Genomic DNA, 57,671 nt, shown 5'->3' on the forward strand with positions numbered 1-57,671 from the left:
CCGAATGCGGCAAATATTTCAGATTGTGACAACGAGCGCTGTGTCGGCTGAGCCAATCGAGCTATCCCCCTAGTCCGATTGGCGGGTCAAAAAGACCTGCAGGTGCCGTATCTGGAGTCATCTGACATACCTAAAGTGGCTCTCGTCAGCAAGGTGCTGCCCCGGGTGAAGAAGTAATTCCCAAGGTTTGTGTAAGTGGGCATCCGGTTGGTAGTGGCCTGGCTGGTCGTTCTTTGCCATCTTCCGCTTCGCTCTGGAGCACAGTCAATTTTTAAAGGGGTTTTCAATGAAGTTTTCTCTCAAGACTCTCGCTGCTGCCGTGACGCTCGCCGTCGCTGCTGCCGGTGCCAACGCTGCCATTGATGCTGGTGCCAGCGGCAATGGCGAACTGTTCTTCAATGTTTGGGATGCCAATGGCTCCTACACGCTCGATCTGAACGTCTCTATCGACAGCTTCGAGAGCGCCCTGGCTGCTTCGGGTGCCTTTAGCCAGTTGTGGTCCGATACCAAGCTCGTTTCCTTCCTCGGTACTGCCGACCAGACCAGCCTGCAGTGGAACGTCGTTGCCGCCGATGGTGATGGCGTGGCCCGTCTTCTGACCACCTTCTCCACTCTTGGCTCTTCGAACATTCGCAACAACGCTGGTACCAATGCGGTTGGCACCATTGGACAATTTGCCACTGCAGTTAACACCGAGCTTGCCGCCGGTGCCGACTCGGTTATCGTCACCAACGTGAACCCGGCCTACGCCGGTGCGGACAGCTTTGGCAACAAGATCAACAATGGCCTGAATTTCTCCAACAGCGGTACGTTGGCAACCGACAGCTATGCCGACGGCCTGTCTTTCCTGCGCGCCACCATGGCCAATTCAACGTCGGCGCGTTCGGTCTACAACGTCTATGCCGATGGCGCCGACAGCGTCAAGGTCTGGCTCGATGGCAGCGGTCTGCACATGTCTTCTGTTGCCGCCGTGCCGGAACCTTCCGAATACGCCCTGCTGCTGGCCGGCCTGGGCATGATCGGTTTCATGGCCCGCCGCAACAAGCGCGCCTGATTTTTGTCGCAACCGGCACCCCCTGCGGGTGCCGGCCTTGAATCCCTCAGGAGAAATCCATGCAACTCAAGAAATCCGCTCTGTTCTGCGCCGCCGCTTTCGCCGCCATGGCTGCCGGTTCCGCCCACGCCGCTCTGTCTGGTGCCCACAAGACCATGGTCGACAATGCCAATACCAACGGCCGCGTCCTCTTCATCTCCGGGGCTTCTGCCGTGCAGAAGGGCTTTGGCACCATCGCCGCCAGCATGCTCAATAGCCCGGTCCGCTTTACTGACATCTCCACCAAGTCCACCAAGGACTATGAAGCTTATGCGGGCACCTTGAAGGCTGCTGCCGGCACCTGGGCCGCCGGCTCCAATGTGATCATCATCTATCGTGTCGAAGGCGGTTCGGTTTATGGCGTCGACTCCGTCGCCCGTGCCGACGTTATCAAATCCCTGAACGTGACCAGCGATGCTTGCGGCATCAGCGGTCAGGACGGTACCAGCGTGCCTTATACCTGCACCAACGATACGCGTACCCCGGATGCCGGCGTCTCCGACGTTGCGCCGAAGTACTTCAAGTATCCGTACAACACCGAAGGCGAAACGGCTGCAGCGCAGTTGTCCGCTACCGAGTTGGCCCGCTTTACCGGCGCCGGCAAGATCGCTCCGTTGTATGGCCTGGCTTTCGGTATCGCGGCGACCAACGCGCTGGGCGATGTCAATCTGTCCCGCGCCAAGATTGCTGCCATCTTCGGTGGCAACGTAACCAACTGGTCGGATGTGGACGAAACCGGCGCCGAGTCCGGTCCGATCGTCGTTTGCCGTCGCGTGCCGGGTTCGGGCACGCAAGCTGTCTTCAACATGTGGGCCGGCAACTTCCCCTGCGGTACCTTTAACGTGCCGGCTGACCGCTCCAAGTCGGGTTCCATCTGGAACAGCGCCACCAAGACCTACACCATCCCGGCGGCGCTGAATCAACTGGTCGTTGTCGAGAACTCGACTTCTTCCGACGTCCGTACCTGCCTGGACAAGGCTCAGGTCGGCGGCACCTATACCACCAAGGATCGCAGCGGCAACACAGTGAATGTCAACTTCCAGGGCTCTGGTGGTCACAAGGCCGTTGGTACCCTGTCCCTGGATAGCCTGAGCTCCGCCAAGAGCCCCGGCAATTGGCAGTTCCGTTCGCTGGATGGTGCTGGCAAGTATTACTGGAACAGCACCTCTGGCGCCGTTTCCACCACCGGTACCGGCAAGTTCCCGACCAAGGAAACCTACGAGAACGGCGATTGGGATCTGCAGGGCTGGGTTACCCTCAACATCCCGGCTCGCACCGCCGGTAATGCCAAGCGCGCTCTGCTTGACCAGTTCGTTGCCAAGGCCCAGGATCCGGCTGTCCTTCAAGGGATCACCGACCTCAAGAACGTTGCCATGGCCATCCCGGGTGGCGATTACGAAGGCGATCAAGTACTCACGGCCGAGTATGTTAACGGCGACCAGTGCGCCCCGTTTGTCCGTAGCTATCCGAAACTGCCTTTGTAAGCGCTTTAGCCTGCCATCCGTGGCAGCTTGAGTTCTTCTTGCCAACGACCCGGCTTGTCCGGGTCGTTTTTTTTGTCCAGCCATTTCGTGAGCTTTTGCTACGCAGTACATGCCAGCCTGAATTCACTTGGATAGTCCGATCGGACTAGGTTTTGCGCTCTTCGCTTCATGGGGGGGTAATGTCGCCTGGCGATAATCTTCAGGCTATGCATGTCTACAAAATTCTCCTTTCTGCCGGCCTGCTTGGCGCGGCGGCTTTTGCTTCGGCTACGCCGGTTCCGGGTGCCTTCGATCTGCTCGAGTTTTCCGTCGAGGGCAATACGGTGCTCGACGAAGTCGAGATTGAACGGGCAGTTTATCCATCGCTTGGCCCTGGCAAGCTGGTTGGCGATGTCGAGAAGGCTCGCGCAGCCCTTGAAGCTGCCTATCAACAACACGGCTATCTGTCGGTCTCGGTGGTCGTCCCCGAGCAGTCGGTATCGACTGGCATCATCCGCCTGCAGGTCATCGAGGGGCAGGTCGAGCGGCTGAAGGTCAGCGGCAACCAATACACTTCGCGTAGCGACCTGCGCGCCGAAGTGCCGGAAGTGGCGCCGGGCAAGGTGCCGCATTTTCCGACCATGCAGGCTGAGCTGGCGCAGGCCGGCCGTTCGGCCGACCGCCGGGTGACGCCGCTGCTGCGCCCCGGTGCGCGCCCCGGCACCATGGAGGTCGAACTGGCAGTCGAAGACGAGTTGCCGCTGCACGGCAACGTCGAACTGAACAACCGGCAGAGTCCGGATACCTCGCTGCTCCGTCTGGAGGCGGGGGTGCGCTACGCCAACCTGTTCCAGAAGCAGCATAGCGCCGGGCTGAATTACGTGGTTTCGCCGGAAAAGACCGACGAAGTCAGTGTGCTGGCCGGTTTTTATAGTGCGCCCCTGAGTGCGACGCGCTCGCTGTCGGCCTTCATCCAGCATTCCAACAGCAATATTGCCTCGGCGGTGGGCAGCAATGTGGTGGGCAAGGGCACGACCCTGGGCGGCCGGATGTCGTTCACGCTGCCGCAGCCGGCCGGGATTGCTGGATTTTTCCATTCCATCTCGCTGGGGGCCGATTTCAAGAATCTGGCGGAAACCCAGAACGCGCTGGGCGCCGACCGCAAGGAAACGCCGCTGCGCTACATGCCGTTGGTGGCGCAGTACACCTTCAGCCGTTTCGGCGAAACCGGCGAATTCGTCGGCAATCTCGGGTTGGTGATCAATACCGGGTACAACTCGCGGGAAGTGGATTGCCAGGGTGTGCAGATGGACCAGTTCGCCTGCCGCCGGGCCTATGCCCGCCCCGGATTTTCGGTGGTGCGCGGCGACCTGAGCTATTCGAAACGCCTGCTCGGCTGGGAAGGGGTGGCCAAGCTCGATTTCCAGATAGCCGGGCAGCCGCTGGTGTCGCCGGAGCAGATTCTGGCCGGCGGCATGGATACCGTGCGCGCTTACTACGAGGGTGAGGCTGCCGGCGATGTCGGCTGGCGTTTGCGCACCGAGGTCAAGACACCGACCTTGCTCGAGATCGGCGGGGCCGGCCTGCGCTTGCTCGGCTTCTTCGAGGGGGCGCATGTCTGGCTGAGGAGCCCGCTGCCCGGGCAGAACGATGAATTTACCCTGGCCAGTGCCGGGGTCGGCCTCCGGTTGAAGGGCGACAAGGGCGGACCGCTGCTCGTTGTCGATATTGGCCAGGCACTCAAGGACGGTCCGCGAACGTCATCCGGCACACAGCGCGTGCATGCGCGCCTGGGTTACGAGTTCTAGGCGCATCAGGGCACCGCCCAGAAAGAACAGGAGTCAAACATGAACCACGGTATCTATCGGCTGGTCTTCAATGTCGAGCGCAACGCCTGGGTGGCGGTGGCGGAGTTTGTGCGCGGGCGCGGCAAGAAGAGTGCGCGCAAGCAGGTAGCGGCGGTCATCCTTGGCGTAGCGGCGGCGGGTGCTGGTGTCGCCCTGGCTGCTCCGCCCATTCCGCCCTCGCTGTCTGCGTTGCCGGTTCCTTCCAGCGGTTCTCGCCCCTTCGTCTTTCATGGCACCGTGACCGGCGGGGCACCGACGACGGCCATGGTCAACGGCATCAACACGATGACGGTGCCGACTGCCAGCCGAACCGTCGGCCTCAACTGGGACAGTTTCAACGTTGGTGGCCAGGCTGCGGTGGAATACACCGGTGAGGCGTTGCGCATCCTCAACCGTATCTGGAGCAACGATCCGAGCCAGATCATGGGACGCCTGTCGGCGCCCGGCAAGGAGCTCTATTTCATCAACCAGAACGGCATCCTGTTCGGCAACGGGGCGCAGGTGAATGTCGGCGGCCTGGTCGCATCCTCGCTCAACATGACTGATGCCATGGCCAGCAAGCTGCTCAATAACGGCTTGCCGAGCAGCCGGGGCGATAGCCTGGAGTTTGTCTGGGATGGCAGTGCCTCCGGATTTGAAGCCGGTTACGTCATGCTCGATGCTGGTGCTCGAATTACCACGTCTACCGGGGGCAAGGTCGTGTTGATTGCGCCGAAGACGGTCGAGAACCTTGGGCTTATCGAAAGCGGCGGTGGTGGCGAGGCGATCCTCGCAGCTGGCGGCAAGGTCATCCTGACGGTGCCGGACGATCCGAATCTGCGCGGCCTGTTGGTGGAAACACAGTCTGTAGCGGGCCGGGATACGCTGGGCAACACCGTTGCCCTGGATGGTTCGGTAACCAACAATCAGGTGACCGATGCTGATGGTGTCGTTCAGCGTGGTCGCATTGACATGGGTAAGGACGGGGTAGTTACTCTGGCAGCCCTGGTGGTGAACCAGAAAGGCATCGTCAACGCCACCCGGGCGGTCAATCTGAACGGGACCACGATGCTGATCTCCGGCAGCGGGACGACCGAGACCGAGCGACTGACGATCAACCAGCGCGGTACCGTGGCCGAGATCGACTGGGCCAGCGGTTTCAATGTCGCTGCCGGGACCAAGGTCGAGTTCGTGCAGTCGGCAGCCGGGTCGACTGCCTACAACATTATTTACGATCCAAACTGGAAGCTGCCTGACGATAGCCTTTTTGTCAGCACCGCCGGTCGCTCGAACATCGATGGTGCGATCGTGGCTAATGGGCAACTGGTCTTCGTCAACGAAAAAGGCTTCAACTTTGGCGCCAGCGCGCGTGTTTCTGCCAATAGTTTCGTGGCGTCCGGCCTGGGGATGAACCGTAGCCTGCTGACTACCGGACTGCTGGGGCAGACTGATGTCACCAAGCGGGCTTTCTACCTGTATGAATCGCCGACCGTGACTTTCAAGGAAGGGGAGGATACCGCGCAGAAATTCGAAGATGCGTTGAGTGCCTTCCGTCAGGCTTCGGTCACGGTGGCGGCTGGCGCTCAAATTGAAAGCCTGGAGAACGGATATGTCATCCTGGCCGGCAGCCAGGTGAATCAGGGCGGTACGATTCTCGCCGGACGGACGACGCAGACCGACAGCAGCGGAAACCCGGTTTACAAGGGCGGGCAGGTTGTTCTGGCGGCAGGCGCCGATCTTTATCTGAAACCGGGTTTTTCATCGGCTTATCGCGGGTTCAGCGCCGAGGTTAACCCGCTGGTCGCGCTGCGTACCCATAAGTACCAGCGCAATGCGGATGGTTCGTTGAAACTGAACTCGAGCGGCAAACCGACGCTGGTCAGTGACGGGACACCGATCTGGTTTGCCCTCTCGCGCGGCGAATTGAACGCCAATCGGGTTAGCAACACGGGTACGGTACGCGCCGCATTGGGTGACATCACACTGGTCGGCAATGAAATCATTCAGGCCGGTACGCTTTGGGCAAGCACCTCGGCAGTAGCCAACGGGTCGATTCACCTGAATGCGCGCGATATGCTGAATACTTCAGGTAGCGGCGTGCCAACGGTGCTCAATACCTTTTATCGCCAGTACGATGAGCAGGGCATCGTTGCATCGACCGGGACTTCGCTGACTAGTTCGATTTCCGATGTAACGACATTCATTGCGGGTAGCGAGGGTGGAACACTGAGCTTCGCGGATGGCAGTTCGACCGTGGTTGCCATTGACGGGAGCGATGGCCGGACCCTGACCAGCGACCAGACTTTCGTTCTGTCGTCTATTGAGGCGCTGGCCAAGAAAATTGTCATTGGCGATGCGGATATCGAAGCCAAGGCGGGCCGTATCCAGTTCCGGGCCAGCGATGCCTTTTCGGAATTCAATGCCTTTGGTGTAGACGGGGTTAGTGTGCCCCAGGATGCTGCAGCTTCCGGTGTCGGCATTTATGTGGCCGATGGTGCCCGGATCGACGCCTCCGGAACCAGCGCCAGCAAGGCGGTGAGCGACCTGTTCGTCCGGGTGGAACTCCGTGGCGACGAGTTGGCCGACAATACGGTGCAACGGAACGGCGCACTGCGCGGAGAAACAGCCTGGGTGGATGTGCGTGACTCGGTGAGCATTGCCAATATAGACGGCTGGATAAATGCGATAGGTCAAACGGTTAACGAACTGGCATCGACCGGTGGCACGATTTCCATTGGTTCCCTCGGTAGCGTGGTCGTCAAGTCAGGTGCCGAACTGAATGTATCGGGCGGTCGCATCGACTATTCAGCTGGCACGGTCAAGGAATCCATGGCGATCACGTTCAGCGGCCAGCGCTATCGCCTGAACGATGCGCCGACTTCGGCCGCGTATGCCGGGCTGGTTACGCAGACCCACCAGGAGGCGGCCTACGTGGAAGGCAAGAGTGCAGGCACCGTGGAAGTCGTTGGGCACAATCTTGCGGTCGACGGCAATCTGGTGGCAAAAACCACCGTCGGGACACGCCAGCGTACGGTCGGTGGCGATCCGGCGACGGATCGCTATGCCCTTCCTTTGGGTGGGCAATTGATTATCAAGGATGCCGGGCAGCATTACACCGTCGCCAATCGCGATACGGCCAGCGAGGCCGAGAAGGATGACGCGTATCTCAGGGCGCAGATTGCCTTCGTCAAGGGGGCGGCGAATGCGGCGGCAGGGCTGAGCGCCGACGATGCTGCCGGGCCGCGCCTGGAGTTGTCTGAAAACCTGGTCGCCAACGGGTTTTCGCGCTTTAGTATTACCAGTGATGGGCGTATCGATATTCCGGCAGAGATTGGCCTCAACCTCAGTGAGGGTGGGAGTTTCAGTGCTTCAGGTCGGCAGATTTATGTCGCTGGTGATATTTCCACTCCAGGGGGCAGTATCACTCTGACGACCCGGGATATGAGCCAGGCAGTCGGTGATTTCCCAACTGCGGTCGATGGGAGGTATTCGACATTGGTCCTGGCTTCGGGGGCAAAGCTGTCTACGGCTGGGCGCTGGGTCAATGATTTTCTTGACGGCAAGGCGAGCACGACTGCCAAGGCAATCAGTGGTGGCAGCGTTAGCTTGAAGTCTGCCTATGACCTGGATCTCGAAGCGGGAAGTCATATCGATGTGTCTGGCGGAGGCTGGGTCAGCACTGCCGGGACGGTGACGTCGGGCGATGCGGGTTCAATTGCCCTTGAGAGTGGCTCGGGTTTCCAGCTCGATGGTGACAGCAGCCGCATCTTTCTCGACGGGACGCTATCCGGCTATGCGCTGGGCAAGGGCGGTAGTCTGAAAATGACGACAGCCAGCGTGGACTTCGTGGCGACAAATGATTTCGATCCGCTGAGCAAGGATTGGTCGCACGCCAGCCGCATGGCTGAAGGGCAGGTCGGTATTTCCCTAGACGAAGGAATCGTCGACAAAGGCGGCTTCTACAGTTTCGCCTTTGTCGGTCGTGATGCATTGACGGTCGGCAAAAAAATCACACTCTCCCCCGATCCGTTGAACTGGTCGCTGGCCGAGGTGACGAGTGCACGTTATCAAGCGACGGGCAGCGCGATTTCAGGTTTTGCCAATACACGTGTGTTGCATTCTGATCGTCGCAGTGGGCCGACAAGCCTTTCTCTGGCAACCACCAACCTGTTGTTCGGTGACCTGCTGGTCAGTGAGAGTGCTTACCTTGGCGTTTCGCCCAAGGGCAGCATCAATCTGGAGTCGGCCGGTCAGTTGACCGTGCTGGGAACGCTGGAGGCCCCGGCGGGGAGTATCACGCTGAGCAGGGCCGCGATTAGTGAGGCGCTCAAAAACAATTACACCAGTGACAAGCAGTCCGAATCGATTTATCTCGGTCCCAACGCCAAGCTTTTGGCAGAGGGAACAACAGTTCTTTCCACTGCCACCCGACAGGCGCTTGATGCCGGTGTGTCAGTCGAAAAATTGCTCCGGCAGGGACGTTACGTCGGTGAATTGGCTAGCGGTGGAACGATTACCCTGGATGCAGGCCTCGGCTATGTCATAACTCGCGAGGGATCACTCATCGATGTTTCAGGGGCGACCGCTACATTGAATATTGCAGCGAATGCGGGCTCGGGTGTGAGCACTGCCGCCCGGACGGTTGGCAGTTCCGGTGGCGTGGTCAAGCTGGCCGCCCATGCAGGCATGTTCCTCGATGGCGGATATGATGCGGCTGGCGGCAAGGATGCGCTCGGCGGTGTTTTTTCGCTGAGTCTTGCTGCGGTCAAGAATGACATCAATCCCTGGGGGCTCCCCGAGGCGGCGACCGATGACGAGTCTTTGGCGATTCGTGCGGCCCGAGTGCTGACGCTATATCAGTCGGCTGAGAAACATGCGGCACAGTGGCCGTCTGGCGTCAACGCAGCGGATTATCTGGCCGGTAAAATTTCGCTTGATGCGGAACAGTTCAATGGCAAGGCGGCGCTTGATCTGGCGCCCCTGTTGGCTGGCGGTTTTGGTTCCTGGTACTTGACCAGCCAGAATGAAATCCAGTTGTCTGGAGATGTCAATGCAAGCATCCAGAATCAATTGGTATTGAATGCGCCCCGTTTCTCCGCTGCAACGGATGCGACCAATGCGACCTTGCGGGCTGCAGCGATCCAGATCGGTAATTCCAACTCCGTCGAAGCCGTGTCCGATAGCGACAAGTTGCTGGATATCGAGGCGGTGTCTACCGGGAGCGGCCAAGTATCATTCCATGCCCGGGATATTGGGCTGCTCGGGGCTTTCGGCTGGAGCGGCTTTGCCGAGAGCAAGTTCGTCAGTAGCGGTGCAATCCATTTCGATAGCACCAACAACGAGGGAACAAACCGATCCGGGGGGCGCAACTACAACGGCTTGATGAGCGCGAGCGGTTATCTCGAATTTTCGGCGGCCCGGCTCAGTCCATCGACTTACAGCGATTTCAAGGTCGATGTCCTGTCCGATCCCAAGGGCAGCATAGCCATTACCCGCCCGGTCGGTGCTTATGCCGATGTTTCCCTGTCGCCGGCCGGACGCCTGGAATTCGCTGCCGCCACCATTACCCATGATGGAACCGTGACGGCGCCGCTTGGCGAGATCGTCTTCAGCGCTCCGGGAGGCTCGGTTACGCTGGGTTCGACCAGCAAGACATCGGTTGCCGCTGATCGCGACTTGCTTTTCGGCTACACGCTGGAATCGGGCGGCACCTGGAACTACAACGGCGTGGAGGTTACATCCTTGCCGGCCAAGAGCGTCGTCGTCGATGGCGCGGACACGAAGATTGTCTCGGGCGCGGAGATCGACTTGTCGGGTGGTGGCGAGGCCCTGGCCTGGGAATTTACCGCTGGTCCCGGCGGCAAGAAGGATGTGCTGGCGGGCAGTGCCGACACTTATGCCATTGTGCCTAACTGGAGCGGTTTCTCGGCCACGGACAGCCAGTTGCAGAATGGCTACCTGATCGACAGTGCTGGTGGACTTTCGTCAGTCAAGGCTGGTGATCGGATCGAGTTGGGCAAGAATCCTTACGGTCTGAGCGGAAGTTACGTGTTGCTACCAGCACGTTATGCAGTGCTTCCGGGTGCTTATCTGGTGACCGTGAAAGCGAGCAACAACGCAACGCTCGGCGGTGCATTGCAGCAAGCCGATGGAACATGGCTGGTGTCCGGCCAGCGTCTGGCCGTCAATCAGGATGGATCGACTACCGCCTATGGCAATCAGTCGTTGACGCTGGAACTGGCCAGCAGTGCCAAAGTTGCCGATCGGGCCAAGTACGTCCTGACGACAGCAACGCAATTCTTCTATGACAAGTCGGATAGTCTTGCGGGCGATGCTGGCCGCCTGGCTGCAATTGGACGGGAGAGCCTGGTCTTCGATCCGGCGGTCGTCGCCATGCGGCAGGCCGAAATTGTCGCGGAGGACGGTCGGAAACGGGCGGGCCTGGGCATGCAACTGGATCTCGCCGCACCCAAGCTGATGGTCAGCGATTCGGCTTCGGCACCGGACAAAACCTGGTCGCGAATCGATCAGGAAAAACTGAATGCGCTGGGGGTGTCCAGCCTCCTGCTGGGCGGGGTTCGCACGGTCACTGACGGCAAGACGCACATCGAAACCTTGGCTGATAGTCTGCAGGTGGCCAACACCGCGTCGGCTCTGGTGGCCAATGAAATCATGCTGACGGCGAATCAGGACGTGACCGTCACAGCGAAGAGCAAAGTCGAGTCGATTGGCGAAGGTGTGGCGCGGAACATTGTGCTTTCCGGCGATGGCGCTTTCATGCGTGTCGCGGAAAGCGGACAGGCTGTAGTGACCCGTGACGGTACCGTAGCCAAAACTGCGGGTGATCTGTTCGTCGAAGCGACTGCGTCGGTGGCCGGGCGCGCGCTGTACTTCGATGCAACGAACAAGAACGTGTTGAGTGGCGAGATCATGCTCGGGAAACGGATGGCTGATGGCGGGCGCGATGGTCACGGTGCGGTGGCCATTGGCGCCGGGCGCATTAACGTCGTTGGTGACGACAGCATACCGACGGAAGGTCTGACGCTGAGCAACAGCGATCTGGCCAGGTTTGCCTTGGCCGACGAGATCCGCTTGTCCAGCTACACGACGCTCGATTTCTACGGCAATGCGGAACTGGGCACTGAAAGCCTCAATCGACTGGTCCTCGCCTCAGCTGGCCTGGCTGGCCGTGGCGCAGAAGACTCTACGGCTTCGATCAAGGCTGATACAGTGGTTTTCGAGAATATTGATCCGGCCAACGTCAAATTCTCTGTTCCTGACGGACAGTCATTAGGTAAAGGCAAACTGGATATCGCTGCCAGGACGGTTGAGTTCGGCGGGAATGCGACGTCGACGGATGCAGATGATGGAACTGCCTCGATGCGCAAGAGCGAGACTGCCGGCTTTACGCTGGGCGGTTTTGATAGCGTTTCCGTGACGGCCAGCAAGGAACTTCGTTTTTCCGGAACGGGCGTAACCAAGGCCGAAAACTCAGCCGGTAGCGGCAGCGGCGTTGCTCTGAATATTGACGCCGGGCGCGTGGTTACCGTTGGTACGGCCGATCATCTGCTGCTGTCTACCGGCAAGACGACCGTTAAGGGCGGAAGTGAGGCAACCGGTGATGCAGGTTTGGGTGGCAGCCTTGAATTGCGTGGCAAGGCGATTGACGTATCGGGGCGCATTGAGACGCCGGCGGGCAAACTGACGCTGCGTGCAACGGGTAGCCAGGCCGACGGCGGTGTGCTAGTGAGCGATGGAGCAGTGCTGGCAGCCGAAGGACGCAAGGTGGCTTTCGACGATACGTTTGCTTATGCGCCGGGCGGCAGCATCGTTCTGAAGGCGGATGCCGGTGATGTCAGCGTGAAAGAAGGCGCGCGCGTTTCAGTTGCGGCAAATCCGGATGGCGGCGATGCCGGCAGCCTGACACTGGAGGCTGTGGCCGGGACGGTATTCGTCGGCAAGGAGACGCTTCTGGCGTCGGCCAAGGCAGGGGCCGCGCAAGGAAAACTGAAGGTTGATGCGACTTCTCTGAAGGGCGATACGGCCGAAACTGCTTCTGACAATCTCGATGCCCTGGTTAACGCGACGCTTCAGGGAGCGTCACGCCAGTTTGGGGGCAGTTGGGATATTCGCCAGCGTGTTGGTGACCTCGCCTTGAGCAAATCGCTGGTGGCGGCCGATGTACTTCTGGCGACGGACCAGGGGGGGATTTCCATCGCCAAGGGTTCGAGCATTGATGCCTCGGGCCCCAAGGGCGGACGGATTGCACTTTACAGTCGCAACGGCGATGTGAGTCTGGGCGGGAATTTGCTGGCCGTGGGCCAGGAGTTCATCGCCGATGCCAACAATGCCGGGACGCGCGGCGAAGGCGGAACGGTGATCCTGAGTGCCAGCGGTTCCGGCAAGGTGATTACTGACAAGGACAGCGTGATCAATGTCGCTACCGCGACGCGCAAGGTGGTGAAGGCTGACGGTAGCGAGGTGACGGAATACAGCAAGGCCAAGGGCGGCAAAGTGACGTTGCGTGGCGAGGTGAATCTGACACAGGCTGATTGGCTGGACAAACTGCCGATTTCCCATGCGGGCAAGATTTCCGGTGCCTCTGATGTGGCGGCGGAGTTCTATTACACCGAAACCGGAACGTCTCTGGACACGGGGGATTCGAGCGGTTCAAGCATTGGGCTGAACAGTATCAATAGCACGCTGGCCAGCAGCTTTACGGAGAAGAACCTGGAAACCCTGAGGAAGAGCCTGGGCTTCACCAACGCAGCAGTAGAGCATATCCGGCCTGGCGTTGAAATCGTCACACCGGACGATTCCACTGGTGATTTCACGATCAGCGCCAATCTGGCATTCAATACGCTGCGCTTTGGTGCTGAGCAGGAGGCCGGCGCATTGACCATTCGTGCTGCCGGTGACCTGAAAGTGAACGGTACATTGAGCGACGGGTTTGTTCCCCAGGACTCGAACGTGTCGGACATGACTGTACGTGACGCAATACCGGGTCAGTCCGGTCAGTCGTGGTCGTTCAACCTGGTGGCTGGAGCGGACCGTCAGGCTGCCAATCCGTTGGCCACTCAGGCGCTGCCTGTCGATGCATCTGACGTATCAGGTAGCCTGATCATGAAAAGCAATGCGATCATCCGGACCGGAACGGGTGACATCGCCCTGGCCGCACGTCGTGACATCGTCCTGAATAAGGGGGCGGCGGTCTATACGGCTGGCGTCTCGGCTGCCGCCGATTCCTTGAGCAATTTCACGCCTTATGACGGCGATGGCACGTTCGCACCGGTCTTTCTATCAGGGGGGGGCGATATCCGATTGGTCGCCGGTGAGCGCATCTCCATGGAAAGTACTACCAACCGGCATATCAACCAGTGGTTGTACCGGCTGGGTAACGATACAGTCGACACCCAGTGGTGGGCACGAATCGGGGCATTCCAGGAGGGTGTTGCGGCATTCGGCGGCGGGGATATTTCGGTTAGTGCGGGCACCGAAATCAATAATCTGACCGTGGTCATTCCAACCAATGGACGGGTGCCCAGTCTCAATGGGGAGAGCCTGCCAGAGAGCGCCGTCGTGCAGGGCGGCGGCGACCTGAGCGTCTATACGCCCGGAACGATCACCGGCGGCCTCTATTACGTTGAAACCGGTACGCTGAATATTGAGGCTGGATCGCTCTCTTCAAATGTTGGCCTGGCGATGGGCGATACAGAGGCTCACATCGTTGCCACCGGAAATATTGAGTTGGGCAACGTCTTCAATCCGCTGTGGGTGCAGGCTCAGCCCAAGAAGCCAAATGGTACAACGAACGAGAATTCGTTCTACAAGTCCAATAGCGTGCGTATCGGAACCTATGGGGACGATACTGCGCTGGACGTCGTTTCGATTGCCGGCGATGTTGCATTGAATGCGGAATCATCGTTTTATGGGATTGATGATGCCGAAGCCGGAATGCTGATGCCGTCTCAAGTTGAGGTGGTATCGCTCAATGGCAGTATCGATGTCAAAAATCTCTCTCAGGCCCCCGGGACACACGGGCAACTCGATTTGCTCGCTAGTCAATCAATCACACTGGAGAATCCGATTGTCCAGCTTGACCTGCCGTCCTATTTGCTTCCCAGCCTCAGCAACCCGATCAGGAATGCGGGTGCGAATGGCCGCAGCAGCTTCTGGTTGAGCAGTTATGCGACTGACGGGGCTGCACGGGAGATGCATTCGGAGAGCCTCTGGCATGCAGAGGACTATGAAGCATCCCGCTTGATCGCATTGAATGGCGATATCGTCGGTAATAAAAATCTGGGTTCGGAATCGCGCTTCAATGAGGCCGTGCATATCAAGGCTGGCGGCGATCTCGAGAATGTCCAGGTTGATGTTCAGCATGCTCATGCCTCCGATGTGAGTACGCTTGAAGCGGGTGGCAGCATTCTGTTCGAGGCTACCAGGATGGTAGCTGGCCTGGTAACCGATCCCGCAGTTGGCATCCGGGTGGGTGGGCCGGGGGCAATCGAACTGATCGCCGGGGAAAGTGTCGATCTGGCTGATACCCAAGGGGTAGTTACTCGCGGCAATCTGGATAACCCCTATCTCGCTGAGGAGGGAAGTTCGATTCTTGTGGCCGCTGGCGGAAAACCGGACTATGAAGCCCTGAGGGCCTATCTCGGCGCCGGGCCCGAGGTAGGGAATGCGGCGCTGCGTGATCAGTTTTTCGTGGCTTTGAGAGCTATCGGTCGCGAAGCCGAGAGCAGCGGGAACAAGGCCCTGTACAACAAGGCGCGGGCACTGGCCGATGCGTTCTTGCCTGATAGCAAGACGGGAAATAGCGACATCCGTCTTTCGGTGAGCCAGATCAAGACCGAGCAGGGTGGAGATATTCATCTGCTGGCGCCGGACGGCAGCATCATTGTTGGTGTGGCAGCCCCGACAAAGACGAAAAAGCCGTCTGCTCAAGGCATATTTACCGTTAATGGAGGCAATATTTTTGCCTTTGTCGAGCGGGATTTTTTGGTCAATCAGTCACGGGGCTTCTCGCTGGATGGCGGCGACATCATGGTATTCGCCAATCGCGGCATCATTGACGCCGGCAGTGGTTCGAAGACGGCTGCTTCGACGCCGCCGCCTGTTCTGGTCATTCGTGATGGCCAGATCGTTCTCGATACCTCCAATTCGATTTCCGGTTCGGGTATCGGCGTACTTGCTTCACGCGACGATACCACAGCCAGCGACATGGACCTGTTTGCGCCCGAGGGGTCGATTGATGCCGGTGATGCGGGTCTGCGCAGTACGGGCAACATCACGCTCGGTGCGCGCGTCATTCTCAATGCCAGCAACATTCAAGCGGCTGGTGCAGTGACCGGGGCGCCTGCACCGGTGACTGCTGCCGCACCGGTTGCCGCTGTTACCAATCCCACCAACAACGAAAACAAGGCCCTCGAAGACGCAGCGCCGGCAGCCGGCAAGCGTGATGGTGCGGGCGGCATGTTGACGGTCGAGGTGCTGGATAGCGAGCCGGCAGCCGACCCCGCCACCCTTGATGACGAAGAGCGCAAGCGCAAGGCGCGTGCACGTGCGGCCGGGTAGCACGGCTGTAAAAATCAAAATTCATAATTGATCGATCAACCCAACAACCTTGAAGACGATGAGAAACTTTGCACACTGGATGATGGCGGCGGCGAGCCTGTTTGCCCTGAATGCACACGCGGCGGACGGCTTCAATCCGGACGACTGGAAACACAAGCAGAAGACCGTGATCGACACGACGGCCGAGGGCGTCGAACTGAAGCAGGGCGCTGCCCAGTTGCCGCTGGCCTTGCGCCTGCATACCGGGAATTTTGCCTTTGCCGAAGCCAAACCGGACGGTAGCGATCTGCGCGTGACGGCCGCCGACGGCAAGACGCCGTTGCGCTTCCATATTGAAAAGTACGATGCGACCAACGAACTGGCGGTGATCTGGGTACAACAGCCCAAGCTGGCACCGTCGGCCAAGACGGACGCGGTCAACCTGCTGTGGGGTAACGACAAGGCCTCTGCCGCCAGCGATGCCAAGGGCAGCTACGATGCGGCCCAGAACCTGGTGCTGCATTTCTCCGACAACGGCCCGGTGCGCGATGCGACGGGGAATGGCAATCACCCGCGCGACTTCACCACCAAGCCTGTAGCAGGCCCGCTCGGCGATGCGGCCAGCCTGGACGGCAGCAGCACGCTGGTCGTTCCGGCCTCGCCTTCGTTGAAGCTGGTGACGGCCAATGGCCTGACCTTCACGGCGTGGATCAAGCCGGTGGCCAATGCTGCCGGCACGCTGTTCCAGCAGGGCGAAGGCGGCAAGGGTCTGGCCCTGGCCGTCAAGGGCGGCAAGCTGGTGGCCGTGGTCAATGGCAAGGAATTCCCGTCGAAAGCGACGGTACTGGCCGATACCTGGCAGCACGTGGCGATGACGCTGATCGGCGGCAAGCTGACCTTCTACATGGAAGGCGCCGAAGCCGGCACGGCTGATATCGCGCTCGACGACACTGCTGGCGACATCCAGATCGCTGCCGGTTTCCGTGGCGAACTGGACGAAGTGACGCTGGCCGCGACCTCGCGTTCGGCCGACTACATCAAGGCTCTGCACGGCAGCCAGCAGCCGGACAGCCCGATGCTCGGCGCCGAGGATGAGGGCGGTGGCGAAGCTGCCTCCTACGTCGGCATCCTGCTCGGCGCGCTGACGGTGGACGGCTGGATCGTCATCGGCATTCTGGCCGTGATGGGCGTCATCAGCCTGGCCGTGATGGTGGGCAAGACCCTGTTCCTGGGCAAGGCGGAGAAGGCCAACGACGCCTTCCTCAACCGCTTCCGCGACAACCCGCGCAAGCTGCTGCGCCCGGATTCGCTGGATACCAAGGCGATTTCGGAAGACGAGGCGATGCGCCATTCAACGATCTTCCGTCTGTACAAGATCGGCATCCAGGAAATGCACCACCGCTTTGATACCCAGACCAAGAGCGGTGATGAAAACAAGCTTTCCGATGCCGCGCTCAACTCGATCCGCGCCGCCATGGATGCTGCCATGGTCCGCGAGAACCAGCGCCTGAACAGCCAAATCGTGCTGCTCACCATCGCCATTTCCGGCGGCCCCTTCCTTGGCCTGCTCGGCACCGTGGTCGGCGTCATGATCACCTTCGCGGCGATTGCCGCGGCCGGCGACGTCAATGTGAACTCCATCGCGCCGGGTATTGCCGCGGCGCTGGTCGCCACCGTGGCCGGTCTGGCCGTGGCAATTCCCGCCCTGTTCGGCTACAACTGGCTGGCGATCAAGATCAAGAACGTCTCGGCCGACACCCAGGTGTTCGCCGACGAGTTCCTGACCAAGTCGGCCGAGCTGTACGCGGTCTAAGCGGGATCGAGCACGATGCACGTTCAGGAAGACAACCAGCCCTACGACGAGATCAACGTCACGCCGATGCTCGACCTCGCCTATGTGCTGCTGGTCATCTTCATCATCATGACGACGGCCTCGGTGCAGGGCGTCAAGGTTGAGTTGCCGAAGACGGCTGTCAGCTCCAGCCTGGCCAAGCCGGGCACCAAGGCAGTCACCGTGGCCCGTAATGGCGACGTCTTTCTCGATGCCTACCCGGTCACCATGGAGCAGCTCGACTTGCGTCTGGCCCAGTACCTCGCCGCCAATCCGGCGCTGTCGATTGTCATCAAGGGCGATGGCCAGGCCCAGTACGCCAAGGTGATGGAGGTGATGGAGTTGCTCAAGCGCAACGGCATTACCGACCTCGGTCTGGCCACCACCCGGGCGCAGAGGTAGGCCATGCACGTCCAAGCGGAAACCAAACCCTACGACAGCATCAACGTCACGCCGATGCTCGACCTCGCCTATGTGCTGCTGGTCATTTTTATTCTGATGACCACCGCCTCGGTTTCGGGGATGTCGATCAATTTGCCCAAGCCTTCGAACAAGCCGAGTACCGAAAAACACGAGATCAAGATCATCCAGATTCGTCCGGACGGCTCGCTGCATCTGAATGGTGTCGGTGTCACGGTTCGCGAACTTGAGGTGCAACTGAAGGCGACGATGGCGCGTGATCCGAAAGCCTCGGTCGTGCTCAAGGGTGATCCGGCGGTCAATTACGCCCGGGTGGTCGAAGTGCTTGATCTCACCGGTGCCATGGGCATCGGTTCGGTTGGCCTGGTGACGGCGAGAATTGGTAACTGACAGCCATGGAAACAGAAATCAAGCCGTCGCGGCGCTGGCTGAATATTGTCGTGATTATCGTGGCCGGTGCTGCGATTATCGCCATTGTCGCTTGGGGCATCATGACCCTGATGGGCGGCAAGTCCAGCAAGCCGCGCAAACCGCCAGTCGTCACCCTGCTGCCTGACAAGCCGCCACCCCCCCCGCCGCCGCCCAAGGAAGAAAAGAAGCCCGAGCCGCCCAAGGAAAACCCCAAGGACGTCAAGATGGAGCCGCCCAAGGAGGCGCTTCAGCCGGCCCAGAACGAGCCGCTGAAGATGGAAGGCGCCGCCGGCGACGGCGATAGTGCCTTCGGCTCGGGCACGGTCGGTCGCGAATACACCGGCGGCAACATCGGTGCCACCGGCGCCGTGCAGGGCATGTACGCCGGCCGGCTGCAGCGCCATCTGCAGGACCAGTTGAGCCGCAACCGCAAATTGAAGGAGTCCGACTATCGCGTCACCGTGCGCGTCTGGCTGCGCCGTGACGGTTCGGTCGAGAAGGCCGACCTGGCGCAGAGCACGGGCAATGCGACGCTGGACGAGCTACTCCGCGAGGCGCTGCTGCAGGTCACCGCCATGCGCGAGGCGCCGCCGGAAAACATGCCGCAACCGATCCGGATACGTATCACTGCCCGCGGTGCACCTTAGTCACGAATTGAATTGAAGAAACCCAGAGAGAAATCCATGAAATTCACTCAGAAACCTCTGCACAAAGCCGTGGTCGGCGTCTTCGCCGGCCTACTGGCAGTCGGACAGCCAGCCCTGGCCGACGACCGGGAATCGCTTGAAACCCTGCGCGAAACGACGCTCAACCTGATCGACGCGCTGGTCGACCAGGGCATCTTCAGTCGGGAAAAGGCCGATGCAATGGTCAAGGCGGCACAAGCCAAGGCGGCCAAATCGGCCGCACGGGAGAAGCCAAAGGGCGCTGCGCCGGTTCGCGTCCAGTATGTGCCGGAAACGGTGAAAAACGAGATTCGCGACCAGTTGCGTCAGGAAGTGCTGGCCCAGGCCAAGACCGAGCGCTGGGCAGAGCCGAATGCCGTTCCGGCCTGGCTGGATCGCATCAAGTGGGAAGGTGACATGAGGGTGCGCTATCAGACGGAGGAGTTTGCCAAGAGCAATACCGAGGCATTGGATTATATATTTGCTGCAGCAGGGGCCAATCCGACGGGCGGCGAAGTTACCCGTGCAGCAGGCTTCCTCACCAATAACGGTTCGGCGGCGACTGCCAATACCCTTGAAAACCGGGACCGGTATCGCTTGCGCGCACGTCTTGGGGTTTTGGCCAAGGTCTCCGATGACTGGAGTGCTGGGATTCGTCTGGCAACCGGCAACACGACCGATCGGGTGTCTACGAATCAAACGATGGGGCAGGATTTCAACAAGTACCAGTTGATGGTGGACCGCGCTTACGTGAAATACGATCCGGTCGAGTGGTTGACTGCCACTGGGGGGCGTATTCCGAATCCATGGTTTTCGACGGACCTTGTGTGGGACGAAGATTTGAATTTCGAAGGTTTTGCGGCGACGATCAAGCCAAGCTTTGCCAACGGCGATTTCAGGCCTTTCCTGACCTTGGGCGCGTTCCCACTGCGCGAGGAAAACCCGCCAACTCGTCCAAACAGATGGATGATGGGGGTGCAGGCCGGAACGAAATGGAATTTCGCGCAGAATTCCCGCTTGACCGTGGGTTTGGCCTGGTACGAATTCGACAAACTTGAAGGTCTTCTTGAAACTGATGCCGACTACACGGCAAACAGTCCCAGATATGGCCAGTATGAGTATGGTTCAGGTCTTCGCCAGAAGGGAAATACCCTGTTCCGGACTAATGCAGCTTCTGATGTCTCTGCAACCGTTTGGGGGCTCGCCTCCAAATTCCGCCCGATCAACCTGACTGCCTCGCTTGATTTGGCACACTTCGATCCAGTGCATGTCGTGCTGACTGCCGACTACGTCAAGAATATCGCCTTTGACCGTGCCGAAATCCGGCGTCGTACCGGTGTAAATATTAGTGATGGCAAGGATTTCGGCTACCTGTACAAGATCGTGGTCGGCATGCCCAAGCTTGAGAAGCGGCATGACTGGCAGGCATCGTTTGCTTACCGTTATCTTGGTTCCGATGCCACGGTCGACGCCTTTACCGATTCCGATTTCGGTCTTGGCGGCACCAACCTCAAGGGTTACCAGCTGGGCCTGAATTATGGGGTCGACCAGAACGCCTGGCTCTCCTTGCGCTGGATGTCGGCTGAATCAATTGAGTCTTTCTCGCTCGATCCAAATCATCGCTTTGCGGTGGATTTGTTGCAGGCTGACGTCAATGTGCGCTTCTAAAACCAAACTTTCTGTGCTGCTGCTGGCGGCGGCTTTTGCTGCAATGCCGGCTCTTGCTGCCGAGAAAAAAGCCGACCCGAACAAGGGGGAGGTGCGTCGTCTGCAACAAGTCCAGCGTCAACTCGAGCAGGAGAAAACCCGCCTGACCGAGGAAAAGGCTGCGGTTGAGGGCGAGTTGGGCGAGGTCCGCAAGAAGGTGGATGGCGAGGCGCGCCGCGCCGCTGCGCTGAGTCGCGATGTCAGTGCCTTGCGCTCGGAGCGTGAGGCGACCGCCGCCAAGCTGGCCGAAACCGAAGCCGAATTGCGCAAGACTCAGGAGGCACAGCGGGCGGCCGAAGCCGAGGGCAAGCGCCTGCAGGCTGCCCTGGCAGCCGAAAAGCAGCAGCTGGCGACGTGCACCGAGCGCGGTCAGGAGTTGCGCAAGGTGAGCAACGAGATACTGGGCCTTTACGAGAAGAAGTCCTGCCTCGACAGCAGCTTGCAGCGCGAGCCTTTCACCGGCCTGAAGCGGGTGGAAATCGAAAACGCCATCGAGGACATGCGCGAAAAGCTGGAAAACCCGCGTTCGGGCTCGTGAACGCGGGCGTCCTGGCGCGGGGTTTTTCGTCTTCGCTGCCTGCCGCTGCACGCGCCATTCCATTTGCTGTTTTCATCGGCCTGATGGCGGCTGAGCCTTGGCTCGGCCGCGCTTTGGCCGGCTATATCGATCCACGGTGGTTGTATGGCGTGCGGGCAATGCTGGTCGCCGGTCTGCTGTTTGTCTTCTGGCGCAGCTTTATCGAGTTGACGCTCGTCCGTCGCCCGGCCTGGCGTGAGATGGGGTTCGCTTTCGTCGTTGGCTTGCTTGTTTTGGCAATCTGGCTGGCGCTTGATAGCGGAATTTTCGTGCTTGGCCATTCGGGGTCCGGGTTCGAGGCGCGCACGGCGGATGGCGGACTGGATTGGCCACTGGCGCTGATGCGCCTGGCCGGTTCAGCGCTGCTGGTGCCCTTGATGGAAGAGTTGTTCTGGCGCTCGCTGATCATGCGCTGGCTGGAAGATGCCGATTTCGCTTCGGTCGAACCATCCAGGGTCGGCATGCGCGCCTTGCTGCTCTCCAGTCTGGTTTTTGGCCTGGAACACAGCCAATGGCTCGCCGGGATTCTGGCTGGTCTGGCCTATGGCTGGCTTTACCTGCGCAGTGGCAATCTCTGGGTGGCTGTGCTTGCCCATGCCGTGACCAATGCCGGCCTCGGCATCTGGGTGCCGGCGACGGGGGCGTGGCATTTCTGGTGAATATGTCATCGGCAATCTAAGCATCATCATCCCGTAATCTGTACGGAATATCCTGTGTCGCTGCAAAACCATGTAAATGGGTAAGAGATGTCAGCAAGAATTCTTGTTGTTGAAGATGAGCCGGATATTAATGAGTTGATTGTCGTCAACTTGAAATATGCCGGTTTCGAAGTGATTTCGGCCGACACCGCCGAGGCGGCGTGGCAGTTGCTTTCGACGAATTTGCCGGAAGTGGTGTTGCTTGACTGGATGCTGCCGGGAATGTCCGGGTTCCAGTTGATCCGCCATATGCGGGTCGATATTCGCTGGCGCCATATTCCGGTGATCATGCTGACGGCGCGGAGCGACGAGGTCGACAAGATTTCCGCACTTGAAGTCGGGGCCGACGACTATGTCACCAAGCCGTTTTCGCCACGTGAACTGGTGGCGCGTGTCAAGGCGGTGATCCGGCGCGGCGATCCGAACATGCTTGAAGGAACGGTCGAAATCGGTGGCCTGCGCCTGGTTCCCAATTCCCGCAAGGTGCTGGCTGGTGAAGAGCCGATCGGCCTGGGGCCGACCGAGTTCCGCCTGCTGCATTTTCTGATGACGAATGCCGAACGCGTGCATAGTCGCGGCCAGTTGCTCGACTATGTCTGGGGTGGGCGCTCGCATATCGAGGAGCGGACGGTCGATGTGCACATCCGTCGCCTGCGCAGCGTTCTCGAAAATCATTCGCTCGATGGCATGGTGCAAACGGTGCGGGGCATGGGGTATCGCTTCTCGATCAGTCCTGACGGCGCCTGAGCCGCCAAACGACTGCTTCCTCGCTGCAGACTGCCTGACCCAACACGTCGAATATCGGATTTCCTTTGGTAAAAATTTCTCTGCGTCATTTTTGTGGCTGCCTGCTGGCTGTCGGCGTGCTTCCCGATGTCCTGGCCGATGCCGGCGATACCTTCAATATCTATCTGGCGGCCGGTGCCCAGCAGGACAGCAATCTGTTTCGCCAGTCACGCAATGAGCAGAGCGATACCCTGCAGACGACATCATTGACGCTGGGCCTGAACAAGCCCCTGGCCCAGCAGCTTTTCTCGCTGGATGCGACGCTGGTCGACTATCGATTCACCAAGAACGACTATCTCGACTACCGCGCGACCAATTACAACGCAGCCTGGAACTGGGCGCTGACTCACCGGCTGACCGGGGTACTTTCGCTCAGCCAGACCGAAGTCCAGAACAGCTTCGTCGATTACCAGGCCACGACCGCGCAGACGCGGCGCAATATTGCCCGGACCAATGTCAATCGCCTGACGGCGGAATGGCGCGTCATGGGCGGCTGGCAGCTTGTTGGCGGCCTGACCAACAACCAGTTGGTCAATACGGATACCTTCCGCCAGCAGGGCGGCTACGAATTGAATACCTGGGAATTGGGCGGCAAATACGTCTGGCCGGCCGGCAACTACCTGCAGTTGCTGCAGCGCGAAGGCAATGGCGAATACAAGGACAGGCAGCTGGTCGGCTTCGACAGTGTTCCGGCGCCGTTCAACCCGCAGTACGACAACGCGTTCCGCCAGATCGAAACCGAGGCTCGCCTGTTCGTGCCGCTGACCGGAAAAACCTCGGTGACCGGCCGGCTTGCCCGCCAGTCGCGCGAACATGAGCATTTCAGCCAGCGTGACTACGCCGCCAATGTTGGCCGTCTCGACTTCAACTGGCAGCCGGCCGGCCGCTTGTCGCTCGTCGCCGGCCTGCGCCGCGAGGTGGCGGCCTATCAGGATTTTTCCAGCAGCTACTATCTGAGCAACGGGGTCAGCCTGAAACCATCCTGGCAGATGACGCCCAAGACCACCATGCGCCTCAACTACGACTGGCAGGCGCGGAATTACGAAGGGGCGCTGGCCAGCGGCAGCACTGAGCGCAAGGACACGCTGCAAACCGTTTCCCTGGGCATCGACTGGAATCCGCAACGCTGGCTGACGCTGAGCACGACCTATCAGCGCGATGCCCGGAATTCCAGCCGCGAGAACCTGGATTTCAAAGCCAATATTCTGAGCCTGAACGCCCGCCTGAATTTCTGATGCTCGCCAGCCCGCCGGCGTCTGCCCTGTTGCCGACAACGCCGGCATGGCGATTACATTTTGCGGCTGCGATGGCGCGGTGGTGCTTTTTCCGGCGCCGCCTTGACCAGACGTGTGCCCGATAAATACTCGGCTTGCTCGGTCGGGTCGCTGCGCCACGCCTTGAATTTTTCCAGAACCGCCGGGACGTAGCGTTGTGTTTCCGGGTAGGGCGGAATATTGCCGGCGTGGCGCAGGACGGCGCCCTCGCCAGCGTTGTAGGCGGCGAGCGCGAGGTCGGTGCGCTGGTCGAACCTGTCGAGCAGGGCACGCAGATAGCGGGTGCCGGCGCGCAGGTTGGCCTTGGGCTCGCTGGCATCGGGGCTACCGAAGCGTAGCGCCGTTTCTGGCATCAGTTGCATCAGCCCGAGGGCGCCTTTGGTCGAGACGGCATCGGCCCGATAAGCGGATTCGACTTGAATGACCGCATGCACCAGGGCCGGATCGAGCCCGGCCTCGGCGGCGGCCCAGGCGATTTCCTCGGCGTAGGGCCTGGCCGACAGCACCGGGGAGGGCTGATCGACGGCTTTGGTCGTTCTGGCCAAGGTGGCCGACTGCAGGCGGTAGGTACTGCCATCGTCGAGCTGGAGTCGGTAGGCTTGCGCTTCAAGCGCCTGGGCCGAGCAGGCCTGAGCCAACAGGCTGGCCAGTACGATGAGGCGTGCGTTCAGGGGCGGCATGCGCTGCCGTTCAGTCGCCGGCGCCCCAGCCAGTGCCAGAGCAATAGTCCGCAAAATGTGCCGGCGGCATCGGCCAGCCAGTCATCGATGCTGGGTTGCCTGGTCGGCACCAAATACTGGTGCAGTTCGTCGGCCAGCCCGATGCCCAACGCCAGCGCGGCGACTGCGGAAATCGGTGCCTTTGGCCTGGCCGCGCTCAAACCGAAGGCGAGTGCAGAAAAGACCAGCAGGTGAATGACTTTGTCCCACGGCGTTGCCACCAGATTGCCGGAGGCCGGCGTGCTGCCGAAGCCGAAGAGCAGGAAAAAGATGCCGAGCACCATGAAAAGACCCAGCCGCGACAGCGGCAAGGCCTTGTCAGTAGGCATATTGGTCCTTGAAGACGACGGTGACTGTCTTGACGATGATGTAGAGATCCAGCCCGAGCGACCAGTGGCGCAGGTAGTCGAGGTCGCAGTCGATGCGGGCTTTCATCTTGTCCAGGGTGTCGGTCTCGCCGCGCAGGCCGTTGACCTGGGCCCAGCCGGTGATGCCTGGCTTGACCTTGTGGCGAACCATGTAGCCATTGATCAGCTTGCGGTACTGTTCGTTGTGGGCGACGGCATGCGGGCGGGGGCCAACGATGCTCATGCGGCCCTGCAGCACGTTGATGAACTGCGGCAACTCATCGAGCGAAGTCTTGCGCAGGATTCTGCCCAGCCGGGTAATGCGCTGGTCCCCCTGGCGGGCCTGGGCGATCTGGGCGCCATCTTCGCAGACGGTCATTGAGCGGAATTTATAGACGACGATTTCCTGGCCATCCAGCCCGTAGCGCCGCTGCTTGAAGATGATCGGCCCCGGCGAGGTCAGTTTCACGCCACAGGCAATGCCGAGCAGGATGGGGGAGATCAGGAGCAGGATCAGCAGCGACAGCACGATGTCCGATAGCCGCTTGGTCAGCCCGTTGGTGCCGGTAAATGGCGTTTCGCAGACAGAAACGACGGGCATGTCGCAGACCGTTTCCGTGCGGCTCTGGATGATGTCGGTGACGAAGATGTCGGGGACGAAGTAGATCGACGCCGTGGTGTCGCGCAACTCGTCGAGCAGACGCATGATGCGCGGTTGCGTCGCCATCGGTAGCGAGATGTAGATGAGATGGATCTGCGCCTGCTTGACGTATTCGGCCACTTCGCTGATCCGGCCGAGCAGCGGGCGGTTATGCCCGATGGCATGCAGGCGCTCGATATTGCGGTCATCGAAAAAACCGAGCATCTGAAGATCGGTGTATGGGCTTTCGGCCAGGCGGCAGGCCAGCTGGGCTCCCTGCTCGTTCATGCCGATGATGACTGCGCGTTTGCTGCCCTGTGCCCGCAGCAACAGGGGGGCCGACAGGCGGAACAAGGCATTGGCGACGATCAGGCCGAGCGGTGCCGCCCACAGCCAGGTCAGAATCGCATGTGGCGGATAAAGGCTCAGGCCCTTGGTGGCATAGCCGAAAAAGACGATCAGTGCGGCCAGGAACAGCCAGTTCGTGAGGATGCTCAGCACGCTGCGGGCGAACGATTCCTGAAGTCGCGGCCGGGCCGGGAAGGTCAGCGAAAAGGCCATCAGCGAAAGAATGAGGTAGGGCAGGGTCAGCTCGCCTTCCTCGATGAAGCCGATCACCCAGACAGACAGGGTCAGCACCAAGGGATCGAGGACCACCTCGATGACGTTGATCAGGTTGTCGCGCCCGATGTGCAGACTGGCAGCACGGCCGAAGCGAGACGTGCTGCCGAGGTGGGGCGGCGTCGCTGCGGTTGGTGTTGGCGGGCAGGTGCTTGAAGCAATGGCGGTCATGGTTCAATCTTGCAAAAGCAACGGGTCAGGCATTGGCTGTCAAAAGTGACCAGTTCACAGGGAATGCCTCGGCGAATGATGGAAAAACGCGCCATTCCTCCTTGGTGGAGACCGGCCGCGATGCCCTCATGCCGGCCCAGGCAAGTCTTCTGAAGCCGTTAATGAGCGAATGAATCCAGCTTATTCCAAGTTCATTAAATATTTGTTAAACCACTCGGCTGATCGGCCGTTGGTCGCCACATTCGAATGCTTGAAGGCAAATTAAACCGGTATCCGGATAGCATGGGTAACGGCTATCCGCACGGTTCTCGGGCAGCAGGTGGCAGGCAAGAGAAACCGTCGCCGCAAGCAGTCGGTCAGATCATTCGTGACTGGCTGGCACAGCGGGTTCGTCGACGCGAGAAAGTCCGGCTAAGTAAGTTTGACCTGCCTCGGGGAGCGATCAGGGCTCCCGCTATTCATCCGCATCGCTTCGTTCAGGCAAGATGTTGCTTGAACGTGATCAGCACCGGTTGGTGTTGGGTCAAAACCGAATAAAACGCGGTCAGTAACAGCGGCGGTGCTTGGGGTATATCGATGTGTGCACCATGGCCAGATTGAGTGCAAAAAGCTTTCCCAGTACCGTGAAGAGTACGCCTAGCTCAAAGACGACAAATGCAGATTTTGCATCTGCAAACAGCAGAAAAGCGCCGCATACGGCCAGATAGAGCGCCATGATTGCGCCGATGGGTGCCGCATGTTTGCTTCTGGCAAGGAACAGCGGTGCCAAGAACCAACTTGCCGCCAAAATTCCCCCTACGGCAATAAACAAGAAGTTTTGAGGCATCGAATAATCCTTGTTTCATAAAGGGGTATTCGTTAAGGCTACCATTTAAATTCGATAAACTGTATAAACGGTTCATGAATTTTTTATGACATATTGAATTGGTTTCGATATGCGAAAAAACGGTTCGCCTTATCTGACCATCACGCCTGGCTAGATTCCGGGGATGAGCCGGTTTTCGAGGCCGATGCTGTTGGCCTTCGGCGCCGCGGTTTGCAGCGCGAAAAAAATCCACATTGCTGCCCGGAAGCAGTCATGTGGATTTTTTACTGAGCAATCCTGAGGGAGCGCAGAGATGAGGGGCTCAATCTGCAGCCATCAAAACGCTTCCGGGGCCGTCAGTCAGCAGAGCGTTGTGGCGATCTGTGTGGCAGTGCATTGGCCGCTGATGAACGGCAGTTCACGCGGTGGAGGCGGGAAATTGCCTGTTTTCCGGCGCCCGACTCCGGGCGGGTCAGCCCATCGATTTTTCGATGGCTTCCAGTAACTTCAAGGCACGTTCGCGGTTTTTTGCGGCGGCGGCAGCCCGTCCGGCGATGTCGGCGGTGTCAGCGAGGGAGGCTTGAATCAGCGCTTCATGCTGCGTCATTCCGCCGAGTGCGGCTTCCAGCATGCGATCAGCGTTCAAGTCGGTGTCCTTGTCAGACATGGTGTTCTCCATTCGAATCGATGGCTTGTTTGTAACCCAGTGAAAAGGCCCTGCGAATTTCGCAGGGCCTTTTGTCTCGCAACAAGCGGCCGGATTAGCGACCTTGCTTGGTCATCGCGGCGATGTTGGCTTGAGCGGCATCGGCGAATTGCTTGGCGATGCCATTCATGTTGCCGAAAGCCGAGTTGGCAGCAGCGATGGCGCTCTGGACGGCAGTGATGGCGCCTTCGGAGCCAGCCGGAGCAGACTTGGCAGCCATTTCCATCATGCCAGCCATGGACTTCTGCAGACCGCCAAACTGGGCTTCGACCATTTTGGCCAGTTCCTGCTGGGTCTGGGTGGTGATTTCATAAACGGTGCGGGAATAGGCAACAGCCTTTTCGATAGCCGGTTGGGCCAGCGAGCTCTGGGCGGCGAGGGCGGCTTGCGGATCCTTGGCGGCCATGACGGTCTGAACGCCGGAAACGGTGTCTTCAAGCGCAGCGCGGGCGGTGTCCAGGTTCAGGGCAGCGATGCGCTCGGCGGAGGCCAGCGCAGTATTGGCAACGGCCAGCAGGGAATCGACGGTGGCTTTGTTGGCGGTGGTGAATTGTTCGGTATTGAGAGACATGGCTGTTTCCTGAAAAGTGTGGGGTTTAGTGTGTTCGGTACGCAGTATAGAGCACCGGAGGGGCAAATTGTGCACTGCAGCAAAATAAGATTGCCCGGGGCGTTGTCCCGTAATTTTTCACCCGACGATTGTCGGGTTTTCCCAATCGCCGGTTTTGCAGGGGCCGGCTGCAGCTCAAGCCCAATCTGTCTGGCTGCATTTCGCAGCCCTCGCTGCATCAGCAGGGCATCGATTGCGGGGGACCGCCAGTGTCAGGATGGTCGATGAAAACATGCCACCGACCATCGGCCCAGCAATCCGCATTGCCGGGCCTGTGCCGCTAATCGCCGCGAATCAGCGCCACCAGGTCTTCGGTCGACGGCAGTGCCGAGGTGTCACCTTCGGCCAGGATGCTGTCAGCCAGCGCCCGTTTGTCGTGGTGCAGGTCGACGATGCGTTCCTCGATGCTGCCTTTGCTGACCAACCGATAGACGGTGACCGGCCGTTGCTGGCCGATGCGGTGGGCGCGGCCCATGGCCTGGTCTTCGGCGGCCGGGTTCCACCAGGGGTCGGTAATCACCACGTAGTCGGCGGCGGTCAGGTTGAGGCCGAAACCGCCGGCTTTCAGGCTGATCAGGAAGAGGTCGCTGTCGCCGGACTGAAAGGCGGCGACGCGCTTGCTGCGTTCGGCGGCCGGTGTCGCGCCGTCCAGGTATTGGTAGCTGATACCGGTGGCATCAAGCGGGCCGCGCAGGATTTGCAGAAAATCGACGAACTGGCTGAAGACCAGGGTCTTGTGGCCGTTGGCCGTGAGTTCGGCGGCCAGTTCGGCGAAAGCCTGCACCTTGGCGCCGGCAATGCCGAATTCCGGGCTGGTCAGGCGCGGATCGCAGGCGGCACGGCGCAGTTTGGTCAGTTGCGCCAGGATGTTGAAGCGCGCCTGCCCGGCCTGGGCGCCGCTGTCGTTGAGGGCGCTGACATCGTTGATCGCCTGCCGGCGCAGGGCCTCGTAATGGGCGGCTTCGGCCGCTTCCGGGGTGACCGAGAGGATCAGTTCGGTGCGCGGTGGCAGATCCTGCAAGACCTGGCCCTTGGTGCGGCGCATGACGAAGGGGCTGATCAGGCGTTTCAGGACGTATTGGGCATCGCGGTCGCGGTTGCGTTCAATCGGGCCGGCAAAGCGTTCGTTGAAGCGGCCGATGGTGCCGAGCAGGCCAGGATTGACGAAGCGCATGATCGACCACAGTTCGGCCAGGCGATTTTCCACCGGGGTGCCCGACAATGCCAGGCGGAAATCGGCCGGTAGATCGAAGACGGCCTGCGAGCGTTTGGCCATGGCATTCTTGATCGCCTGTGCTTCGTCGGCGACCAGGGTGTGCCACTGGCGGCTGGCGAAACGCTCCTGAGCCAGTTGCAGCAGGGTGTAGGAAACGATCAGCACGTCTTGCGGGCCGGCCCCGCTGACCAGCGCTTCGCGTTCGCTGTCGCTCGCCTCGCTGTAGATGCGGGCGTTCAAGCTGGGCGCGAAGCGCAGTGCTTCGGCCAGCCAGTTGCCGCACACCGAGGTCGGCGCGATGACCAGGGTGGCGCCGCCTTTCGCCCGTTCGAGCATGACGGCCAGCGCCTGCAGAGTCTTGCCGAGGCCCATGTCGTCAGCCAGGCAGCCGCCCATGCCGGCGGCGGCGAGGCGAATGGCCCACTGGTAGCCTTCTTCCTGATAGGGGCGCAGGTCGGCTTGCAGGGACTTCGGTAGTTTCGGTTCGGTGGTTTGCGCGGCACGCAGGCGGTCGATGGCTTTGCGGAAATCGGCGCCGGCCTCCAGATCGGTGCCGTCGAGCACTTCGTCGAGCCAGGCGGCGGCGATTTGCGGTACTTTGCTGCCATTTTTGTCGACTTCGGCGACGGCGGCGAGATCAAGCAATTTCTGTTTCAGCGAGCGGGTCAGCGCCGCGTAGACGCCGTCGCCCATCGGGATGAAGCGGCTCTTGTCGCGGGCGGCAGCGAGTAGGGTTTCCAGTTGCACGACGAGACCTTCATCGAGCCCGGCCTGGCCGGATACCCGGAACCAGTCGCGTTCCTTGCTGACGGTGATCCCCAGCTTGCCGGCATCGACGCTGATGACGCGGACACTCTTGCCTTTCGGCCAATCGACGGCAGCGATGGCGGCCAGACCGGGCAGCGCCTCGACTAGGCCGAGTGCCTGTTCCGGGTCTTCGATCAGCCACTCGCCACTTTCCGCACCACCGATGTCTTCGAGAAAGGGGAAGGCGTCGAGCAGGCTTTCCTTATGTTTCTTTTCCGCCGCCAGATTGCGCTCGGTGCCTACTGTCTCACCGCCTATCGCCGCCATCAGGCGGAGGCGACCGCTGCCGACCGGCAGACGCGGGCCGTCGGCGCCAAGCGGCGCGGCAACCAGGCGCAGCGACAGCGCCTCGCCAACCGGCGCCAGTTCGGCGCGCAGCCGCGATTCGCTTTCCACCTGCCGCGACGCCTGCGCCGCATCGGCATGCACCTGGAAGTGCCCGGCCAGCGCCTGCAGGGTCTTGTCGAGGTCGGCTTGTACCCCTTCGGCCTTGGCCGGCACGGCAAAACGCCCGGAAACTAGTTGGGCGGCGCGTCGTTGCGCCGCCGTGTAGCGGATCAGCCGGACGCGTTGAGGCCCCTCCGGCAGCAGGGTGATCAGGCGCAGCGCCTCGGCATCGCGCTTTTCTTCTGCATCGTAGTAGTAATTTTCTTCCGCCTCGGCACGTAGGGGCGGCGTGATCTGCATGACGATCTTGTCGCCCTGGCGGACCACTTCGAGTTCGGGTGGCGTTTCGACGAGATCGACCAACTGGCCTGGCGCAGTGTCGAGGGCGACCGCCGGATGGCCGACCAGGACGCCGATGGCGGCCGCCAGATCAATGTTGAAGCGCTTGGCGTAATGGCGCTCGGCGCGCAGGCAGCGGGCCACTTTGGCGTCAGCGGGTGGTAGTTCCTGATTGGCGGCCAGCCGGCTTAGCGGCAGGGGTTTCGGGCTGCTCCAGCCACGGCTGCCGCGTTTCTGTTCGAAGGGATTGATGTTAATCAGTTCACCATGCTTGCCGAGGCTGAGCAGCCACAGAATGCGGGTTTTTTCGGCGTCGTCCTTGCCTTTCGTGCCGGGCGTGCTTACGTCGGCCAGTTCCTGCAGCGCGCTGAGTACCTCGCGCCATTGCTCACCCTTGCCGGCGACGAAAAAGCCGGCCGGCGGTTCGCCACCCGCGAGGACGATTTCGGCGTTGTCGAGCATCCTGAGCAGCATGTTGAATTGGCAGTTCTGCAGGCGCTGGCGCAGCCCGACGAACACGCTGTCCTTGCCGGTTGCTGCCATGGCGCCCAGCTTGTCGGGGCCGAGCCAGGCGGCGAGCATGACTTTCCACAAAAGCGCCTGCGAATAACGCTCGTAAGCCGAGGCTTGCAAGGAAAAAGCACTCGATGACAGCGGTGCATTGCCCTGTCGGGCATCGATGGCATTGACCCAGCGGCCCCAGTCGTCGTGCGCGCTGGGCGTTCGCGTGCCAGCCTCGCCGACGCAGAATTTGCGCGCCAGGTCGAGCTGTTTCTGGCTGCCTTGGGCGAGCAGGGCGAGCGGATAGAGCCAGGTGACGCTTTCCGGGAAAACCCGCTTGCGGACGCCCATCTCGGTCTGGCCGCGTTTGAGGGCGGCTTCATAGGCTTTTTGCCCGCTTTCCCATTGCCCATCGGCAATCAGCGCTGCGGCGCGAATGGCATCGCAGCCCGCACCGTCAAGATTGTGCAGGGCTTTTTGCAGCAAGACCTGGTCGCCGCGTTGCAGGGCAATATCGGCCAGGGCCATGCGCAGATACGGCGCTAGGCTTTGCGGGTTGGTCTGCAATTGTTCAATGGCCCAATCGACGATGGGTAGCAGATTGCTTGACCAGAGGTTGCTGACCGAGATGACGGCACGGTTGGCCAGCTCGCTTTGCCAGTAAGGATCAATGCGCTTGAAACTGGCGGCGTCGAACGGCAGCAGGACGGCGTGGGCCGCCAGTTGCCCCCAGTCGTGTTCCTGGTTGATCGCGTTGATCAGAGGCGCCAGCTCTTCCTGCCCGGCGCCGGAGAGCAGCATGGCGCGCAGCAGGGGGATGGTGACCGGCTGGCTGCCAAAGTTGAAATAGCGCAAACGTCGCAAGTCGAAATGATGGAAGCGGGAAACAAGGCTGACCAGCTCGCGGCCTTCCATGATCTCGAGCAATTGCCGGTAGAGCGTCATGCGCAGCGTGTCGGCAAGCTGGAAGTAGCCGGGGCGCTTGGCATTTTCCTGGAGCAACTGCTTGGCTTTCAGTTCATCAATCGCAGTTTTTACCTGCTCACCGGTGAAATTGCGCCCGGCCGAGTTTTTGAACCCCAGCAGCGGAAGCAAGTTGTAAAGATCGGTGCGGGTGCGCTCCATCCACAGCAGGGCGCTGGCCAGTGCCACTTTATGGGTATCGGCGCTGAGCCCCTGTTTGTCGAGTTTGCCGATGGCGTCTATGGGGGGCTCTGTATCGAAAAGGTCGTGGGTCATGCTGGATTCTGTCTTGAACCGATTGCCCGCTATTGTCGCATCGACAGTGTGGGTGTGGCTAAAAGGACGCCGTCCTCCCGCCCGTGGGCCGGTACTTTTCCTGACGGCGCGTGATCAGCCGGCCTGAAGCGTGGCGGCGTAGCGCTGCTTTTCGGCGGCGCTCAACTGCTTGACCCGGTATTCCGCTTTCGAGGCTGATGAGCGATCGGGGTGCGTTTCGTACCCCAACAATCTGAGCGGCGGATGCGAGCGGGTATAGCGGGCCCCGGTACCCTGGCAGTGGGCGGCATAGCGGGTTTCGACATTGACGGTGATGCCGGTGTAGATGCTGCCATCGATACATTCGATCATGTACAGGAACCAGGGTTTAGTCATGCTGGCTTACCCGGGTCAGGGCCAGTCGGATACGCTGGATGGTTTCCTCGATGGGGGCGTGCCGCGATATTTCCAGGCCAAGGCTTCGGGCGATGGCATTGACCTTGGCCGCATTGAGCGGGATTCCGCCGCGATCAACGGCAGCGATCAGTTGCCGGGCGCGTTCGTAGTCCGAAAGCGGGGCGGCTTTGCCGAAAAGAATGGCCTTCAGCCACGAGAAAAGGCCCTTGGGCCAGCGTGATCTCATACACTTGCATCTGTTCAAAAAGCGAAGGATACATGGATGCTGCCGCCAAGGTTGATGGGCCGAATTCGAGGTGCTGACTTTTGAGCGATGTAACGATGAGCCGCAGCCAGCTGGCGGCCAGCGAACTGCCCGTTTATGTCGGGGTTTCCATTAATCAGGTAACGCTGGTCAATAGCCAGGCTCTGGCGGCGCAGGCCTTGGCCGCGCTGTTGGCGGCACCGGTAATCGGCTTCGATACGGAGTCGAAACCAACCTTCCTTAAAGGAGAGGTGTCGACCGGCCCGCACCTGGTGCAACTGGCCACTGGCGAGCATGTTTTCCTGCTTCCGGTCTCGTTTGCCGCAAACCACGAGGTGCTGCGGCGCATCCTTTCGGCAGCGGATATTCTCAAAGTCGGGCTCGGGCTGGGCAATGACCGAAGCGTGCTGCGGTCGCGGCTGGGAATTGAACTGAACAACGTGCTTGACCTTGGCGAAGCGATGCGTGGTCCGGGGCATCGCGGCACAGTCGGCGCCAAGGTGGCGGTGGCCCACTATTTCGGCCAGAAATTCCAGAAATCGAAGAAGGTGGGAACCAGCAACTGGGCCAGTCCGCGCCTCAACGAGCGCCAGTTGCTGTACGCCGCCAACGATGCCCATGTCGCCTTGCAGCTTTATCATGCTTGGTTGCGTGACCCGAAGCGCCGCGAGCCGGGCACTGTCGCAAACAATTCACAGGAAACAACCCATGGCTGAATCAACGCCGATGCTTTCTTTGCTTGAAACCCGCATTCTCGGCACTCTGGTCGAGAAACAACGGACTGTTCCCGATACTTACCCTTTGTCGGTCAATGCCCTGATGGCCGGCTGCAACCAGAAAACCAGCCGGAATCCGGTGATCGAAACCAGCGAAGCCGAGATTCTGGTGGCGCTCGACCGGCTGAAGGATCTTGGTCTGGTGCGCGAGGTCAGTGGCAGTCGGGTCAGCCGCTTTGAACATCTGTTCGAAAAGTCGTTCGGCGTTCCGACGCAGGCTTCGGCCTTGCTGACCGTGCTGATGTTGCGCGGGCCGCAAACGGCCGGGGAGCTTCGCCTCAATTGCGAACGCCTGCACCGTTTTGCCGATATTTCCTCGGTCGAGGCCTTTCTCGAGGAACTGGCAGCGAAGGAAGAGGGCGCCTTGGTGGTCGAGCTGCCGCGCCTGCTTGGATCGCGTGAAAACCGCTGGATGCACCTCCTGAGCGGTCAGCCGGTGATTGAGGCGACCCCGGTTGGTCGGTCGCCAGCCGCGGGTGCGCAGGATATCGAGGAGCTTCGGGCGCGGGTATCGTCTCTGGAGGCCGAGGTCGCTGAATTAAGGGCTTTGCTGCTCAACCGGAGCCATGAATAGGCAGGCGTTTGCGGCAGTGCTGCCACATGCTTGACCTATAATTCGCCCGCCATGAAATCCCTCGCTTCCCCGAAATACAGCCGCATTCGCATCATCGGCGCCGCCAGCGGCCTCGGGGCGCAGGATCAGGCTTGCGAGGATGGGCCGGTCGCGTTTCATCATTCACAGGCCTGGCACGAACTCGAGCATCACCCCCTGGTGGATTGGGGCAAGACCTTGTTCGCGCCGGATAACGACGGCACCTCGACGACTGCCCGGATTGCGGAGCTTTGCCACCATCTGGCCGATGAAGTCGCGCTGACACTAAGGGCCGACGAATTTCCGGTGGTTATCGGCGGCGATCATTCCATCGCCATCGGTACCTGGAGCGGTATTGCCCGGGTGCTTGGTGAGCCCTGCGGCCTGTTGTGGATTGATGCCCATCTCGACAGCCATACGCCGGAAACGACCTATTCCGGGGCTATCCACGGTATGCCGCTGGCCTGCCTGCTCGGGCGTGGCGACAAGCGCCTGCTCAATATCGGCCTGAACGGGCCGCAAGTCAGCGCGGCGCACACGGTTATTCTCGGGCCGCGCAGCTATGAGCCGGAGGAACTCGAGTTCCTGCAGCGGCTGGGGGTTCGCATCATCGATAGTGAACAAGTCCTGCAACGCGGGTTTGCCGCCTGCCTGGACGAGGCGATAGCCATTGTCGCCAGCGCGCCGGCCGGTTTTGGCGTGACGCTCGATCTGGATGCCATAGATCCGCGGCTGGCGCCCGGTGTCGGCAGTCCGGAACCGGATGGCCTGGTCTCCTACGATGTGCTGACAGCAATGCACTGGCTCGCTACCCAGGCCGGACTCAAGGCACTGGAAATCGTCGAATACAACCCTGATCGAGACCGCCACGGGGTAACGGCAGCGTTGATTTCCGATCTGATTGAACAGATTTTGCCTGCAGGCAAAAAGTAGGTCATGGAAATCGACCCGTACGAAGTTCTCGATGTGGCCAAGGATTCAGGTCCGGCTGAATGGAAACGCGCCTATCGCCGCCTGGCCATGCGCTGGCACCCCGACCGCAATAGTCATCCGGAAGCGACCGAGCGCTTCAAGGCTATCAATATCGCCTATGAGCGCCTGACAACCGGCGAAGAGCCGGAAGAGGTCAATGCCGATTCGCCCGACAACGAGCCCGCCGAACCGGAAGAGAGCGTTGCGAGGGCGGCAGATATCCGCCTGAACCTTGAGGTCAGCCTGGAAGAGGCCGCCGCCGGCTGTCGCAAGACGGTTCACTACGCTCGCGGCAAGGACTGTCCGACCTGCGAAGGTAGCGGTGAGGCCGGCATGTCGCGAACCCGCTTTTGTGATGCTTGTCATGGCAGCGGGCGTGTGCACGATGCCCACCGCAAACTGGTTCGTTGCGATGCCTGCGACGGAAAAGGCTTGTTCAGGGAGCGCATCTGCCCGGATTGCGGTGGCAGCGGGCGGGAAGCGGATGACGTCAGCCTGAAGATCACGGTGCCACCAGGCATGCTGCCCGGTGATGAACTGCGGCTGGCGGGGCAGGGCGAGCCGGGCAATGATGAATGTGCGGCTGGTGATCTGTATCTGACGCTGATCATTCGTACGCACCCGCTTTACCAGCTACGTGGTCGCGATCTGCATTTTCAGATGCCGGTCAGCGCGCTGGCGATGATTGCCGGGGCTGAGATCGAGATGCCATCGTTGGGCGGGGTGTTCGGCTATTCCCTGGAACCCGGCGTTGCCGAGCGCCGAGAGTTGCGTTTGCCCGGCAAGGGATATCCGGGACGCGGAAGGAATCGGGCCGGTGATTTGGTGGTTGAACTGGAGCCGGTGTTTCCGCGCCAGCTCAGCGCTCGCCAGCGCAAGCTGCTTTTGCAGGCGAATGCGGCGTTGGTCGACGATGCTTCAGAATCCTTGCCGGAAATCGCCGAATGGCGAAAAAACCAAGGCTTCGACTAAACGCGCTCAGGGCTGAGGGTTCGGATTGAAATTGAAGCGTTTTGGAACGTCGGTTGCAGCAATGGTCTGCACGGGCAGCTGTTGCCAGCGGATGTCGCCGGAACCAGTTTCCATCCGGTGGACGATTTCTTCATCCTTCGCCAGTTCTCCGTTGCCATCACGGCATTCGGCGAGGAATGCTGCCAGGTCGCGGTCATCGAGCAGGCCAATACCCAATTCCGATTCGAGCAGCAGATTGCCATCTTCGTCGAGATAGACCGCCTTCAACAGGCCGGTTGGTGCGCCGGTATGGCTGACAAAGCCGGTCGCTTCCCGGCGAAACACCCACGGGGTGTATGCCAGCGCCACAAAAACCCGTTGCGGGCCGTTCTGCAAAAACCAGCAGCCTGATTCGTCACTACCGTATTGCCGGTTGATGAATTGAATCAGGCCGCTGTGGGTCACGCGTTCTCCCTGCAATCGCCAGTCGCCCCGCCGGTCGAGCGACAGCCAGTCGTAACAGGCGGGGACGTTGGGCCACTTGGCGATGGCGGAGAGATCAACCATCAGTCGGCGTAAGCCTCCATCGGCGGGCAGGCGCAGTTCAGGTTGCGGTCGCCATAGACATCGTCGATGCGATTGACGCTCGGCCAGAACTTGTTGGCGGCCACCCAGGGCAGCGGGAAGACGGCCTGCTCCCGGCTGTACGGATGCTTCCAGTCGCCGTCGATCACGTCCGCCTGCGAATGCGGGGCATTCTTGAGCGGATTGTTGTCGGCCGACCAGACGCCATTCTCGATCTGGCGGATTTCCTCGCGAATGCTGATCATCGCCGCAATGAAGCGGTCCAGTTCAGCCTTCGATTCGGATTCCGTTGGTTCGACCATGATCGTGCCGGCGACCGGGAAGGACACTGTCGGCGCATGGAACCCGTAGTCCATCAGGCGCTTGGCGATGTCGATTTCGGCGATGCCGGTGGCGGCCTTGATCGGGCGGATGTCGAGGATGCACTCGTGCGCCACGCGGCCGTTCTTGCCGACGTAGAGTACCGGGTAGTGCGCGGTCAGCTTCTGGGCGACGTAGTTGGCGTTCAGGATGGCGACTTGCGTGGCTTTCTTGACGCCGGCGCCGCCGAGCATGGCCAGGTACATCCACGAAATGGTCAGGATCGAGGCCGAGCCGAACGGCGCGGCAGAAACCGCGCCCTGGCCGGCGTTGACGCGGTTGGCATCGCCCGTCGGCTGGACGGCGTGGTCGGCCATGAACGGCGCCAAGTGCGCCTTGAGGCCGATCGGGCCCATGCCCGGTCCGCCGCCGCCGTGCGGGATGGCGAAGGTCTTGTGCAGGTTCATGTGGCTAACGTCGGCGCCGATGAAGCCGGGCGAGGTCAGGCCGACCTGGGCGTTGAGGTTGGCGCCGTCCATGTACACCTGGCCGCCGTTGGCATGGACGATGGCGCAGATGTCCTTGATCGCTTCCTCGAAAACGCCGTGCGTCGACGGGTAGGTGATCATCAGGCATGCCAGGTCGTCCTTGTGCTCTTCGGCCTTGGCCTTGAGGTCGGCGACGTCCACGTTGCCGTTCTCGTCGCAATCGACGACGACGACCTTCATGTTGGCCATCTGGGCGGTGGCCGGGTTGGTGCCGTGCGCCGACTTGGGGATCAGGCAGATGTCACGATGGCTGTCGCCGCGGCTGGCGTGGTAACGGGCGATGGCGACCAGACCGGCGTATTCGCCCTGGGCGCCGGAGTTCGGCTGCATGCAGATGGCGTCGAAGCCGGTGACGGTCTTCAGCCACTCGGTCAGGCTGGTGATCATTTCCAGGTAACCAGCGGCCTGGTCGCGCGGGGCGAACGGGTGCAGGCCACCGAATTCCGGCCAGGTGACCGGGATCATCTCGCTGGTCGCGTTCAGCTTCATGGTGCAGGAGCCGAGCGAGATCATCGAGTGGTCAAGGGCCAGATCCTTGTTCTGCAGCGACTTCAGGTAGCGCAGCATCTCGTGTTCGGTGTGATGCGTGTTGAACACCGGGTGCTGGAGCACGGCATCGCTGCGGATCAGCGCGTCCGGCAGCGCGGAGTCGGCGGCTGCAACCTGAGCGTCGATGGCTTCCATGTCGAGCGTGACCTGGGTGATCAGCTTGAATAGGGTCGCAACATCGGCGCGCGTCGTCGTTTCGTCGAAGGAAATGCCGAGCACACCGGCCGAGACGCGGCGCAGGTTGTAACCGGCGGCCAGGGCATCGAGATAGACGGTTTCGGCGCGGGCGCCGAGATCGAGATGCACGGTGTCGTAGAACTGCTTGGTCAGCAGATTGACGCCAGCCCGCTTCAAGCCCTCAGCCAGGATGGCGGTCAGGCGGTGGATGCGACCGGCAATGGTGCGCAGGCCTTCGGCGCCGTGATAGACGGCATACATGCCTGCCATGTTGGCGAGCAGCACCTGTGATGTGCAGATGTTCGAGTTGGCTTTCTCGCGACGGATGTGCTGCTCACGCGTCTGTAGTGCCATGCGGTAAGCCGTGTTGCCGCGGGCATCTTTGGACAGACCGATGATGCGGCCCGGCATCGAGCGGACGAAGGCTTCGCGGGTGGCGAAGAAGGCGGCGTGCGGGCCGCCGAAGCCCATCGGGATGCCGAAGCGCTGGCTGGAACCGAGCGCGATGTCGGCGCCCATGGCGCCCGGCGACTTGAGCAGGACGAGGGCCATGAGGTCGGAGGCGACGGCGACCGTGGTGCCATGCGCCTTGAAGCCGGCGATCAGGCCGCTCAGGTCGCGGACTTCGCCGTTGTCGCCCGGGTACTGGAGCAGGACGCCGAAGAATTCGCCGTCCTTGTTGGCGTCAATGTCGCCGATGACCAGTTCGAAGCCGAAATAGCTGGCTCGGGTCTTGACCACGTCAATGCTCTGCGGGAAGCAGTTGGCATCGACCAGAAAGCGGTTCGACTTGGACTTGGAAACGCGACGCGCCATGGTCATGGCTTCGGCGGCAGCGGTGGCTTCGTCGAGCAGCGAGGCGTTGGCGATTTCCAGGCCGGTCAGGTCGACGACCATCTGCTGGAAGTTCATCAGCGCTTCCAGGCGGCCCTGGGCGATTTCGGCCTGGTAGGGCGTGTAGGCGGTGTACCAGCCCGGGTTTTCCATCACGTTGCGCAGGATGACTTTGGGCGTCAGCGTGTCGTAGTAGCCCATGCCGATGCAGGACTTGTTGACGACATTTTTGCTGGCCATGGCCTTGAGGTCGGCCAGCGCCTCGTGTTCGCGGCGCGGGGCGGGCAGCGGCAGGTCTGCCGGCAGGCGAATGGCGGCGGGAACAGTCTGGTCGATCAGCTGTTCGAGGCTGTCAGCACCGATGGCGGCGAGTATGGCAGCCATTTCGGTGGTGCAGGGTCCGATGTGACGGCCGATGAACTCGTCGTGCTGTTCAAGGGCGGAAAGGGGAAGATTCAACGGCATGGGAATCCTTGAAAACGATAGATACGGCGATTTTTTGTGCTCCCTCCCCTTCAAGGGGAGGGCCGGGGTGGGGATGGGGTATTGCACGATACGCAAACCGAACCCATCCCCCACCCATCCTCCCCCTTAGAGGGGGAGAAGCTTTAAATGCTGACGATGCTTACGCGGCGTCAGCAACGGCCTGGTAGGCGGCGGCGTCGAGCATCTTGTCGAGGTCGGCCACATCGTCCGGTGTCATCTTGAACAGCCAGGCAGCGTAGGCGTCCTGATTGACCGATTCCGGCGCATCGGCAGCAGCCTGGTTCACTTCGGTGACGGTGCCGGCGATCGGGGCGTACACGTCAGCGGCAGCCTTGACCGATTCAACGACGGCAATTTCCTTTTCGGCGTCGAAATGGGCGCCAATTTCCGGCAGTTCAACGAAAACGAGGTCGCCGAGAGCTTCCTGGGCATGGTCGGTAATGCCGACGGTGACGGAACCGTCAGCGTTGAGCAGCATCCATTCGTGGGAGGCGGTGTACTTGAGGTTGGCGAGGACGTTGGACATGGTTTTCTCCTGAATGGGGTGAATTAGATGACTGCTTTGCCGTTGCGGGCGAATACGGGTTTGGTGACCTTGGCCTTGAGCGCCTTGCCACGGATATCGACTTCGACTTCGTCGCCGATCTGCACGCCGAGCGGCAGGCGGGCGAGGGCGATGGACTGCTGGAGCGTCGGCGAGAAGCTGCCGGAGGTGATTTCACCGTCGCCGTGCGGGGTCATGACCTTCTGGTGGCCGCGCAGCACGCCCTTGTCGAGCAGGATCAGGCCGAGGAACTGCTTCTGTTGGCCATTGGTAACCAGCGCTGCCTTGCCGACGAAATCGCGATCAGTATTCAACGACACGGTCCAGGCCAGACCGGCGTCGAGCGGCGAAACCGTCTCGTCCATGTCCTGGCCGTAGAGATTCATGCCGGCTTCCAGGCGCAGCGTGTCGCGCGCACCGAGGCCGCAAGGGGCAACACCGGCGGCATTGAGCTTGTTCCACAGCGCTTCGGCTTCGCCAGCAGGCAGCATGATTTCGTAGCCATCTTCACCGGTGTAGCCGGTGCTGGCGATGAAGTACTGATCGACCTCGGCAGCGAAGAAAGCCTTCAGACCTTCGGTCGCAGCCTTGGCCTGCGGCAGCACTTCCCAGACCTTGGCGCGGGCATTCGGGCCCTGGACGGCGATGATGCCGAGGTTGTTGGCGCCATCGCGGCGCTGGGTGATGGTCACGTCGAGCTTCCATTCGGCGACCTTGGCCTGCATCCAGGCCAGATCCTTCTCGGCCGTGCCAGCATTGACGACAATGCGGAAGCGCGTATCGGTCAGGAAGTAGATGATCAGGTCGTCGATAACGCCGCCGGCTTCGTTGAGCATGGCGGCGTAGAGGGCCTTGCCGGAAACCTTGAGCTTGGCCACGTCATTGGCGACGAGGCGGGAGAGGAAAGCGCGGCAATCGGCGCCGACCACATCAACCGGACACATGTGCGACACGTCGAACATGCCGCAGTTGTTGCGGACCGCGTTGTGCTCCTCGATCTGCGAACCGTAGTTGACCGGCATGTCCCAACCACCGAAATCGACCATCCGGGCATTCATCGCGCGGTGAGCGGCATTCAAAACCGTTTTCTTCAGCATATCAGTCCTTTACAGGCTTTAATTAAAGCCGGTTCTAGAAACGAAAAAGGGGTGAAACGAAAGATACACATCTTGCGTTTCACCCCTCTGTCCTCGATACCTGAGAGATTTGCCCCATCGGTGGGCGCTGTTGACGCCGCTCTCCAGAGTTTCGAAATGGCAAGCCATTTCGGTTCCGCGGTCCTTTTGCCTGAGCGTTTTCGGGTGAAATTGCGCCTTCGGCGGCAGACGGATCTGCGCTCTCCCACGGAACGGGAGGCACTATAGCGGGATGCTCCGGTCTAATCAACCTGCTGCACTGCACAAGGGAGTCCGGGGTATGGCCCCCTTCGTGCTAAACTCTTCGTTTGCCTTCAAACGCTTGCCTGTGATACCTGTCAATTTCGATTTTCATTGCCATTCCATCGTTTCCGACGGCTTGCTGCCGCCCGAAGTGGTGGCTAGACGCGCGGCAGAGAATGGTGTCGATCTGTGGGCATTGACTGACCACGACGATATCGGCGGTCTTGCCACGGCCAGGGCGACGGCTGAAGAAGTCGGGATGAGTTTCGTCAATGGTGTCGAAATCTCCATTGAGTGGCGCGGTACCCCGATCCATATCGTCGGCCTCGGTTTTGATGCAGCCAATGCTGCGCTGACTGGCGGCCTCGATGAACTTCGCATTGGTCGTGTCGAGCGGGCGAAGCGCATGGGTGACGCCCTCGCAGCAATCGGTATTCCCGGTGTTTATGAAGGCGCCCTGTGCTTCGTGACCAACCCCAGCCTGATTTCTCGGGCGCATTTCGGGCGTTACATGGTTTCGATCGGCATCGCCAAGGATATGAGTGGCGTTTTTCAGCACTACCTGACGCCCGGCAAGCCGGGCTATGTCGATCATCGCTGGGCGACGCTCGAAGAAGCCGTTAACTGGATTACCGGTGCCGGTGGTGTGGCTGTCGTGGCCCATCCCGGGCGCTACAAGATGTCCGGCGCTGAGATGCGCCGCTTCCTCGATGATTTCAAGGATGTCGGCGGGCAGGGTATCGAAGTGACCTGCGGCAGTCATTCGCCGGATCACGTGATGCATTTTGCCCGTCTGGCCCGTCATTATGAGTTCCATGCTTCTCGCGGCTCCGATTTCCACGGGCCAGAAGAGAGCTATGTCGATCTTGGTAAACTTCCTCAATTGCCTGAAGACCTGAAACCGGTCTGGCGCCTGGTGTTCTGACATGGCACGCGTTGTCAATATTCATCCTGAATCTCCGCAGTCGCGCTTGCTTGTCCAGGCGGCTGAATTCATTCGCAATGGTGCCATTGTCGCCTTGCCCACCGACTCCTGCTACGCCCTGGGTTGCCATCTTGGCGACAAGGAAGCACTGGACAGGATTCGCCTGATTCGTCAGATGGATGATCGCCATCACCTGACGCTGATGGTGCGAGATCTCTCTGAAATCGCCCATTTTGCCCGGGTCGACAATGCCCAGTACCGCTTGCTCAAGGCGGCGACGCCCGGCAGCTATACCTTCATTCTGGAAGGTTCCAAGGAATTGCCGCGCCGGGTCATGCATCCGAAACGCAAGACCATTGGCCTGCGCATTCCCGATCATCCTGTGGCGCTGGCCTTGCTTGAAGAGCTGGGCGAGCCATTGCTGACCACTACCTTGCAATTGCCGGGCGACGAATTTGCGCTGACCGAAGGCTGGGAAATCCAGGATCGGCTCGAAGACCAGCTGGAGTTGATCCTCGATGGCGGTCCTTGCGGCACGGAGCCGACAACGATCATCGACCTGACCGGCTCGGCGCCGGAACTGATTCGTGCCGGGCGTGGTTCGCTGGCACCTTTCGGACTCGACTAAGCGCATGTTCGAAAGCCTGATCCAGACCCTGGCCATTTCGGCATTACCGGTGATTTTCGCGATTACCTTGCATGAAGCAGCGCACGGCTATGCGGCCCGCCATTTCGGCGATCCGACGGCCTGGATGCAAGGCCGCATCAGCCTGAACCCGCTGCGGCACATCGATCTGGTCGGCACCATTATCATCCCGATCACGATCCTGCTCTTCTCCGGCGGTACCTTCCTGTTCGGCTACGCCAAGCCGGTGCCGGTCGATTTCAGCCGCCTGCGCAAGCCCAAGCAGGATATGTTCTGGGTAGCTGCCGCCGGTCCCGGCGCCAACCTGTTCATGGCTTTCGTCTGGGCTGCTCTGCTCAAGCTGGCCTGGCTGCTGCCAAGCAGCGAATTCACGCTGCCGCTGTCTGAAATGAGCAAGATCGGCATCATGGTCAATTGCGTGCTGATGGTGCTCAATCTCTTGCCGCTGCCGCCGCTTGATGGTGGTCGCATTGCGGTTAGCCTGCTGCCACATCAGATGGCGTGGAAGTTTGCCCAGATCGAACGCTGGGGTTTTCCGATTTTGTTGCTCCTGTTATTCACCGGTATCCTCGGCGCTGTGATGAACCCGCTGGTCATTTTGTCAGCCCGGGCGATCGAGTTAATTTTTGGCCTTTACTAAATAATCTATGTACGCAGAACGTGTTCTCTCTGGCATGCGCCCAACCGGGTCGCTGCATCTCGGCCACTATCACGGTGTTCTCAAGAACTGGGTCAAGCTCCAGCATGAGTACCCCTGCCTGTTCTTTGTGGCTGACTGGCATGCGCTGACCACCCAGTACGACAATCCGCAAGGCATCGAAAAATCCTCGATGGACATGGTCATCGACTGGCTGGCCGCCGGTGTTGATCCGAATCAGTCGACCCTGTTCATCCAGTCCAAGGTGCCTGAGCACGCCGAACTGCACCTGCTGATGTCGATGATGACGCCGCTCAGCTGGCTGGAGCGGGTGCCGACCTACAAGGATCAGCAGGAAAAACTGGCTGGCAAGGATCTGACGACCTATGGCTTCCTCGGCTATCCGCTGCTGATGAGCGCTGACATCCTGATCTACCGGGCCGACAAGGTACCGGTTGGCGAGGACCAGATCCCGCATGTTGAATTTACCCGTGAACTGGCTCGCCGCTTCAACCACATGTATGGCCGCGAGCCGGGTTTTGAAGACAAGGCTCGCGAAGCCGTCAAGAAGCTGGGCAGCAAGAAGGCGCGCCTGTACGAAGAGCTGCGTACCCGTTTCCAGCAGAACGGAGACAAGGAAGCCGTCGAGCAGGCCAAGGCGATGCTCAACGAGATCCAGCACATGTCGGCGATCGATCGTGAGCGCCTGTTCGGCTTCCTGGAAGGCACGGGCAAGATGATCCTGGTCGAGCCGGGTTACCTGCTGACGCCGGAATCCAAGATGCCGGGTCTGGACGGGCAGAAGATGTCCAAGTCGTATCACAACACCATCACCATGCGCGAATCCGAGGAGTCGGTCGCCAAGAAGGTGAAAAGCATGCCGACCGATACCAATCGCGTCCGTCGCACCGATCCGGGTGATCCGGCGCGCTGCCCGGTCTGGCAATTGCATCAGGTCTATTCCGATGACAGCACCAAGGAATGGGTGCAGCAAGGTTGCAAGACGGCTGGCATTGGCTGCATCGAGTGCAAGCAACCAGTCATCAATGGCATTCTGAAAGAACAGGTGCCGATGCGCGAGCGGGCACAGGTCTATCTGGACGATCCGACGCTGGTCAAGAACATCATTGCCGATGGTTGCGAAAAGGCTCGCGAATACGCCCGTGAAACGATGCGCGATGTCCGCGAGGCGATGGGGCTGGAATACCACTGATGTTCGGTTACGACTGGGAAGCGCTGATCTGGATCGCCATCGGTTTTGGCGGACAGGGGCTATTCATGATGCGCTTTCTCGTCCAGTGGTGGTCGAGCGAGAAGGCCAAGCAAGTCGTCGTGCCGGTCGCTTTCTGGTATTTCAGCATTCTCGGCGGTGTGGTGCTGACGGTCTATGCCATTCACCGCAACGATCCGGTCTTCATTTTCGGGCAGGGACTTGGGTTAATTATTTATTTCCGCAATCTGCATCTGCATTACAAGGGCAAGGGCCGCGCTGCGGCCTCCTGAGATGATTACGGAGCTTGATGTCCCTGAAATTGGCGAGACGGTAGACCTTTTTACGCCGGTCGCCCGCATCTATGGCGAGCCCATGGAGCAAATGCCGCTTGACCTGTACATCCCACCGGATGCGCTGGCCATCATGCTCGATGCCTTCGAGGGTCCGCTTGACCTTCTGCTGTACATGATTCGTCGCGCCAATATCAATATCCTCGACATTCCGATGGCGCCGCTGACCCGACAGTATCTCGATTACGTCGAAGCGATGCGGGCCAGCAATCTGGAGTTGGCCGCCGATTACCTCGTGATGGCAGCGCTGCTGATCGAAATCAAGTCGCGCATGCTGTTGCCGCGGCCGAAGCAGGGTGAGGGTGATGAGGCAGAAGACCCACGCGCCGAGCTGGTCCGACGGCTGATGGAATACGAGCAGATGAAGCTGGCCGGCCAGAAGCTGAACGAAATGCCGCAGGCCGAGCGGGAATTCTTCTGGGTCGAAACCCTGGTCGAGAAATCCTTGCTGATCAGGCAGCCGGATGTGTCGGTTGATGATCTCAAGGAAGCCTGGATGGCTGTCGTCCGTCAGGCCGGTCTCAAGAAACACCACAAGATCGGGCGCGAGGAATTGTCGGTGCGCGAGCACATGGGCATCATCCTGCGTGCCTTGCAGGAAAAGGGCGGCTTCGTTCAGTTCGAAACCCTGTTTGACCCGGAAATGGGTGTGCCTGGCTTGGTCGTCCATTTCATTGCCATGCTCGAACTGGGGCGCGAAAAACTGATCGAAATTACCCAAGCCGAAGCCTTTCAACCCATTTACGTCCGAGTGCATCAAGGTGGAACCGAGCCTGATCAAGAAAGTGCTTGAGGCGGCGCTGCTCGCCGCGCGCGAGCCGATGACGCCCAGTGAAATGAAAAAGATGTTCGACGAGGAGTTTTCGTCCGAAACCCTGCGCAAGCTGCTCGACCAGCTGCGTGAGGAATGGGCTGAGCGGCCGGTCGAGCTGATCCAGCTTGCCTCCGGCTGGCGCTTCCGGACACGGGCGGAGTACCTGCCGTATATCGAGCGCCTGAATCCCGAGCGGCCGCCAAAATACTCGCGCGCCGTCCTTGAAACCTTGGCCATCATCGCCTATCGTCAGCCGGTAACGCGGGGCGATATCGAAGAAATTCGTGGCGTTGCGGTCAATACCAACGTCGTCAAAACCCTTGAAGAGCGTGGCTGGATCGACGTTGTCGGCCATCGCGATACGCCGGGCCGGCCGGCACTATTTGCCACGACCAAACAATTTCTCGATGATCTCGGTCTCAGAAGCGTCAGCGAACTGCCACCATTAGAACAAATCAGCCAGACACTGGAGCTGGAACAATGAAAACAAAACGCACACCATTCCGTCAATCGAACAAACCCGAGGGTGCTACCGAGCATGGATCGGATGAAAACGGTCGTCGCGCCGCCGTGCCGCCACGCGGCCGAGCTGCACAGCACGATCAGCCGCCGGGTGACGCACAGGTGGCTAAACCTGCGCCACGCAGGAAGCCGGCACCAAATACTGGCGGACGAGCCAATCGCGGTAACGTCGCCCGTGATGGACGGCCGCTGGCTGAGGCCAAGCCGGTGCGCTTGCAGAAGGTACTGGCTGAGGCTGGAGTTGGCTCGCGTCGTGAAATGGAAGAGTGGATTGCCGCAGGCAAGGTCAGCGTCAATGGCGTTGTTGCCACGATCGGCCAATCTGTCGTGACCTCCGACAAGGTCAAGATTGGTGGCCGCCTGATCAATATCCGATTTACTGGCAGCTCACGTCCGCCGCGCGTCCTGATGTATCATAAGCCGGAGGGCGAGATCGTCTCGCGCGATGACCCGGATGGTCGTCCGTCGGTCTTCGCGGCATTGCCCCGTATGCGTGGTGGTCGCTGGATCAATGTCGGTCGTCTCGACTTCAATACTTCCGGCCTGTTGCTATTCACCACCTCCGGAGAACTGGCTAACAAATTGATGCATCCGAGCTCGGAGCTGGTTCGCGAATACGCCGTACGTGTCCTTGGCGAACTGACCATGGAGGCTCAGCAAAAGTTATTGCACGGCGTCGAACTGGAAGATGGTCGGGCCAATTTTGGTACCTTGCACGACGGCGGTGGCGAGGGCGCGAATCACTGGTATCGGGTGACGATCTCTGAGGGGCGTAACCGCGAGGTCCGTCGCATGTTTGAGGTGGTTGGTTGCACCGTTAGTCGATTGATCCGTGTTCGCTATGGCCCGTTTGTTCTGCCGCCGCAACTGAAACGGGGCATGGCCCGCGAGCTGAAAGACGTGGAAGTCAAAATGCTGATGCGCGAACTCGAAAACATGCCATCAGCGCAGCGAAAAGGCCCTGAAAGCACGTAAATCGATTTACTGGGGGGAATAAACTCGTTATAATTCACGGGTTTGTTCCTCCCGTCGTTTTTGGCGGGCATCTTTTATTGTGATGTGGGCGTTTCGCCCATTTTTTATTTGTGGCTATGGATTTAAACACGCTGCTTGAAACGACTGTTGTTGGTCTGGGTTATGAACTCGTTGATGTCGAGATGTCGCCGCGCGGTCGTACGATTCGCGTCTTCATCGATGCGCCGGCAAAAGCAACCGGTGTTGATGTAGAAGATTGTGCCAAGGTCTCCAATCAGTTGACGCGTGTTTTTGAAGTCGAGAATTTCGATTTTGATCGTCTTGAAATCTCTTCGCCGGGGCTCGATCGAGTCGTCAAGAAGGCTGAAGATTTTGAGCGTTTTTCCGGCCAGGATATTCAAATCAAGGTCCGCATTCCTCAAGGCGGGCGCCGCAATTTCCAGGGCGAGCTGCTTGGCTTCAAAGATGGCAAGGTTGGCCTGCGCCTGGAAAAAGATGATGTGGAACTGGAATTCACCAATATCGAGAAGGCACGTCTGGTGCCTCGTTTCGACTGAAGGACTAGGAGGTTTTAGCCCATGAGCCGTGAAATTTTGCTGCTGGTCGATGCTCTGGCCCGCGAAAAGAACGTCAGCAAGGATATCGTTTTCGGTGCCCTTGAGCTGGCGCTCGCGTCCGCGACCAAGAAGCGTATCCATGACGAGGCCGATGTCCGCGTCTCGATCGATCGCAATAGCGGTAGTTTTGAGTCCTTCCGTCGCTGGCAGGTCGTGCCAGACAATGAATACGTCAACGAGTTTCTTGAAGTGCCGTTGTCTGATGCGCAAAAGGATGATCCGGAAATCGAGGCTGGCGACTCTCTGGAAGAGCCGCTTGAGCCGATCGACTTTGGTCGTATCGGTGCCCAGGCTGCCAAGCAGGTTATCCTGCAGAAGATTCGTGATGCCGAGCGTGAGCAGATTCTGAGCGACTTCCTTGGTCGCGGTGAACACGTCGTTTCCGGCACCATCAAGCGCATGGAGCGTGGCAACGCCATCATTGAAGCCGGCAAGATCGAAGCCATGCTGCCGCGCGATCAGATGATCCCCAAGGAAAATCTGCGCATTGGCGACCGTGTCAAAGCTTACTTGCTGCGTATCGACCGCAATGCCCGTGGTCCCCAGATTATTCTGTCGCGTACCGCGCCGGAATTCGTTATTCGTTTGTTTGACCTGGAAGTGCCGGAGATTTCTGACGGTTTGATGGAGTTGAAGGCATGTGCCCGCGACCCCGGTCTGCGTGCCAAGATTGCCGTCAAGTCCAATGACCCGCGTGTTGATCCGATTGGCACTTGTGTCGGTCTCCGCGGCTCTCGCGTTACTGCTGTTCGTAACGAAATCGGTGGGGAAAACATCGATATCGTGCTTTGGTCAGCTGATCCGGCCCAGTTCGTGATTGGTGCCCTGTCGCCGGCCGAGGTTTCCTCCATCGTTGTCGATGAGGAAAAGCACGCCATGGACGTTGTGGTGGACGAGGATAACCTCGCGATTGCCATTGGTCGTAACGGCCAGAACGTTCGCTTGGCGTCCGAGTTGACTGGTTGGACCATCAACCTGATGACCCAGGACGAATCGGCCAAGAAGTCGGAAGCTGAACATGCTGAAACGCGCGTTGTTTTCATGGAAAAGCTGGATATCGATGAAGAGCTGGCGGATCTGCTGATTGACGAAGGCTTCTCGACGCTGGAAGAGGTGGCCTATGTGCCGCTGGCCGAAATGCTCGAAATCGATGGTCTGGACGAGGAAATCGTTAATGAGTTGCGTAATCGTGCTCGTAATATCCTGCTGACCGAGGCTATCGCGACCGAAGAAAAACTGGAAAATGTCTCCGAGGATCTGATTGGTCTCGAAGGCATGAGCAAGGAACTGGCCGCTAAACTGGCCGGACACGATGTCAAGACGCGTGATGATCTCGCGGAATTGGCTGTTGATGAATTGACGGAAATGACCGGCATTGACGATGAGCGTGCCAAGGATCTTATCCTGAAGGCACGGGCTCACTGGTTCGAGTGAGCGGGAGGTAGCAAGTATGTCAGCAACAACTGTTTCACAATTTGCCGTTGAACTTAAAATGCCGGTCGCGGCCCTGCTCGAGCAATTGGGCAAGGCTGGTGTCGGTAAATCCGATGCGAGCGATACGTTGAACGATCAGGATAAGACTCGTCTGCTCGATTACCTGCGCCGTGCGCACGGCGATGAGTCACAGACCAAGATTACTTTGACTCGCAAGCAGACTTCCGAAATCAAGGCGACCGACTCCCATGGTCGTGCTCGTACCGTTCAGGTCGAGGTGCGCAAGAAGCGCGTCCTGGTCAAGCGCGAGATTGGCGAGCACGCCCCGGAAGCCGAGTTGGAAACCTCTAGTGCTCTGCTCGAAGAGGCTCCTGCTCCTGAAGTGATTCCCGAGCCGGTTGTCGAGATTGTTCCGGAACCCGTTATCGAAGTTGTTCCTGAACCGGTTGTCGAGATTGTTCCCGAGCCGGTCGTAGAGGTGCTGCCGGAGAAACCGGTTGAGGAGGTGGTTGTAGAGAAGGCTGCGCCTGTCGCGCCGACTCGTGCTTCGATCATTGGCGAGAAAGAGTTGAAGGCGCGCGAGGAAGAGTCCCGCCGCTACAACCAGTTGCGCGAAATTCAGGAACGCGAACTGCGCGAAAAGCAGGCCCGCGAAGCCCAGTTGGTTCAGATGCGTCAGCAGGCTGAAGTTGCTGCCATCGCAGCCAAGGCTGCCGAACAGGCAAAGAACCAGGCTGCGGCGCAAGCCAAAACTGGTGAGGTGGCTGCTGACAAGGGTACCTTGCACAAGAAACCGGAAACCCCGGGCAAGAAGGGTGAGAAGGGCGGTCGTGCTGCCGATGACGGCAAGAAGAAGGGCGGCCTGAAAACCCGTGGTTCCGATTCGGGTAGTGGCTGGAAAGATAATCGCCACGGTCACAAGAAATCCCACAAGGTTGATGATGGTCAGGGCAGCTTCCAGGCGCCGACCGAGCCTGTGGTGCGTGAAGTCCATATTCCGGAAACCATCTCCGTATCCGATCTGGCGCACAAGATGGCTATCAAGGCGACCGAGATCATCAAAGCCATGATGAAGATGGGGTCGATGGTCACCATCAATCAGGTGCTTGATCAGGAAACGGCCATGATCGTGGTCGAGGAAATGGGTCACAAGGCGCTTGCCGCCAAGCTTGATGATCCGGATGCCTTCCTGGAAGAGCATGCCGAGCACAAGGATGTGCCGCTCGAGCATCGCGCCCCGGTCGTCACCGTCATGGGTCACGTTGACCATGGCAAGACCTCCCTGCTCGACTACATTCGTCGTGCCAAGGTGGCTTCCGGCGAAGCTGGTGGCATTACCCAGCATATCGGTGCCTACCACGTCGAAACGGACCGCGGCATGGTCACTTTCCTCGATACCCCGGGTCACGAAGCCTTCACGGCAATGCGGGCGCGTGGTGCCAAGGCAACCGACATTGTCATTCTGGTGGTTGCTGCCGACGACGGCGTGATGCCGCAGACCAAGGAAGCGATCCACCACGCCAAGGCGGCCGGTGTGCCGCTGGTTGTCGCAGTCAATAAGATCGACAAGCCGGATTCCAATCCGGATCGCGTCAAGCAGGAACTGGTTGCCGAAGGTGTTATTCCTGAAGAATACGGTGGCGATTCACCCTTCGTGTCGGTTTCGGCCAAGAAGGGCACCGGTATCGATGAGTTGCTCGAACAGGTTCTGCTGCAGGCTGAAGTGCTTGAACTGACGGCGCAGAAGGATGCGCCGGCCAAGGGGCTGATCATCGAAGCGCGCCTCGACAAGGGTCGTGGTGCGGTTGCCACCATGCTGGTTCAGTCCGGCACCTTGAAGCGTGGAGATATCGTTCTGGCTGGCCAGGTCTTCGGTCGTGTCCGTGCCATGCTTGATGAAAACGGTAAGCCTATTAACGAAGCTGGTCCGTCGATTCCGGTCGAAATTCTCGGCTTGTCCGACGTGCCGGCTGCCGGTGAAGAAGCCATCGTACTTGCCGACGAAAAGAAAGCCCGTGAAATTGCCCTGTTCCGTCAAGGCAAGTTCCGTGACGTTAAGCTCGCCAAGCAGCAAGCCGCCAAGCTGGAAAACATGTTCCAGCAGATGGAAGAGGGCGAGGTCAAGACCCTGCCGCTTATCGTCAAGGCCGACGTACAAGGTTCGCAGGAAGCGCTGGTGCAGACGCTCTCCAAACTCTCCAACGAGGAAGTCCGTGTCCAGATTATCCATGGCGCGGTTGGTGCGATCAGCGAATCCGACGTCAATCTGGCCCAGGCCTCTGGTGCGGTCATCATCGGCTTCAACATCCGTGCCGATGCCGGTTCACGCAAGCTGGCCGAAAGCTTCGGCGTCGATATCCGTTACTACAACGTGATTTACGATGCGGTCGACGAAGTCAAGGCCGCGCTGTCCGGCATGCTGTCGCCGGAGAAGCGTGAGCAGATCACGGGCATGGTCGAAATTCGCCAGGTCTTCCACGTCTCCAAGGTGGGTGCCATTGCCGGCTGTTACGTGCTGGAAGGCTTCGTCAAGCGCAATTCCCGTGTCCGTCTGTTGCGCAATAATGTTGTGCAGTGGGATGGCGAGCTGGATTCGCTGAAGCGCTTCAAGGATGATGTCAAGGAAGTGCGTTCGAACTTTGAGTGCGGTCTGTCGTTGCGTGGCAATAACGATATCCAGGAAGGCGATCAGCTCGAAGTGTATGAAATCCAGGAAGTGGCGCGTTCCCTGTAATGAAGAAAAAGGGATTTCAGCGCAGTGATCGGGTCGCGGAGCAAGTGCGCCGCGACCTGGCCGATCTGATTCGTACCGAGCTCAAGGACCCGCGTGTTGGCATGATCAGCTTGACAGCTGTCGAACTGACACCGGATTACGCACATGCAAAGATTTTCTTCGCAACCTTGAATTCTGAGCATCTGGAAGAGATCGAACGCGGTCTGAAGCGGGCCGCAGGCTTCTTGCGACGCGAACTGGGCAAGCGCATCCATATCCATACCTTGCCGGAGCTGCATTTCGTCTACGATAGTTCGATCGAGCGCGGTACCAGTTTGTCACTGCTGATTGATCAGGCCAACGCGCTCAGCGACCAGACGCCGGAAGAGTAATTCCCCGATGCAATTCAAAAGGACCTGGAAACAGGTCGATGGCGTTCTCTTGCTCGACAAGCCGTTGGGCATGACTTCCAACGATGCGCTGCAAAAGGCACGCCGCCTGTTTTCGGCAGCAAAGGGAGGCCATACCGGTACGCTGGACCCCCTGGCTACCGGCCTGCTCCCTTTGTGTTTCGGTGAAGCAACCAAGTTTTCGGCCGATCTGCTTGGTGCCGACAAGACCTATGAAGCTGTTCTCAAGCTGGGTGTGACGACTGATTCGGGGGATGCAGAAGGGCAAGTGACGGCGACCGCTGTTGTCGATGTCCGAAAAGAGCAGCTTTCTGAGGTGTTGGCTCAATTTGTCGGCGACATTCAGCAGATTCCGCCCATGCACTCAGCCTTGAAGCGCAATGGTCGCCCGCTCTATGAGTTGGCTCGTAAAGGGATCGAAGTCGAGCGCGAGCCGAGGACGGTTACGATTTATGCCATCGATTCCCTCGATTTTGCCGGCGATTCGCTGACGATTCGCGTTGCTTGCAGTAAGGGAACCTACATTCGTGTTCTGGCGGCCGATATCGGCAATGCGTTGGGTTGTGGTGCTCATCTGGCGGGGCTGCGCCGAACCGTGGTGGGTGACATACAGTTAGGTAACTCGATCACGCTGGCTGAACTGGAATCCCTGGATGAGGCTGCCCGGATGGAGCGCCTGTTGCCGGTGGATGCCCTGCTGCAGTCTTTGCCCGTAGTTTTAGTCGAGGGGGCAGAGGCAGAGCGCTTCAGTCATGGCAATCCGGTGAGCTTGCCAGCAGGGCTGACCGGAAAAATTCGTGTTTACGCTGAGGGTCGATTGATAGGTGTCGGCGAGCCTGGTCATGGCGATTTGCTTTGGCCAAAAAGGCTGGTTCAACTGGCTGATTAAACTGTTATAATCTTCTGCTTTCCGTTTTAACGGAATTTTCCCAACGGGCGCCCGCTCTATCAAACTGGGGCAGCGTCGCATCAATGAAAGAGAGTTTGAAATGGCATTGACCACCGAAAACAAGGCGTCTATCGTCGCCGATTACGCCCAGTCCAAGGGTGATACCGGTTCTCCGGAAGTGCAAGTTGCGCTGCTGACCGCACGCATCAACGATCTGACCCCGCACTTCAAAGAGCATTCCAAGGATCACCACTCCCGCCGTGGTCTGCTGCACCTGGTGTCCCAGCGTCGCAAGCTGCTTGACTACCTGAAGGGCAAGGATGTCGAGCGTTATCGCACTCTGATTACCCGTCTCGGTCTGCGGAAGTAAGCCAGACCGTAGCCAAGGAAGAGCGGCCCGGAAATCTCCCGGCCGCTTTTTTGTTTTTGTTGTTCCGTTGTTCTTTGTTGATATCGTAAGCTATTGTTATTGTTGTTAATTGTGATGAGAGAGAAAGGAAGCTATGTTTAACGTTGTTAAGAAGACCTTCGCCTATGGGGACCATCAAGTCACCATCGAAACCGGCGAAGTCGCCCGCCAGGCTGGTGGTGCTGTTCTCGTTTCCATGGAAGAAACCGTGGTTCTGGTTACCGTAGTGGCCGCCAAGAACGCCAAGCCGGGTCAGGATTTCTTCCCGTTGACCGTTGATTATCAGGAAAAGACCTACGCTGCAGGCCGTATCCCCGGTGGTTTCTTCAAGCGCGAAGGCCGTCCTTCCGAAAAGGAAACGCTGACCTGCCGTCTGATCGATCGTCCGATCCGCCCGCTGTTCCCGGATGGCTTCTACAACGAAGTCCAGGTCATCGCCACGGTGATGTCCCTGAATCCGGAAATTGATTCCGATATCCCGGCCCTGATCGGCGCTTCCGCCGCTCTGGCCATCTCCGGCGTGCCGTTCAACGGCCCGATCGGTGCTGCACGCGTCGGTTACATCGACGGTCAATACGTCCTGTGCCCGACCCTGAGCCAGCTCAAGGGCAGCCAGCTCGACCTCGTCGTCGCCGGTACCGAAGCAGCGGTGCTGATGGTTGAATCCGAAGCCGACCAGCTGTCCGAAGAAGTCATGCTCGGCGCCGTTGTTTTCGGTCACACCGAAATGCAGAAGGCGATCAACGCCATCAACGAATTGGTTGAAGAAGCCGGCAAGCCCGAATGGGAATGGCAAGCTGCAGCGAAGGACGAAGCGCTGGTTGCCAGCCTGTCTGCTCTGGTCGCCGCCAAGCTCGAAGAAGCCTACAACATCACCGTCAAGCAAACGCGCAGCCAGGCCGTCAAGGTCATCCGTGCTGAAGCCATTGCCGCCCTGTGCCAGGGTGAAGGCGCGCCTGATGAAAATACCGTCGGTAACCTGTTCCACGAAATCGAAGCTTCCATCGTTCGTGGCCGCATCCTGAGTGGTGCCCCGCGTATCGATGGTCGCGACACGCGTACCGTGCGTCCGATCACCATGCGTTCCGGCGTCCTGCCGCGTACCCACGGTTCGGCTCTGTTCACCCGTGGCGAAACCCAAGCGCTAGCTGTTGCCACGCTCGGTACCAACCGCGACGAACAGATCATCGACGCACTGGCCGGTGAGTACCGTGACCGCTTCATGCTGCACTACAACATGCCCCCGTACGCCACCGGCGAATGCGGTCGTGTCGGTACGCCGAAGCGTCGCGAAATCGGTCACGGCCGTCTGGCCAAGCGCGCGCTACTTGCCGTTCTGCCGAAGCCGGAAGATTTCTCCTACTCGATGCGCCTGGTTTCGGAAATTACTGAGTCCAATGGTTCCTCATCGATGGCTTCCGTTTGCGGTGGCTGTCTGGCCCTGTTGGACGCCGGTGTGCCGCTCAAGGCGCACGTGGCCGGTATCGCCATGGGGCTGATCAAGGATGGCAACCGTTTCGCCGTACTGACCGACATCCTGGGTGACGAAGATCACCTCGGCGATATGGACTTCAAGGTGGCTGGTTCTACCACTGGTATCACTGCGCTGCAGATGGACATCAAGATCCAGGGCATCACCAAGGAAATCATGCAGGTCGCACTGGCTCAGGCCAAGGAAGCCCGTATCCACATCCTGAACCTTATGCAGGAAGCTGCCGCCGGCCCACGTGAAGAGATGTCGGCCTATGCGCCGCGTCTGTACACCTTCAAGATCAACCCGGAAAAGATCCGTGACGTCATCGGCAAGGGCGGTGCTGTTATCCGCGCCCTGACCGAAGAAACCGGTACAACGATCGACATCCAGGACGACGGCACGATCACCATCGCTGCGACCAGTGGCGAAGCTGCTGCTGCAGCACGTTCGCGTATCGATGCGATCACGGCTGAAGTCGAGATCGGCAAGATCTACGAAGGTACCGTGCTCAAAATTCTTGATTTCGGCGCAATCGTTTCCGTGTTGCCGGGCAAGGATGGTCTGCTGCATATCTCCCAGATTGCTCAGGAGCGCGTTAACAAGGTCGAAGACTACGTCAAGGAAGGCCAAGTCGTTCGCGTCAAGGTTCTGGAAACCGATGACCGTGGTCGCGTTAAACTATCGATGAAGGCCGCTGCTTCGGAAGAGGGTACGGTCGCCCAGTCGGCTACCGCACCAGAGGCGGCTGTCTAACAACAGTAGTAATTCAGCATCGTCTGAATGCACAAAGGGCGCCGAAAGGCGCCCTTTGTATTTGTCAGGCCAGTTTAGCAGTTGCCCGCAAAGAAAAGTGGCGAGTTACTTCGCCATCTGCTTTTCCTTGAGTTCGTCC

Annotated in this window: 46 protein-coding genes and 2 riboswitches (1 of these 48 cut by a window edge); of the genes, 32 read left to right on the top strand and 14 right to left on the bottom strand. The window is 59.7% G+C overall.

Annotation, left to right across the window (positions count from 1 at the left end; translation table 11 throughout):
• Positions 1-286 precede the first annotated feature (286 nt).
• From KI617_RS08015 to epsL, 13 genes are all read left to right on the top strand, one after another.
• Positions 287-1,054, top strand: coding sequence for a PEP-CTERM sorting domain-containing protein (locus KI617_RS08015; protein ID WP_226451478.1), 768 nt, complete (start codon positions 287-289; stop codon positions 1,052-1,054).
• A gap of 59 nt (positions 1,055-1,113) precedes the next feature.
• Positions 1,114-2,577, top strand: a complete 1,464-nt coding sequence (locus tag KI617_RS08020) for a substrate-binding domain-containing protein (RefSeq protein WP_226451479.1) — start codon at positions 1,114-1,116, stop codon at positions 2,575-2,577.
• Between the two features lie 206 nt (positions 2,578-2,783).
• Positions 2,784-4,364, top strand: coding sequence for a ShlB/FhaC/HecB family hemolysin secretion/activation protein (locus KI617_RS08025; protein ID WP_226451480.1), 1,581 nt, complete (start codon positions 2,784-2,786; stop codon positions 4,362-4,364).
• 39 nt (positions 4,365-4,403) lie between these two features.
• On the top strand, positions 4,404-15,962 hold the full coding sequence (locus tag KI617_RS08030; protein WP_226451481.1) for a filamentous haemagglutinin family protein: 11,559 nt from the start codon (positions 4,404-4,406) through the stop codon (positions 15,960-15,962).
• A 58-nt stretch (positions 15,963-16,020) separates the two neighbouring features.
• Positions 16,021-17,754 (top strand): DUF2341 domain-containing protein, encoded by a 1,734-nt coding sequence (locus KI617_RS08035; protein ID WP_226451482.1) that lies wholly within the window; start codon positions 16,021-16,023, stop codon positions 17,752-17,754.
• Between the two features lie 15 nt (positions 17,755-17,769).
• Positions 17,770-18,174 (top strand): ExbD/TolR family protein, encoded by a 405-nt coding sequence (locus tag KI617_RS08040; protein WP_226451483.1) that lies wholly within the window; start codon positions 17,770-17,772, stop codon positions 18,172-18,174.
• Between the two features lie 3 nt (positions 18,175-18,177).
• Complete coding sequence (locus tag KI617_RS08045; protein ID WP_226451484.1) at positions 18,178-18,582, top strand: ExbD/TolR family protein; 405 nt, start codon at positions 18,178-18,180, stop codon at positions 18,580-18,582.
• A 5-nt stretch (positions 18,583-18,587) separates the two neighbouring features.
• A complete protein-coding gene (locus KI617_RS08050; RefSeq protein ID WP_226451485.1) occupies positions 18,588-19,250 on the top strand; it encodes a TonB family protein in 663 nt (220 codons plus the stop codon).
• A gap of 36 nt (positions 19,251-19,286) precedes the next feature.
• Positions 19,287-20,936, top strand: coding sequence for a putative porin (locus tag KI617_RS08055; protein WP_226451486.1), 1,650 nt, complete (start codon positions 19,287-19,289; stop codon positions 20,934-20,936).
• Positions 20,923-21,513 carry a hypothetical protein gene (locus KI617_RS08060; protein WP_226451487.1) on the top strand — a complete coding sequence of 197 codons (591 nt, stop codon included), beginning with the start codon at positions 20,923-20,925 and terminating at the stop codon, positions 21,511-21,513. Before KI617_RS08055 ends, KI617_RS08060 begins: the two co-directional genes overlap by 14 nt.
• Positions 21,510-22,211 carry a CAAX prenyl protease-related protein gene (locus KI617_RS08065; protein ID WP_226451488.1) on the top strand — a complete coding sequence of 234 codons (702 nt, stop codon included), beginning with the start codon at positions 21,510-21,512 and terminating at the stop codon, positions 22,209-22,211. Before KI617_RS08060 ends, KI617_RS08065 begins: the two co-directional genes overlap by 4 nt.
• 87 nt (positions 22,212-22,298) lie before the next feature.
• Positions 22,299-22,997: a phosphate regulon transcriptional regulator PhoB gene (phoB, locus tag KI617_RS08070; RefSeq protein ID WP_226451489.1), complete on the top strand. Its 699-nt coding sequence runs from the start codon at positions 22,299-22,301 to the stop codon at positions 22,995-22,997.
• A gap of 65 nt (positions 22,998-23,062) precedes the next feature.
• Positions 23,063-24,271, top strand: coding sequence for an XrtB/PEP-CTERM-associated polysaccharide biosynthesis outer membrane protein EpsL (gene epsL, locus KI617_RS08075; RefSeq protein ID WP_226451490.1), 1,209 nt, complete (start codon positions 23,063-23,065; stop codon positions 24,269-24,271).
• Positions 24,272-24,324: 53 nt separating this feature from the next.
• Here the strand turns inward: epsL and KI617_RS08080 are convergent, their stop codons facing one another.
• The 9 genes from KI617_RS08080 to KI617_RS08120 all read right to left on the bottom strand — a co-directional run bounded on the left by KI617_RS08080 (position 24,325) and on the right by KI617_RS08120 (position 34,040).
• A complete protein-coding gene (locus KI617_RS08080; protein WP_226451491.1) occupies positions 24,325-24,990 on the bottom strand; it encodes a lytic transglycosylase domain-containing protein in 666 nt (221 codons plus the stop codon).
• Positions 24,978-25,358 carry a VanZ family protein gene (locus KI617_RS08085; protein WP_226451492.1) on the bottom strand — a complete coding sequence of 127 codons (381 nt, stop codon included), beginning with the start codon at positions 25,356-25,358 and terminating at the stop codon, positions 24,978-24,980. Before KI617_RS08085 ends, KI617_RS08080 begins: the two co-directional genes overlap by 13 nt.
• Positions 25,348-26,808 (bottom strand): undecaprenyl-phosphate glucose phosphotransferase, encoded by a 1,461-nt coding sequence (locus KI617_RS08090; protein ID WP_226451493.1) that lies wholly within the window; start codon positions 26,806-26,808, stop codon positions 25,348-25,350. Before KI617_RS08090 ends, KI617_RS08085 begins: the two co-directional genes overlap by 11 nt.
• 544 nt (positions 26,809-27,352) lie before the next feature.
• A complete protein-coding gene (locus KI617_RS08095) occupies positions 27,353-27,634 on the bottom strand; it encodes a hypothetical protein (protein ID WP_226451494.1) in 282 nt (93 codons plus the stop codon).
• A 451-nt stretch (positions 27,635-28,085) separates the two neighbouring features.
• Positions 28,086-28,280, bottom strand: coding sequence for a hypothetical protein (locus tag KI617_RS08100; protein WP_226451495.1), 195 nt, complete (start codon positions 28,278-28,280; stop codon positions 28,086-28,088).
• A gap of 94 nt (positions 28,281-28,374) precedes the next feature.
• Positions 28,375-28,890 (bottom strand): phasin family protein, encoded by a 516-nt coding sequence (locus tag KI617_RS08105; protein ID WP_226451496.1) that lies wholly within the window; start codon positions 28,888-28,890, stop codon positions 28,375-28,377.
• Positions 28,891-29,209: 319 nt separating this feature from the next.
• Positions 29,210-33,418, bottom strand: coding sequence for a DEAD/DEAH box helicase (locus KI617_RS08110; RefSeq protein WP_226451497.1), 4,209 nt, complete (start codon positions 33,416-33,418; stop codon positions 29,210-29,212).
• Between the two features lie 114 nt (positions 33,419-33,532).
• Positions 33,533-33,793, bottom strand: a complete 261-nt coding sequence (locus KI617_RS08115) for a GIY-YIG nuclease family protein (protein ID WP_226451498.1) — start codon at positions 33,791-33,793, stop codon at positions 33,533-33,535.
• Positions 33,786-34,040 carry a hypothetical protein gene (locus tag KI617_RS08120; protein WP_226451499.1) on the bottom strand — a complete coding sequence of 85 codons (255 nt, stop codon included), beginning with the start codon at positions 34,038-34,040 and terminating at the stop codon, positions 33,786-33,788. Before KI617_RS08120 ends, KI617_RS08115 begins: the two co-directional genes overlap by 8 nt.
• Positions 34,041-34,135: 95 nt before the next feature.
• On the opposite strand from KI617_RS08120, the gene KI617_RS08125 reads away from it, so the two are divergent.
• The 4 genes from KI617_RS08125 to KI617_RS08140 are packed head-to-tail and all read left to right on the top strand — an operon-like array spanning position 34,136 to position 37,370.
• On the top strand, positions 34,136-34,774 hold the full coding sequence (locus KI617_RS08125; RefSeq protein ID WP_226451500.1) for a 3'-5' exonuclease: 639 nt from the start codon (positions 34,136-34,138) through the stop codon (positions 34,772-34,774).
• Positions 34,767-35,408 (top strand): YceH family protein, encoded by a 642-nt coding sequence (locus KI617_RS08130; protein WP_226451501.1) that lies wholly within the window; start codon positions 34,767-34,769, stop codon positions 35,406-35,408. The genes KI617_RS08125 and KI617_RS08130 overlap by 8 nt, the downstream gene beginning before the upstream one ends.
• A 51-nt stretch (positions 35,409-35,459) precedes the next feature.
• Positions 35,460-36,359 carry an arginase gene (locus tag KI617_RS08135; RefSeq protein ID WP_226451502.1) on the top strand — a complete coding sequence of 300 codons (900 nt, stop codon included), beginning with the start codon at positions 35,460-35,462 and terminating at the stop codon, positions 36,357-36,359.
• 3 nt (positions 36,360-36,362) lie between these two features.
• The gene (locus KI617_RS08140; protein WP_226451503.1) at positions 36,363-37,370 is read left to right on the top strand and encodes a DnaJ C-terminal domain-containing protein; all 1,008 of its coding nucleotides are present in this window, start codon (positions 36,363-36,365) and stop codon (positions 37,368-37,370) included.
• Between the two features lie 6 nt (positions 37,371-37,376).
• Here KI617_RS08140 and KI617_RS08145 read toward each other — a convergent pair whose 3' ends face one another.
• The 4 genes from KI617_RS08145 to gcvT all read right to left on the bottom strand — a co-directional run bounded on the left by KI617_RS08145 (position 37,377) and on the right by gcvT (position 42,469).
• Positions 37,377-37,916: a DUF2946 family protein gene (locus KI617_RS08145; RefSeq protein ID WP_226451504.1), complete on the bottom strand. Its 540-nt coding sequence runs from the start codon at positions 37,914-37,916 to the stop codon at positions 37,377-37,379.
• The gene (gene gcvP, locus KI617_RS08150) at positions 37,916-40,807 is read right to left on the bottom strand and encodes an aminomethyl-transferring glycine dehydrogenase (RefSeq protein WP_226451505.1); all 2,892 of its coding nucleotides are present in this window, start codon (positions 40,805-40,807) and stop codon (positions 37,916-37,918) included. Before gcvP ends, KI617_RS08145 begins: the two co-directional genes overlap by 1 nt.
• 160 nt (positions 40,808-40,967) lie before the next feature.
• The gene (gene gcvH, locus KI617_RS08155; RefSeq protein ID WP_226451506.1) at positions 40,968-41,354 is read right to left on the bottom strand and encodes a glycine cleavage system protein GcvH; all 387 of its coding nucleotides are present in this window, start codon (positions 41,352-41,354) and stop codon (positions 40,968-40,970) included.
• A 23-nt stretch (positions 41,355-41,377) separates the two neighbouring features.
• Positions 41,378-42,469 (bottom strand): glycine cleavage system aminomethyltransferase GcvT, encoded by a 1,092-nt coding sequence (gene gcvT, locus KI617_RS08160; RefSeq protein WP_226451507.1) that lies wholly within the window; start codon positions 42,467-42,469, stop codon positions 41,378-41,380.
• Positions 42,470-42,546: 77 nt separating this feature from the next.
• Positions 42,547-42,626, bottom strand: a riboswitch (glycine riboswitch).
• A gap of 11 nt (positions 42,627-42,637) precedes the next feature.
• Positions 42,638-42,726, bottom strand: a riboswitch (glycine riboswitch).
• A 110-nt stretch (positions 42,727-42,836) separates the two neighbouring features.
• Between gcvT and KI617_RS08165 the strand changes: the two genes are divergently transcribed.
• From KI617_RS08165 to pnp, 15 genes are all read left to right on the top strand, one after another.
• Positions 42,837-43,676, top strand: coding sequence for a 3',5'-nucleoside bisphosphate phosphatase (locus tag KI617_RS08165; RefSeq protein ID WP_264180066.1), 840 nt, complete (start codon positions 42,837-42,839; stop codon positions 43,674-43,676).
• 1 nt (position 43,677) lies between these two features.
• Positions 43,678-44,304: an L-threonylcarbamoyladenylate synthase gene (locus tag KI617_RS08170; protein ID WP_226451508.1), complete on the top strand. Its 627-nt coding sequence runs from the start codon at positions 43,678-43,680 to the stop codon at positions 44,302-44,304.
• A gap of 4 nt (positions 44,305-44,308) precedes the next feature.
• Positions 44,309-44,962, top strand: a complete 654-nt coding sequence (locus KI617_RS08175) for a site-2 protease family protein (RefSeq protein WP_226451509.1) — start codon at positions 44,309-44,311, stop codon at positions 44,960-44,962.
• A gap of 7 nt (positions 44,963-44,969) precedes the next feature.
• Positions 44,970-46,172 (top strand): tryptophan--tRNA ligase, encoded by a 1,203-nt coding sequence (locus tag KI617_RS08180; RefSeq protein ID WP_226451510.1) that lies wholly within the window; start codon positions 44,970-44,972, stop codon positions 46,170-46,172.
• Complete coding sequence (locus KI617_RS08185) at positions 46,172-46,462, top strand: lipid-A-disaccharide synthase N-terminal domain-containing protein (RefSeq protein WP_226451511.1); 291 nt, start codon at positions 46,172-46,174, stop codon at positions 46,460-46,462. The genes KI617_RS08180 and KI617_RS08185 overlap by 1 nt, the downstream gene beginning before the upstream one ends.
• Before the next feature lies 1 nt (position 46,463).
• Positions 46,464-47,315 (top strand): segregation and condensation protein A, encoded by an 852-nt coding sequence (locus KI617_RS08190; protein ID WP_226451512.1) that lies wholly within the window; start codon positions 46,464-46,466, stop codon positions 47,313-47,315.
• Positions 47,316-47,343: 28 nt separating this feature from the next.
• Entirely contained in the window at positions 47,344-47,820 is a 477-nt protein-coding gene (gene scpB / locus KI617_RS08195) for an SMC-Scp complex subunit ScpB (protein ID WP_455550762.1), read from the top strand.
• Positions 47,817-48,833, top strand: a complete 1,017-nt coding sequence (rluB, locus tag KI617_RS08200; protein WP_226451514.1) for a 23S rRNA pseudouridine(2605) synthase RluB — start codon at positions 47,817-47,819, stop codon at positions 48,831-48,833. Before scpB ends, rluB begins: the two co-directional genes overlap by 4 nt.
• A gap of 116 nt (positions 48,834-48,949) precedes the next feature.
• Entirely contained in the window at positions 48,950-49,390 is a 441-nt protein-coding gene (rimP, locus tag KI617_RS08205) for a ribosome maturation factor RimP (RefSeq protein WP_226451858.1), read from the top strand.
• A gap of 21 nt (positions 49,391-49,411) precedes the next feature.
• A complete protein-coding gene (nusA, locus tag KI617_RS08210; protein ID WP_226451515.1) occupies positions 49,412-50,884 on the top strand; it encodes a transcription termination factor NusA in 1,473 nt (490 codons plus the stop codon).
• A 16-nt stretch (positions 50,885-50,900) separates the two neighbouring features.
• On the top strand, positions 50,901-53,618 hold the full coding sequence (infB, locus tag KI617_RS08215; protein WP_226451516.1) for a translation initiation factor IF-2: 2,718 nt from the start codon (positions 50,901-50,903) through the stop codon (positions 53,616-53,618).
• Positions 53,618-53,989, top strand: coding sequence for a 30S ribosome-binding factor RbfA (rbfA, locus tag KI617_RS08220; RefSeq protein WP_226451517.1), 372 nt, complete (start codon positions 53,618-53,620; stop codon positions 53,987-53,989). Before infB ends, rbfA begins: the two co-directional genes overlap by 1 nt.
• A gap of 7 nt (positions 53,990-53,996) precedes the next feature.
• Positions 53,997-54,896 (top strand): tRNA pseudouridine(55) synthase TruB, encoded by a 900-nt coding sequence (gene truB / locus KI617_RS08225; RefSeq protein ID WP_226451859.1) that lies wholly within the window; start codon positions 53,997-53,999, stop codon positions 54,894-54,896.
• A 100-nt stretch (positions 54,897-54,996) separates the two neighbouring features.
• Positions 54,997-55,266 carry a 30S ribosomal protein S15 gene (gene rpsO, locus KI617_RS08230; protein ID WP_226451518.1) on the top strand — a complete coding sequence of 90 codons (270 nt, stop codon included), beginning with the start codon at positions 54,997-54,999 and terminating at the stop codon, positions 55,264-55,266.
• A gap of 133 nt (positions 55,267-55,399) precedes the next feature.
• Entirely contained in the window at positions 55,400-57,532 is a 2,133-nt protein-coding gene (gene pnp, locus KI617_RS08235; RefSeq protein ID WP_226451519.1) for a polyribonucleotide nucleotidyltransferase, read from the top strand.
• 105 nt (positions 57,533-57,637) lie between these two features.
• On the opposite strand, the gene dksA is transcribed toward pnp, so the two are convergent.
• Positions 57,638-57,671, bottom strand: partial view of an RNA polymerase-binding protein DksA gene (gene dksA / locus KI617_RS08240; RefSeq protein WP_226451520.1) — the 3' portion only. Its footprint extends 392 nt past the window's final position; the window shows 34 of its 426 coding nt (coding positions 393-426); its start codon lies off the right edge, out of view — the gene reads right to left on this strand; it ends in the stop codon at positions 57,638-57,640.

This window comes from Ferribacterium limneticum (genome assembly GCF_020510625.1).
GTDB lineage: Bacteria > Pseudomonadota > Gammaproteobacteria > Burkholderiales > Rhodocyclaceae > Azonexus > Azonexus limneticus_A.

Bases quoted from the DNA above. Each gene is read 5' to 3' on its own strand.
- KI617_RS08015 (WP_226451478.1), top strand. From the start codon at position 287: ATGAAGTTTTCTCTCAAGACTCTCGCTGCTGCCGTGACGCTCGCCGTC.
- KI617_RS08020 (WP_226451479.1), top strand. From the start codon at position 1,114: ATGCAACTCAAGAAATCCGCTCTGTTCTGCGCCGCCGCTTTCGCCGCC.
- KI617_RS08025 (WP_226451480.1), top strand. From the start codon at position 2,784: ATGCATGTCTACAAAATTCTCCTTTCTGCCGGCCTGCTTGGCGCGGCG.
- KI617_RS08030 (WP_226451481.1), top strand. From the start codon at position 4,404: ATGAACCACGGTATCTATCGGCTGGTCTTCAATGTCGAGCGCAACGCC.
- KI617_RS08035 (WP_226451482.1), top strand. From the start codon at position 16,021: ATGAGAAACTTTGCACACTGGATGATGGCGGCGGCGAGCCTGTTTGCC.
- KI617_RS08040 (WP_226451483.1), top strand. From the start codon at position 17,770: ATGCACGTTCAGGAAGACAACCAGCCCTACGACGAGATCAACGTCACG.
- KI617_RS08045 (WP_226451484.1), top strand. From the start codon at position 18,178: ATGCACGTCCAAGCGGAAACCAAACCCTACGACAGCATCAACGTCACG.
- KI617_RS08050 (WP_226451485.1), top strand. From the start codon at position 18,588: ATGGAAACAGAAATCAAGCCGTCGCGGCGCTGGCTGAATATTGTCGTG.
- KI617_RS08055 (WP_226451486.1), top strand. From the start codon at position 19,287: ATGAAATTCACTCAGAAACCTCTGCACAAAGCCGTGGTCGGCGTCTTC.
- KI617_RS08060 (WP_226451487.1), top strand. From the start codon at position 20,923: ATGTGCGCTTCTAAAACCAAACTTTCTGTGCTGCTGCTGGCGGCGGCT.
- phoB (WP_226451489.1), top strand. From the start codon at position 22,299: ATGTCAGCAAGAATTCTTGTTGTTGAAGATGAGCCGGATATTAATGAG.
- KI617_RS08080 (WP_226451491.1), bottom strand. From the start codon at position 24,990: ATGCCGCCCCTGAACGCACGCCTCATCGTACTGGCCAGCCTGTTGGCT.
- KI617_RS08085 (WP_226451492.1), bottom strand. From the start codon at position 25,358: ATGCCTACTGACAAGGCCTTGCCGCTGTCGCGGCTGGGTCTTTTCATG.
- KI617_RS08090 (WP_226451493.1), bottom strand. From the start codon at position 26,808: ATGACCGCCATTGCTTCAAGCACCTGCCCGCCAACACCAACCGCAGCG.
- KI617_RS08095 (WP_226451494.1), bottom strand. From the start codon at position 27,634: ATGCCTCAAAACTTCTTGTTTATTGCCGTAGGGGGAATTTTGGCGGCA.
- KI617_RS08100 (WP_226451495.1), bottom strand. From the start codon at position 28,280: ATGTCTGACAAGGACACCGACTTGAACGCTGATCGCATGCTGGAAGCC.
- KI617_RS08105 (WP_226451496.1), bottom strand. From the start codon at position 28,890: ATGTCTCTCAATACCGAACAATTCACCACCGCCAACAAAGCCACCGTC.
- KI617_RS08110 (WP_226451497.1), bottom strand. From the start codon at position 33,418: ATGACCCACGACCTTTTCGATACAGAGCCCCCCATAGACGCCATCGGC.
- KI617_RS08115 (WP_226451498.1), bottom strand. From the start codon at position 33,793: ATGACTAAACCCTGGTTCCTGTACATGATCGAATGTATCGATGGCAGC.
- KI617_RS08120 (WP_226451499.1), bottom strand. From the start codon at position 34,040: ATGAGATCACGCTGGCCCAAGGGCCTTTTCTCGTGGCTGAAGGCCATT.
- KI617_RS08125 (WP_226451500.1), top strand. From the start codon at position 34,136: ATGAGCCGCAGCCAGCTGGCGGCCAGCGAACTGCCCGTTTATGTCGGG.
- KI617_RS08130 (WP_226451501.1), top strand. From the start codon at position 34,767: ATGGCTGAATCAACGCCGATGCTTTCTTTGCTTGAAACCCGCATTCTC.
- KI617_RS08135 (WP_226451502.1), top strand. From the start codon at position 35,460: ATGAAATCCCTCGCTTCCCCGAAATACAGCCGCATTCGCATCATCGGC.
- KI617_RS08140 (WP_226451503.1), top strand. From the start codon at position 36,363: ATGGAAATCGACCCGTACGAAGTTCTCGATGTGGCCAAGGATTCAGGT.
- KI617_RS08145 (WP_226451504.1), bottom strand. From the start codon at position 37,916: ATGGTTGATCTCTCCGCCATCGCCAAGTGGCCCAACGTCCCCGCCTGT.
- gcvP (WP_226451505.1), bottom strand. From the start codon at position 40,807: ATGCCGTTGAATCTTCCCCTTTCCGCCCTTGAACAGCACGACGAGTTC.
- gcvH (WP_226451506.1), bottom strand. From the start codon at position 41,354: ATGTCCAACGTCCTCGCCAACCTCAAGTACACCGCCTCCCACGAATGG.
- gcvT (WP_226451507.1), bottom strand. From the start codon at position 42,469: ATGCTGAAGAAAACGGTTTTGAATGCCGCTCACCGCGCGATGAATGCC.
- KI617_RS08170 (WP_226451508.1), top strand. From the start codon at position 43,678: ATGGCACGCGTTGTCAATATTCATCCTGAATCTCCGCAGTCGCGCTTG.
- KI617_RS08175 (WP_226451509.1), top strand. From the start codon at position 44,309: ATGTTCGAAAGCCTGATCCAGACCCTGGCCATTTCGGCATTACCGGTG.
- KI617_RS08180 (WP_226451510.1), top strand. From the start codon at position 44,970: ATGTACGCAGAACGTGTTCTCTCTGGCATGCGCCCAACCGGGTCGCTG.
- KI617_RS08185 (WP_226451511.1), top strand. From the start codon at position 46,172: ATGTTCGGTTACGACTGGGAAGCGCTGATCTGGATCGCCATCGGTTTT.
- KI617_RS08190 (WP_226451512.1), top strand. From the start codon at position 46,464: ATGATTACGGAGCTTGATGTCCCTGAAATTGGCGAGACGGTAGACCTT.
- scpB (WP_455550762.1), top strand. From the start codon at position 47,344: ATGACGCCCAGTGAAATGAAAAAGATGTTCGACGAGGAGTTTTCGTCC.
- rluB (WP_226451514.1), top strand. From the start codon at position 47,817: ATGAAAACAAAACGCACACCATTCCGTCAATCGAACAAACCCGAGGGT.
- rimP (WP_226451858.1), top strand. From the start codon at position 48,950: ATGGATTTAAACACGCTGCTTGAAACGACTGTTGTTGGTCTGGGTTAT.
- nusA (WP_226451515.1), top strand. From the start codon at position 49,412: ATGAGCCGTGAAATTTTGCTGCTGGTCGATGCTCTGGCCCGCGAAAAG.
- infB (WP_226451516.1), top strand. From the start codon at position 50,901: ATGTCAGCAACAACTGTTTCACAATTTGCCGTTGAACTTAAAATGCCG.
- rbfA (WP_226451517.1), top strand. From the start codon at position 53,618: ATGAAGAAAAAGGGATTTCAGCGCAGTGATCGGGTCGCGGAGCAAGTG.
- truB (WP_226451859.1), top strand. From the start codon at position 53,997: ATGCAATTCAAAAGGACCTGGAAACAGGTCGATGGCGTTCTCTTGCTC.
- rpsO (WP_226451518.1), top strand. From the start codon at position 54,997: ATGGCATTGACCACCGAAAACAAGGCGTCTATCGTCGCCGATTACGCC.
- pnp (WP_226451519.1), top strand. From the start codon at position 55,400: ATGTTTAACGTTGTTAAGAAGACCTTCGCCTATGGGGACCATCAAGTC.